Annotated in this window: 56 protein-coding genes (2 of these 56 only partly in view); 28 read left to right on the forward strand and 28 right to left on the reverse strand. The window is 72.8% G+C overall.

All coding sequences use genetic code 11. From position 1 onward, the window contains the following. On the reverse strand, window positions 1-166 hold the 5' portion of the coding sequence (locus tag ACYQ77_RS35550) for an Lrp/AsnC family transcriptional regulator (RefSeq protein WP_459719561.1). It extends 284 nt beyond the left edge of the window; only the first 166 of its 450 coding nucleotides appear in the window; its start codon is at window positions 164-166; the stop codon falls past the left edge of the window. 93 nt (window positions 167-259) lie between these two features. On the opposite strand from ACYQ77_RS35550, the gene ACYQ77_RS35555 reads away from it, so the two are divergent. From ACYQ77_RS35555 to ACYQ77_RS35575, 5 genes are all read left to right on the forward strand, one after another. Further along, window positions 260-1102, forward strand: a complete 843-nt coding sequence (locus ACYQ77_RS35555) for an LLM class flavin-dependent oxidoreductase (protein ID WP_459719564.1) — start codon at window positions 260-262, stop codon at window positions 1100-1102. Continuing rightward, window positions 1099-1515, forward strand: coding sequence for a nucleoside deaminase (locus tag ACYQ77_RS35560; protein ID WP_459719566.1), 417 nt, complete (start codon window positions 1099-1101; stop codon window positions 1513-1515). The genes ACYQ77_RS35555 and ACYQ77_RS35560 overlap by 4 nt, the downstream gene beginning before the upstream one ends. Beyond that, complete coding sequence (locus ACYQ77_RS35565) at window positions 1512-2414, forward strand: carbon-nitrogen hydrolase family protein (protein WP_459719569.1); 903 nt, start codon at window positions 1512-1514, stop codon at window positions 2412-2414. Before ACYQ77_RS35560 ends, ACYQ77_RS35565 begins: the two co-directional genes overlap by 4 nt. Window positions 2415-2491: 77 nt before the next feature. After that, on the forward strand, window positions 2492-3058 hold the full coding sequence (locus ACYQ77_RS35570) for an RNA polymerase sigma factor (RefSeq protein WP_459719572.1): 567 nt from the start codon (window positions 2492-2494) through the stop codon (window positions 3056-3058). Then, window positions 3055-3507: a hypothetical protein gene (locus ACYQ77_RS35575; RefSeq protein ID WP_459719575.1), complete on the forward strand. Its 453-nt coding sequence runs from the start codon at window positions 3055-3057 to the stop codon at window positions 3505-3507. Before ACYQ77_RS35570 ends, ACYQ77_RS35575 begins: the two co-directional genes overlap by 4 nt. Here the strand turns inward: ACYQ77_RS35575 and ACYQ77_RS35580 are convergent. Further along, on the reverse strand, window positions 3497-4450 hold the full coding sequence (locus ACYQ77_RS35580; RefSeq protein WP_459719577.1) for a S8 family peptidase: 954 nt from the start codon (window positions 4448-4450) through the stop codon (window positions 3497-3499). The genes ACYQ77_RS35575 and ACYQ77_RS35580 overlap by 11 nt on opposite strands. A gap of 86 nt (window positions 4451-4536) precedes the next feature. On the opposite strand from ACYQ77_RS35580, the gene ACYQ77_RS35585 reads away from it, so the two are divergent. Next, window positions 4537-7170, forward strand: coding sequence for a CHAT domain-containing protein (locus ACYQ77_RS35585; RefSeq protein ID WP_459719579.1), 2634 nt, complete (start codon window positions 4537-4539; stop codon window positions 7168-7170). On the opposite strand, the gene ACYQ77_RS35590 is transcribed toward ACYQ77_RS35585, so the two are convergent. The 3 genes from ACYQ77_RS35590 to ACYQ77_RS35600 form a co-directional block, all read right to left on the reverse strand. Beyond that, the gene (locus tag ACYQ77_RS35590) at window positions 7167-7793 is read right to left on the reverse strand and encodes a peptidoglycan-binding protein (protein ID WP_459719582.1); all 627 of its coding nucleotides are present in this window, start codon (window positions 7791-7793) and stop codon (window positions 7167-7169) included. The genes ACYQ77_RS35585 and ACYQ77_RS35590 overlap by 4 nt on opposite strands. A 103-nt stretch (window positions 7794-7896) precedes the next feature. After that, entirely contained in the window at window positions 7897-8166 is a 270-nt protein-coding gene (locus ACYQ77_RS35595) for a holin (RefSeq protein ID WP_459719585.1), read from the reverse strand. A gap of 76 nt (window positions 8167-8242) precedes the next feature. Continuing rightward, a complete protein-coding gene (locus tag ACYQ77_RS35600) occupies window positions 8243-8680 on the reverse strand; it encodes a MarR family winged helix-turn-helix transcriptional regulator (RefSeq protein ID WP_459719587.1) in 438 nt (145 codons plus the stop codon). Window positions 8681-8743: 63 nt separating this feature from the next. On the opposite strand from ACYQ77_RS35600, the gene ACYQ77_RS35605 reads away from it, so the two are divergent. From ACYQ77_RS35605 to ACYQ77_RS35625, 5 genes are all read left to right on the forward strand, one after another. Further along, on the forward strand, window positions 8744-9064 hold the full coding sequence (locus tag ACYQ77_RS35605) for an antibiotic biosynthesis monooxygenase family protein (RefSeq protein ID WP_459719588.1): 321 nt from the start codon (window positions 8744-8746) through the stop codon (window positions 9062-9064). A gap of 259 nt (window positions 9065-9323) precedes the next feature. After that, window positions 9324-10268, forward strand: coding sequence for a ParA family protein (locus tag ACYQ77_RS35610; RefSeq protein WP_459720056.1), 945 nt, complete (start codon window positions 9324-9326; stop codon window positions 10266-10268). Continuing rightward, the gene (locus tag ACYQ77_RS35615) at window positions 10265-10927 is read left to right on the forward strand and encodes a hypothetical protein (protein WP_459719591.1); all 663 of its coding nucleotides are present in this window, start codon (window positions 10265-10267) and stop codon (window positions 10925-10927) included. Before ACYQ77_RS35610 ends, ACYQ77_RS35615 begins: the two co-directional genes overlap by 4 nt. Further along, entirely contained in the window at window positions 10924-12327 is a 1404-nt protein-coding gene (locus ACYQ77_RS35620; RefSeq protein ID WP_459719594.1) for a restriction system modified-DNA reader domain-containing protein, read from the forward strand. Before ACYQ77_RS35615 ends, ACYQ77_RS35620 begins: the two co-directional genes overlap by 4 nt. 273 nt (window positions 12328-12600) lie before the next feature. Continuing rightward, window positions 12601-14667 (forward strand): choice-of-anchor P family protein, encoded by a 2067-nt coding sequence (locus tag ACYQ77_RS35625; RefSeq protein ID WP_459719596.1) that lies wholly within the window; start codon window positions 12601-12603, stop codon window positions 14665-14667. 80 nt (window positions 14668-14747) lie between these two features. Here ACYQ77_RS35625 and ACYQ77_RS35630 read toward each other — a convergent pair whose 3' ends face one another. The 3 genes from ACYQ77_RS35630 to ACYQ77_RS35640 all read right to left on the reverse strand — a co-directional run bounded on the left by ACYQ77_RS35630 (window position 14748) and on the right by ACYQ77_RS35640 (window position 18366). Then, the gene (locus tag ACYQ77_RS35630; RefSeq protein ID WP_459719598.1) at window positions 14748-16322 is read right to left on the reverse strand and encodes a succinic semialdehyde dehydrogenase; all 1575 of its coding nucleotides are present in this window, start codon (window positions 16320-16322) and stop codon (window positions 14748-14750) included. Then, complete coding sequence (locus tag ACYQ77_RS35635) at window positions 16319-17953, reverse strand: GMC family oxidoreductase (protein WP_459719600.1); 1635 nt, start codon at window positions 17951-17953, stop codon at window positions 16319-16321. The genes ACYQ77_RS35630 and ACYQ77_RS35635 overlap by 4 nt, the downstream gene beginning before the upstream one ends. Window positions 17954-18048: 95 nt before the next feature. Next, a complete protein-coding gene (locus ACYQ77_RS35640; protein ID WP_459719602.1) occupies window positions 18049-18366 on the reverse strand; it encodes a PASTA domain-containing protein in 318 nt (105 codons plus the stop codon). Window positions 18367-18686: 320 nt separating this feature from the next. Here ACYQ77_RS35640 and ACYQ77_RS35645 point away from each other — a divergent pair, with 320 nt between their 5' ends. The 6 genes from ACYQ77_RS35645 to ACYQ77_RS35670 are packed head-to-tail and all read left to right on the forward strand — an operon-like array spanning window position 18687 to window position 23363. Beyond that, window positions 18687-18833: a hypothetical protein gene (locus tag ACYQ77_RS35645; RefSeq protein WP_459719604.1), complete on the forward strand. Its 147-nt coding sequence runs from the start codon at window positions 18687-18689 to the stop codon at window positions 18831-18833. A 45-nt stretch (window positions 18834-18878) separates the two neighbouring features. Then, entirely contained in the window at window positions 18879-20237 is a 1359-nt protein-coding gene (locus ACYQ77_RS35650; RefSeq protein WP_459719606.1) for a DHA2 family efflux MFS transporter permease subunit, read from the forward strand. Between the two features lie 3 nt (window positions 20238-20240). After that, window positions 20241-20996 carry an isocitrate lyase/PEP mutase family protein gene (locus tag ACYQ77_RS35655; RefSeq protein ID WP_459719608.1) on the forward strand — a complete coding sequence of 252 codons (756 nt, stop codon included), beginning with the start codon at window positions 20241-20243 and terminating at the stop codon, window positions 20994-20996. Then, on the forward strand, window positions 20993-21583 hold the full coding sequence (locus ACYQ77_RS35660; protein WP_459719610.1) for a TIGR03086 family metal-binding protein: 591 nt from the start codon (window positions 20993-20995) through the stop codon (window positions 21581-21583). Before ACYQ77_RS35655 ends, ACYQ77_RS35660 begins: the two co-directional genes overlap by 4 nt. 35 nt (window positions 21584-21618) lie before the next feature. Beyond that, complete coding sequence (locus ACYQ77_RS35665) at window positions 21619-22617, forward strand: RNA polymerase subunit sigma-70 (protein WP_459719613.1); 999 nt, start codon at window positions 21619-21621, stop codon at window positions 22615-22617. Beyond that, entirely contained in the window at window positions 22614-23363 is a 750-nt protein-coding gene (locus tag ACYQ77_RS35670; protein WP_459719615.1) for a DUF899 domain-containing protein, read from the forward strand. Before ACYQ77_RS35665 ends, ACYQ77_RS35670 begins: the two co-directional genes overlap by 4 nt. Before the next feature lie 922 nt (window positions 23364-24285). Here ACYQ77_RS35670 and ACYQ77_RS35675 read toward each other — a convergent pair. Continuing rightward, window positions 24286-24717 carry a hypothetical protein gene (locus ACYQ77_RS35675; RefSeq protein WP_459719618.1) on the reverse strand — a complete coding sequence of 144 codons (432 nt, stop codon included), beginning with the start codon at window positions 24715-24717 and terminating at the stop codon, window positions 24286-24288. Window positions 24718-24864: 147 nt separating this feature from the next. After that, window positions 24865-28572, reverse strand: coding sequence for a S8 family serine peptidase (locus tag ACYQ77_RS35680; RefSeq protein WP_459719620.1), 3708 nt, complete (start codon window positions 28570-28572; stop codon window positions 24865-24867). Between the two features lie 265 nt (window positions 28573-28837). On the opposite strand from ACYQ77_RS35680, the gene ACYQ77_RS35685 reads away from it, so the two are divergent. Together ACYQ77_RS35685 and ACYQ77_RS35690 are read left to right on the forward strand one after the other, a co-directional pair. After that, window positions 28838-29206 carry a peptidoglycan-binding domain-containing protein gene (locus tag ACYQ77_RS35685; RefSeq protein WP_459719622.1) on the forward strand — a complete coding sequence of 123 codons (369 nt, stop codon included), beginning with the start codon at window positions 28838-28840 and terminating at the stop codon, window positions 29204-29206. Next, window positions 29203-29691 (forward strand): hypothetical protein, encoded by a 489-nt coding sequence (locus ACYQ77_RS35690; protein WP_459719624.1) that lies wholly within the window; start codon window positions 29203-29205, stop codon window positions 29689-29691. Before ACYQ77_RS35685 ends, ACYQ77_RS35690 begins: the two co-directional genes overlap by 4 nt. Window positions 29692-29763: 72 nt before the next feature. Here the strand turns inward: ACYQ77_RS35690 and ACYQ77_RS35695 are convergent, their stop codons facing one another. The 3 genes from ACYQ77_RS35695 to ACYQ77_RS35705 form a co-directional block, all read right to left on the reverse strand. Further along, window positions 29764-30423, reverse strand: coding sequence for a lytic polysaccharide monooxygenase auxiliary activity family 9 protein (locus tag ACYQ77_RS35695; protein WP_459720058.1), 660 nt, complete (start codon window positions 30421-30423; stop codon window positions 29764-29766). 220 nt (window positions 30424-30643) lie between these two features. Next, on the reverse strand, window positions 30644-31366 hold the full coding sequence (locus ACYQ77_RS35700; protein WP_459719626.1) for an SGNH/GDSL hydrolase family protein: 723 nt from the start codon (window positions 31364-31366) through the stop codon (window positions 30644-30646). A 103-nt stretch (window positions 31367-31469) separates the two neighbouring features. Next, window positions 31470-32027: a TetR/AcrR family transcriptional regulator gene (locus tag ACYQ77_RS35705; protein WP_459719629.1), complete on the reverse strand. Its 558-nt coding sequence runs from the start codon at window positions 32025-32027 to the stop codon at window positions 31470-31472. Window positions 32028-32056: 29 nt separating this feature from the next. Between ACYQ77_RS35705 and ACYQ77_RS35710 the strand changes: the two genes are divergently transcribed. Then, the gene (locus ACYQ77_RS35710; protein ID WP_459719632.1) at window positions 32057-32545 is read left to right on the forward strand and encodes a hypothetical protein; all 489 of its coding nucleotides are present in this window, start codon (window positions 32057-32059) and stop codon (window positions 32543-32545) included. After that, the gene (locus ACYQ77_RS35715) at window positions 32530-32994 is read left to right on the forward strand and encodes a glycosyltransferase (protein WP_459719634.1); all 465 of its coding nucleotides are present in this window, start codon (window positions 32530-32532) and stop codon (window positions 32992-32994) included. The genes ACYQ77_RS35710 and ACYQ77_RS35715 overlap by 16 nt, the downstream gene beginning before the upstream one ends. 9 nt (window positions 32995-33003) lie before the next feature. Here ACYQ77_RS35715 and ACYQ77_RS35720 read toward each other — a convergent pair whose 3' ends face one another. From ACYQ77_RS35720 to ACYQ77_RS35745, 6 genes are all read right to left on the reverse strand, one after another. After that, window positions 33004-33366: a DNA polymerase ligase N-terminal domain-containing protein gene (locus tag ACYQ77_RS35720; protein ID WP_459719637.1), complete on the reverse strand. Its 363-nt coding sequence runs from the start codon at window positions 33364-33366 to the stop codon at window positions 33004-33006. 74 nt (window positions 33367-33440) lie between these two features. Then, a complete protein-coding gene (locus tag ACYQ77_RS35725; protein ID WP_459719640.1) occupies window positions 33441-34811 on the reverse strand; it encodes a cellulose binding domain-containing protein in 1371 nt (456 codons plus the stop codon). Between the two features lie 47 nt (window positions 34812-34858). Further along, the gene (locus ACYQ77_RS35730) at window positions 34859-36358 is read right to left on the reverse strand and encodes a beta-N-acetylhexosaminidase (protein ID WP_459719643.1); all 1500 of its coding nucleotides are present in this window, start codon (window positions 36356-36358) and stop codon (window positions 34859-34861) included. A gap of 14 nt (window positions 36359-36372) precedes the next feature. Then, entirely contained in the window at window positions 36373-37194 is an 822-nt protein-coding gene (locus tag ACYQ77_RS35735; protein ID WP_459719645.1) for a carbohydrate ABC transporter permease, read from the reverse strand. After that, window positions 37191-38126 (reverse strand): carbohydrate ABC transporter permease, encoded by a 936-nt coding sequence (locus ACYQ77_RS35740; RefSeq protein ID WP_459719648.1) that lies wholly within the window; start codon window positions 38124-38126, stop codon window positions 37191-37193. Before ACYQ77_RS35740 ends, ACYQ77_RS35735 begins: the two co-directional genes overlap by 4 nt. A gap of 26 nt (window positions 38127-38152) precedes the next feature. After that, complete coding sequence (locus ACYQ77_RS35745) at window positions 38153-39406, reverse strand: extracellular solute-binding protein (protein WP_459719650.1); 1254 nt, start codon at window positions 39404-39406, stop codon at window positions 38153-38155. A gap of 178 nt (window positions 39407-39584) precedes the next feature. Between ACYQ77_RS35745 and ACYQ77_RS35750 the strand changes: the two genes are divergently transcribed. Both ACYQ77_RS35750 and ACYQ77_RS35755 read left to right on the forward strand, forming a co-directional pair. Continuing rightward, window positions 39585-40400: a GntR family transcriptional regulator gene (locus tag ACYQ77_RS35750; protein WP_459719652.1), complete on the forward strand. Its 816-nt coding sequence runs from the start codon at window positions 39585-39587 to the stop codon at window positions 40398-40400. A gap of 136 nt (window positions 40401-40536) precedes the next feature. Next, window positions 40537-41103, forward strand: coding sequence for a hypothetical protein (locus ACYQ77_RS35755; RefSeq protein WP_459719654.1), 567 nt, complete (start codon window positions 40537-40539; stop codon window positions 41101-41103). Here the strand turns inward: ACYQ77_RS35755 and ACYQ77_RS35760 are convergent. Genes ACYQ77_RS35760 through ACYQ77_RS35800 form a run of 9 tightly spaced genes read right to left on the reverse strand, consistent with a single transcriptional unit; the run spans window position 41052 to window position 49614 of the window. Further along, window positions 41052-41888 (reverse strand): class I SAM-dependent methyltransferase, encoded by an 837-nt coding sequence (locus ACYQ77_RS35760; RefSeq protein WP_459719657.1) that lies wholly within the window; start codon window positions 41886-41888, stop codon window positions 41052-41054. The genes ACYQ77_RS35755 and ACYQ77_RS35760 overlap by 52 nt on opposite strands. After that, window positions 41882-42628, reverse strand: a complete 747-nt coding sequence (locus ACYQ77_RS35765; protein WP_459719660.1) for an alpha/beta fold hydrolase — start codon at window positions 42626-42628, stop codon at window positions 41882-41884. Before ACYQ77_RS35765 ends, ACYQ77_RS35760 begins: the two co-directional genes overlap by 7 nt. Further along, the gene (locus ACYQ77_RS35770; RefSeq protein ID WP_459719662.1) at window positions 42625-43233 is read right to left on the reverse strand and encodes a LysR substrate-binding domain-containing protein; all 609 of its coding nucleotides are present in this window, start codon (window positions 43231-43233) and stop codon (window positions 42625-42627) included. The genes ACYQ77_RS35765 and ACYQ77_RS35770 overlap by 4 nt, the downstream gene beginning before the upstream one ends. Next, entirely contained in the window at window positions 43226-43942 is a 717-nt protein-coding gene (locus ACYQ77_RS35775; RefSeq protein ID WP_459719665.1) for a DUF6182 family protein, read from the reverse strand. Before ACYQ77_RS35775 ends, ACYQ77_RS35770 begins: the two co-directional genes overlap by 8 nt. Then, window positions 43939-45090, reverse strand: a complete 1152-nt coding sequence (locus tag ACYQ77_RS35780) for a hypothetical protein (protein WP_459719668.1) — start codon at window positions 45088-45090, stop codon at window positions 43939-43941. Before ACYQ77_RS35780 ends, ACYQ77_RS35775 begins: the two co-directional genes overlap by 4 nt. A 1-nt stretch (window position 45091) precedes the next feature. After that, window positions 45092-46474 carry an NAD(P)/FAD-dependent oxidoreductase gene (locus tag ACYQ77_RS35785; RefSeq protein WP_459719671.1) on the reverse strand — a complete coding sequence of 461 codons (1383 nt, stop codon included), beginning with the start codon at window positions 46472-46474 and terminating at the stop codon, window positions 45092-45094. Continuing rightward, a complete protein-coding gene (locus ACYQ77_RS35790; protein WP_459719673.1) occupies window positions 46471-47340 on the reverse strand; it encodes a class I SAM-dependent methyltransferase in 870 nt (289 codons plus the stop codon). Before ACYQ77_RS35790 ends, ACYQ77_RS35785 begins: the two co-directional genes overlap by 4 nt. Then, window positions 47337-49010: a GH3 auxin-responsive promoter family protein gene (locus ACYQ77_RS35795; protein WP_459719675.1), complete on the reverse strand. Its 1674-nt coding sequence runs from the start codon at window positions 49008-49010 to the stop codon at window positions 47337-47339. The genes ACYQ77_RS35790 and ACYQ77_RS35795 overlap by 4 nt, the downstream gene beginning before the upstream one ends. Then, window positions 48997-49614, reverse strand: a complete 618-nt coding sequence (locus tag ACYQ77_RS35800) for a hypothetical protein (protein WP_459719677.1) — start codon at window positions 49612-49614, stop codon at window positions 48997-48999. The genes ACYQ77_RS35795 and ACYQ77_RS35800 overlap by 14 nt, the downstream gene beginning before the upstream one ends. Before the next feature lie 440 nt (window positions 49615-50054). Between ACYQ77_RS35800 and ACYQ77_RS35805 the strand changes: the two genes are divergently transcribed. The 5 genes in view from ACYQ77_RS35805 to ACYQ77_RS35825 are tightly spaced (at most 20 nt apart) and all read left to right on the forward strand, a layout consistent with a single transcriptional unit that may run on beyond the window. After that, window positions 50055-50912, forward strand: coding sequence for an L-tyrosine/L-tryptophan isonitrile synthase family protein (locus ACYQ77_RS35805; protein WP_459719680.1), 858 nt, complete (start codon window positions 50055-50057; stop codon window positions 50910-50912). Continuing rightward, entirely contained in the window at window positions 50912-51715 is an 804-nt protein-coding gene (locus ACYQ77_RS35810; RefSeq protein ID WP_459719682.1) for a TauD/TfdA dioxygenase family protein, read from the forward strand. The genes ACYQ77_RS35805 and ACYQ77_RS35810 overlap by 1 nt, the downstream gene beginning before the upstream one ends. A 20-nt stretch (window positions 51716-51735) precedes the next feature. Then, entirely contained in the window at window positions 51736-53505 is a 1770-nt protein-coding gene (locus ACYQ77_RS35815; protein ID WP_459719684.1) for an NAD(P)/FAD-dependent oxidoreductase, read from the forward strand. Window position 53506: 1 nt separating this feature from the next. Next, entirely contained in the window at window positions 53507-54988 is a 1482-nt protein-coding gene (locus tag ACYQ77_RS35820) for an FAD-binding oxidoreductase (RefSeq protein ID WP_459719687.1), read from the forward strand. Window positions 54989-54991: 3 nt separating this feature from the next. After that, window positions 54992-55828: the 5' portion of a cation:proton antiporter gene (locus tag ACYQ77_RS35825; protein ID WP_459719690.1), read on the forward strand. 390 nt of this gene lie beyond the right edge of the window; 837 of the gene's 1227 nt are visible here — the first part of the coding sequence; the start codon lies at window positions 54992-54994; the stop codon falls past the right edge of the window.

Raw genomic sequence — 55828 nt, forward strand, 5'->3', positions numbered from 1 at the left:
CGCGGTAGCCGGTGATGATCCCCGCCTGTTCCATGCGCTTGACGCGTTCGGTGGTCGCCGATGCGCTCAGGTTGACCCGCCTGCCCAGCTCCGTGAGCGCCACGCGGCCGTCGGTCTGCAGCTCGGCGAGGATGGCCCAGTCGGTCGCGTCGAGGGTCTCGGTCATTCCGCCAATCTACCGGGAGATCCACGGCGAACCCGCCAGAACGCCGTGGACAGTCCCTTCATCCGGGGTGCGCGCCGGACATAGTCTTGGGGCGTGTTGATCGGAGTGAACGTCCCCAACTTCGGGCCGGGGACCCGGCCGGCGGTGCTGCGCGACTGGGCGCGGACCGTGGAGGGGCTCGGGTTCGACCTGCTCATGGTGTCCGACCACGTGGCGATCACCCCGGACGTGGCCGCGCAGTACCCGGCGCCCTTCTACGACCCGTTCACCACGCTGTCCTGGCTCGCGGGGGTCACCGAGCGGGTCGTGCTCGGCACGACCGTGCTCATCGCGCCGTACCGGCACCCGCTGCTCGTCGCCAGGATGGCCGCGAACCTCAACGACCTGAGCGGCGGCCGGTTCGTGCTCGGCGTCGGCATCGGCTGGGCCCGCGAGGAGTTCGCGGCGCTCGGCGTCCCGTTCCACCGGCGTGGCGCGCTGACCGACGAGCTGATCACGACCGTCCGGGCGGCGTGGCGGGACGACGGCTACCGCGCGGGGACCATCCCGGTGTGGGTCGGCGGGCACAGCGACGGCGCGCTGCGCAGGGTGGTCCGGCTCGGCGACGCCTGGCACCCGCTGCGCCAGACCCCGGACGACTGGCGGGACACCCTCGCCCGGCTGCGGAAGATCGCCGACGACGAGGGACGGCCGGTCCCGGCTCTGGCGCCCCGGATCCTGGTGCGGCTCACCGACGCGCCGCTGACCGACCGCAGGCTCGGCGAGGGCACGCTCGACCAGGTGGCGGGCGACATCGAACGACTGCGTGCCGACGGCGCGTCGGCCGTCGTGCTCGACCCGTTCGGGGGCGACCCCGACGAGACCCGGCACCCGGAGCGGGCGTGGCGCATGCTGGCGACCGTGCGGGAAATGGTGCGAGACAAGGAGATCCGGTGAACCCAGAACACCTGCGGCGGGCGATCGAGCTGGCCGCCGAGGCACGCGCGGCGGGCAACCCGCCGTTCGGCTCGCTGCTGGCCGGCCCGGACGGCACGGTGCTGGTGGAGGAACGCAACACCACCCTCACCGACGACGACATCACCGCGCACCCCGAGCTGAAGCTGGCGCGCTGGGCGGCTCAGCACCTGGACGCGGCGACGGCGGCGAAGACCAGCATGTACACCAGCTGCCAGCCGTGCGGCATGTGCCAGGGCGCGCTGGCCCGGTCCGGGCTCGGGCAGGTGTACTTCGCCCTGTCGGGTGAACAGCTCAACGGACTGCGCACCGGTGGTGACTTCCCCGCGGTGCCGACCGACGGCCCGCACCTGTACGAGGAGGCGAAGGTCCCGGTCGAGGGCTACTACCCGTGACACGCGTGGCGGTGGTGCAGGCCGCGCCGATGCTGTTCGACACCGAGGAGACGCTGCGGCGCTTCGCGTCGCTGCTCGCCGAGGCGGCGTCGGCGGGTGCGGAGCTGGTGGTGTTCCCGGAGGCGTTCCTCGGCGGGTACCCGAAGGGCGCGACCTTCGGCGCGACGGTCGGCGCGCGCACCGACGAGGGGCGGGCGCTGTTCGCGCGGTACCGCAGGGCGGCGATCGACATCCCGGGCCCGGACCTGGACCGGGTGCTGGCCGCGGTCGCCACGCACGGGGCGCACGTCGTGGTCGGCGCGATCGAGCGGGCCGGGCACACCCTGTACTGCACGGCGCTGCTGATCGGCCCGGACGGCACGCTGCTCGGGCACCACCGCAAGCTCGTCCCCACCGGCACGGAGCGGCTGATCTGGGGGCAGGGTGACGCGTCCGACGTCGCGGTGGTCGACACCGCCCTCGGCCGGGTCGGCATGGCGATCTGCTGGGAGAACTACATGCCGCTCTACCGCGCCGAGCTGTACCGGCAGGGCGTGGAGCTGTACGTGGCGCCGACCGTCGACTCCCGCGACACGTGGGCGGCGACCATGCGCCACGTCGCCGTCGAGGGCCGCTGTTTCGTGCTGTCGGCGACCCAGTACGCGGTCGCCGCGGACTACCCGCCGGACTTCCCGGTGCCCGCCGGGGGCCCGGTCATCCGCGGTGGCAGCTGCGTCGTCGACCCGTTCGGCACCCCGCTCACCGGCCCGGTGTTCGACCGCGGCGACGTGCTGGTCGCCGACCTCGACACGGCGCTGCTGGACGGCGCGTACCTCGACCTCGACGTGTCCGGCCACTACGCCCGCCCCGACCTGTTCCAGCTGACGACGACCAGGAGCCCCCGCCGCCTGATCGAATGAACCCGCCGCGGACGGCCGCGTGTATCACGGCGACCACGTGCCGCCTCTCCTACGATGAGCCTGATGGGAGGCCCACCGTGGACGTCCGCACGATGCTCGCCTCCGCCGCGGCGGGCGACCAGCAGGCGTGGCACGCGCTCGTCGACGCGTACACCGGCCTGTTGTGGTCGGTCGCCCGCGGGTTCCGGCTCGGCCCGGCCGACGCCGCCGACGCCGTGCAGCTCACGTGGCTGCGGCTGGTGGAGCACCTGGACCGCATCGAGGACCCGGAGCGGCTGCCCGGCTGGCTCGCGACTACGGTGCGCCGCGAGTGCCTGCAGCTGATCCGGCGCACCGCGGCGAGCAGGCAGACGCCGGACACCGACCTGGTCGGGGAGCTGGCCGACCCGGCGCCGCCGGTGGACGACCGGTTGCTGCGCGCGGAACGCGACGCCGAGCTGTGGCGGACGTTCGCCCAGCTCGGCGAACGCTGTCAACGGCTGCTCCGGGTGCTGTCCGCGGTGCCCGCCCCCGCCTACACCGAGGTCGCCGCCGCGCTCGACATGCCGATCGGCAGCATCGGCCCCACCCGCAGGCGCTGCCTCACCCGGCTGCGTGAGCTGATGGACGCCGCCGTCCGCACCGGGGAAGGAGAACGGCCATGACCGACGAACGGGACGCGGCACAGGACGCGGCCGACGAGCGGTTGCTGGCGCGGCTGCGGGAGACCGCCGCCGAGTACGACCCCGTGCCGGAGCACGTGCTCGCCGCGGCGCGGGCCGCGCTCGGCACCCGCAGGATGGACGAGGAGCTGGCGGCGCTCGTGGCCGACTCCGCGCTCGCCGACACCGGCGTGCGCGCCGCGGCCCCGGAGGTGCGGCTGCTGACGTTCGAGTCGGCGGGCGTGTCGCTCGAGCTGCAGGTGGAGTACCGCGACGACCGCGTGTCGGTGCGCGGCCTGGTGACCGGCGCGACGGGCGAGGCGGTCGTCGAGGTCGCGGGTGAGCGCCACGCGGTCCCGATCGACGACGGCTGGTTCGCCGTGACCGGGCTCCCGCGCGGCGCCACCCGCGTCACCGTGCCGGGCACCACCACGAGCTGGGTCAGTCTGTAGGCGGCGCGAGGGTGATCTCGCCCCACGTGCTCGCCCTGCCGCGGACGTAGGGCTTCCACTCGACCCCGGTGCCTCCGCCGGGCACCGGGATGCGCTGTGCGCCGAGCACGTACTTCTCGGCCGCCGCGCGCAGGGACAGCCCCTGTTCCATGACCGCCCGCGCGATGACGCCGGTGACCGTGGCCGCCGCGAACGAGGTGCCGCTCCACAGCGCCCAGCCGTGGAAGTGCTGGGCGAGGTGCGCGACCGCGGGGTCCTGCGTCTCGTTGTGGTGCACATGGGGCCCCAGCACCTGAACGCCGCTCGCGGTGCAGTCCACCCACGGCCCGCGGTTGCTGAACGGCGCGAGGGCCGGCGGCACGCCGCCCGCCGCGGCGTGGGTCTCGTCCACCGCCCCGACCGCGATGGTCATGCAGTCCCGGTCGCCGGTGCGCACCCCGGCCGGGTACACGACGTCCGAGCCGCCCTGGTTGCCCGCGGCCATGACGACCACCGTCTCCCCGGGCAGGTCCCGCAGCGCGGCCGCGATGTCCGCCGGCCGGCCCTGCTCGATCTCGGTGCCCGCGAAGGACAGGTTGATCAACCGGCAGCGCGACAGCGACCTGATCGCGGCGCTCACATCGCCGTCCGCCCAGCTCGCCGGCTTCACCATGCGCACCGTGGCGGCGGGCGCCTCGCGGAGGACCAGGCCCGCGATGAACGTGCCGTGCCCGTGGGTCTCCCCGAGCATCCCGTTCGGGGGAATGTCCTCGACGTCGCCCTCCGTGCGCTCGATATGGTTGGCGAGCCAGGCGTGGGGTCCGCCTCCGTGGCACGCGAAACCGGTGTCGACCACACCGACCACGAAGTCGCGGGCCGGAGTGGTGTTGGGCGGGTACGACTGGTGAACGGCGACGGCGATGTCGGAGGCGCCGCCCACGCGGCCACCGGCGGGTCGGAACATGTCATCGGCTCCCTTCTGCTGTGGACATCCATGGGTGATGTCGCCCGCCACCCGCGTGATACATCACGGCGCGACCGGACCGCATCGTGACCGAGACCTCCGCCGCGCTCGGGCAGGCCGTCGCCGCGCTGGACATCGCGGTGACCGAGCCCGCCAAGGCCGTGCGGCTCGCCACGGCCGCGGCGCACCGCGCGAACGGCGACCCGGAGGCGGCCGCCGTGGCCGGGCGCGCGCTGGGCATGGCGTGCACCGCGCTGGGCAGGCTCGTCCCCGCGGAACGGCACCTGCGCACGGCGATCTCCGTCGCCGACGGCGCGCGGCTCGCGGTCCGCGCGGCCGAGGCACGCGGATCGCTCGCCTACGTGCTCACCCTCGCGGGCCGCACCGACGACGCGCTCGCCGAGATCGCGCTCGCCGCGCCGGTGCTGCGCGGTGTCCCGGCCGCGCGGCTCGCGATGCTGCGTGCGCTGATCCTCACCGAGCTGGCCCGCTTCGCCGAGGCGGCCGCCGGCTTCGCCGACGCGCTCGCGATCCTGCACCGCGCGGGCGGCGACCCCGTGCTCGAGGCCGACATCCGCACCAACCGCAGCCTGCTGCTGGTGCACCGGCGGGACTGGCGCGCCGCCGACGAGGACCTGTGCCGCGCCGAGGCGAACTACCTCGCCACCGGCCACACGGGACGGACGGCGATGGTCCACCACAACCGGGGCCTCGCGGCCGCGGTCCGCGGTGACCTGCCCGCCGCGCTGGTCGCGTTCGACGAGGCGGCCGCCCGCTACCGCGCGGCCGGGCGCGACCTCGGGCTGCTCCCGGTCGAGCAGGCCGAGGCGCTGCTGTCGGTCCGGCTCGTCGCCGAGGCGCGGGCGGCCGCGGAGCACGCGATCGCGGAGTACACCCGGCAGCGCAACGCGGTCGACCTCGTGCAGGCGCGGCTGCTGCTCGCGCAGGCCGCGCTGCTGGCCGGTGACCCCGCCACCGCGCGGACCGAGGCGGAGCGGGCCCGCCGGTCGGCCGCCCGCCAGCACCGCGCGGGCTGGGTGGCGCTGGCGGCGTACGTGGCGTTGCGTGCCCGGTGGGCGGCCGGGGACCGCGATCCGGCGCTGCTGCGGTCGGGGCGGCGCACCGTCGCGGCGCTCACCGGCGCGGGCTGGCTGGTCGCGGCCATGGACGCGCGGCTGATCGTCGCGCGCACGGCGCTCACGCTCGGCCGCACCGCGGTGGCGACCCGGCAGCTGGCGGCCACGGCGCCGGCGCGGTCGACGGGACCGGCCGAGCTGCGGGCCCGGGCATGGCACGCGCTCGCGCTGCTGCGCCTCGCCCGCGGCGACACCCGAGGTGCCCGCGCCGCGCTGGCCGCCGGGATGCGGGTGGTGGACGCGTTCCGGGCGAGCCTCGGGGCCACCGAACTGCGGGCGCACGCGTCCGGGCACGCCGGTGAGCTGGCCGAGCTCGGCCTGCGGCTCGCACTCGAGTCCGGCCGGGCCGCCCAGGTGCTGCTGTGGGCGGAGCGCTGGCGGGCCGGCGCGCTGCTGCTGCGTCCGGCGCGCCCACCGGACGACGCCGCGCTGGCGGGTGACCTCGCGGAGCTGCGGCAGGTGGCCGTGGAACTGGCGGAGGCGGCGGCCGGGACCGGCGACACCGCGGCCCTGCTGCACCGGCAGTCCACAGTGGAGCGGCGGGTGCGGGCGCGGGCACGGCACGCCTCCGGCACGCACGCGCCGGTCCCGCCGGTGCCGGTGACCGCGCTGCGTGCCGCGCTCGGCGCGCGTGCCCTGGTCGAGTTCGTCGAGCACGACGGCGTGTTCTCGGCCGTGACCGTCGCGGGTGGACGGACGCGCCTGCACGCGCTCGGGCCGGTCGCGGAGGTCGCCGAACAGGTGGACGCACTGCGGTTCGGGCTGCGCAGCGTCGGGTACCGGCTCGGCTCGGCACGTGCCCTGGCCGCGTCGGCCGACCTGATCGAACGGCGGGCGGAGCGGCTGGACCGGCTGCTGCTGCGGCCGCTCGCGGCCGACGTCGGCGACCGCGAGCTGGTGGTCGTGCCGACGGGTGCGCTGCACGCGCTGCCGTGGCCGGCACTGCCGGGATGTGCGGGCCGGCCGGTGTCGGTCGCGCCGTCCGCGGCGCTGTGGCACCGTGCGCTGCGTAGTCCCGCCGGGGCGGACGGGCACCGCGTGTTCGCCGCGGGTCCCGGTCTGCCGCACGCCACCGCCGAGGTGGCCGCGCTGTCCCGCCACCGCGACGGCCTGCGCTTCACCGGTGGCCGCGCGCGGGTCGAGGCCGTCACCGCCGCACTGGACGGCGCCGGCCTCGCGCACATCGCGGCGCACGGCACGTTCCGGGCCGACAACCCGCTGTTCTCCGCACTGCACCTCGCGGACGGCCCCCTGACCGTCTACGACCTGGAGCGCCTCGCCACCCCGCCGCGGCACCTCGTGCTGTCCGCGTGCGACTCGGGGCTGCCCGCCGTGCACCCGGGCGACGAGCTGCTCGGCCTCGCCGCCGCGCTGCTCGGGCTCGGCACGCGGAGCCTGGTGGCGACCGTGGTCCCGGTCCCGGACCGGACGAGCAGGCCGCTCATGCTGCGCCTGCACCGGCACCTGGACGCCGGGCTCGGCCCGGCCGCCGCGCTGCACCGCGCCCAGCGTGACGTCGCCCGCGGGGGCGACGTCACGGCCAGGGTCACCGCGCTCGGTTTCGTGTGCTTCGGCGCGGGTTAGGCGAGCAGCCTGCCCCACGTCTTGGGGCCGACGATGCCGTCGACGACCAGCCCCGCGCGGCGCTGGAAGGACCGCACCGCCTGGTCGGTGAGCGGGCCGAAGATCCCGTCGACCGCGAGGTGGGCGCCCTGCTTGCGGTTGAGGATGCCCTGCGCCTCGCGGACGGCCGGGCCCTGCGAACCGCGGCGGATCGTCGGGCGGCCGGGCGCGTGGCCGTTCGAGGACACGACCTCGAAGTGCATCTCGTCGACGCGGCCCTGGAAGTCGCCACCCCAGCGCAGGCCCAGTTCCCTCGCCTTCGCCGAGATCGCGGCCCGCTTGCCCGCGGGCACGGTCCCGCGCTTGCCGAGCGGGTGCGACGGCGCGTTGAGGTCGATCGCCGTGCCGCTGGCGTGGTTGCTGAGCTCGGTCCCGCCGATGATGTCGCGGAAGGCGTAGCCCCAGCACTCCCCCTTGCGCAGCGGTTCCACGTTGTGGTGGAACCAGCGCGCCATCTCCAGCAGCCGGGGCGCGACGTCCGCCCGGATCGGCAGCGTGACCTGCGTGCCCGGCACGGTGAACGACCGCACCCCGATCTCCGCGGGCTTGGCCGACGCCGGGAACCCGTTCTGGCTCTTGGCCATTTCCCTCATCTCCTTGAAGCTCCCGCCAGCACGGGTCCGGCGGCTCTCCGCCGCGCACTGGCGTGTTGGCTTCCTTGATGCGGCTCGGCGGCCGGCTGATACGTCAACCGGTGGCGCCGGGCTCGACGGCCGGGGCGAGTTCCGGTGCGGGCGCCGGGTCGATCATCGACGCGGTGCCGTTCGGGGCCTTGACCTCGCTGGCCAGCGAGGTGAGCACGGACAGCAGCCCGGCCATGCCCGCCGCGGAGAACGCGGTGAGCCACGCGGTGTCGAGCAGCCCCGTACCGGCGGCGACGACGAGCGCGCCGAAGGTCTGCGCGAACGTCCTGATCGCCCGTTCCACCGCGTCCTTCCAGAACGCCGCTTTCCACATGACGGTCACCTCCTGGGTGTCGACTGGTGTCGTCGAGTCAGAGGTGACGGGACGGGGCCGTGATACAGGCGGGTGGTCAGCCGCCGGTGATGGTCTTGATGGCGGCCTTGAACCCGGCGTAGGCGGCACGGCCGAGCCGCTCCTCGTGCCGCGCCTCGATGTCCGCGACGATCTCGTCGGAGATCCGCATCAGCTCGCGGCCGCGGTCGGTGGGCACGATCAGCTTCGCGCGCCGGTCGGCCGGGTCGGGCGCGCGGTGGACGTACCCGAGCTTCTCCAGCTCGTCCAGGACGGCCGCGATCGTCTGCTTGTTGCGTCCCGCGCGGCGGGCCAGGTCGACGAGCCGGACGCCGTCCTCGTCCAGGTGGGCGACCACGGCGCCGTGGCGCGGCCGCAGGTCGTCGAACCCGAGGCGCGCGGCCCGGTCGAACAGCTCCGCCTGGAGCCCGAAGAGCAGGCGCGCCGCGAGCACGCCGAGGTCAGGGTCGGCCGCCTTGCGTGCACCGCGTCCCACGTGCGCTCCCTCACATAGTCCAATAAATGGACAGTCCAACTTTTGGACAGTATCGTACCCGGCATGACCGACACGTCCACGACGACCGTCGAACTCACCCGCTTCCGCGTCACCCCCGACCGCGAGGACGACCTCCTGCGGGCACGGCCCGCCATGCTCGCCGACTTCCGCGCCGACCGCACCGGCTTCGTCGACGCCCGCCTGGTGCGACTGCCCGGTGGTGAGTGGCTCGACATCGTGACCTGGCGCAGCCCGGAGGACTACGCCGCGTCCCGCGCCAAGGGCGCCAACCTGCCCGGCATCGGCGCGTTCTTCGCCGCGATCGCGGAGGTGATCAGCGCGGAGGAGGGCACCGAGGACACCGCTGTTTCCACCCGGCGTTAGCCGCCCGGCAGGACCGGCGGCGCTGGCACTCGACGGCCGCCCGGCACAGGGGGCGGCGTGCCCACGGCCCTCCTCAGCCTGTCCACTGTGGATCCCGCGGCCGGGCACGCGGACCCGGCGCCGCTTGTCACTCTGACCGCTGGGTGATCACCATTTTCCGCGAATGGACAAATACCTGACAATTTCGCGGATCCACCCCTCTCGATGGGTATTGTCGGGAATCCCGACGGCATGGGCACGAGACCACCGGGAGAAGCGTATGCGCGTGGTGGCGGTCATGAACTACAAAGGCGGAGTGGGAAAGACGACGCTCACCGCGAATCTCGGTGCGGTCGCCGCCAGACGTGGCCTGCGCGTGTTACTCCTCGACCTCGACCCGCAGACGAACTTGACCTTCTCGTTCTTCTCGATCGACGACTGGCACGACCGCCTCAAGGACAAGCGCACGATCAAGCGGTGGTACGACGGCGACATGCCGGGTCGGGACGTCTCGCTCGCGGACCTCGTCGTCACGCCGGAGCGTGTCAACGAGGCACTCGAGGACACCCCGGGACGGCTCGACCTGATCTCCTCACACCTCGGTCTCATCGACATCGATCTCGAACTCGCCGCCCGGCTGGGCGGGACCACCACGCTCGAGGGATCGAAGCGCAGGTTCCTCGATCTGCACGGTTGCCTGCGCAGCGCGCTGGAGGACAGCCGTTTCCGCGAGTACGACCTGGTGCTCATCGACTGCGCGCCGAACTTCGGCCTCGTCACCAAGACCGCGATCGTGGCGAGCGAGCAGATCCTCGTGCCCGCCAAGGCGGACTACCTGTCCACGCTCGGTTTGGACTACCTGGTGGGCAACTGCGCGAGCCTGGTGGAGCAGTTCAACGACTACGTCAACCACAAGCGCGGCACCGGGGATCACCGCCCCATCGACCCCGGCTTTCTCGGGGTGGTCTTCACCATGGTGCAGATCTACGCGCAACAGGTGACCTTCGCGCAGCACACCTACATCGAGGAAGTACGCCTCAACTCGCAGGTGCCCGTGCTGAAGAACAAAATACGCAACAGTCCCCGCCACTTCGGTGACGCGGGCGAGAGTGGCGTACCGGCGATGTTGCGCGCCACCGCGAGGGACGACGTCGTCATCGAGTTCGACCAGCTCGCGGACGAATTCCTGAGCGCCGTCGGACTCGCGTCGGGTGGTCCGCAATGAACGACCTGCGCGAATTCTCCGCTCTGCAAGCGCGCGTGTACGAGTTCCTGGCCGAACAGGACGAGGCCACGCTCCAGCGGATCGTCGACGGAACGGTACGACTGGCCGTTCGTTCCGACGGCGACGTCCAGGCACCGGCGCGCCACACCGTGGTACCCGCCAAGGACCCGTTCCAGGCGGCCCAGGATCTCGCGCGACTGGCATCGGAGCACGAACGGCAGGTCTACCTGAACGCCACCGGGTTGACCGGAAAGCAACTTCAGAAGGTGGCCAGATCGCTTGGGCTGAAGCGTTACAGCCACCTGTCGAAGCCGAAACTCGTCGCCCTGCTGGCGGGCCATGGCCCGGACCGGACCGAAGCGGCCGCGGTCGAGCCGAAGCGACCGGAACGGCCGTCGCCCGTGGCGGAGCCGGCCGGGGTCGTGCCGGAGAATCACGACGCGGCGGCCGTCGCCGCGCGGCTGCGCGACATCGAGACCGAGGAGGAAGGCGCCGCCTACCTGCGCTCACAGCGCCTGGACCGCACCGGGCTGCTGGCGGTCGCAGCCGAGTTGCAGCTCACGCGCGTGGATCGGCTGAAGCCGTCCGAACTCGAGAAGCGGGTGCTCAAGCAGGCGATCGGGGCCCGGCGCAAGTTCGCCGGGTTGCGGAACTGGTGAGCGCGGTGGCCCACGACGAGGCGGCCGGTCGCGCGATGCACCTGATCGGCGGGCGCCGCGTCACGGTTTCGGATCTGCTCGACGCCGGTCTGGTACAGGCCGGCACGAAGCTCCGGTTCAGGCGCAAGCGGATCCGCAAGACCTACGAGGCGACGATCACCGACAACGGCCGGATCCGCCTCGAACCGGGTGGCGAGGAGTTCCGCACACCGTCGCGGGCCGCCGCGATGGCGGCCGGCATGCGGGCGGTCGACGGTTGGCGTGCGTGGGTGGTGATCGACCAGGACCGGTTGCTGGACGCGGTGCGCCAGGAGCTGCTCGACCGGGAGATCTCGAGTGTGACGGCCGCGGCCGACAGGATGGCCAGGGACGCGTCGCAGCAGCGCGTCCACGAGCGCCTGAGGCAGGCACGCAGGAGCGCTGACGAACACACGCCGGAACGCATCTCCGTCCGCGAGCTCCTGGCGCTCTGGGGCGCCACGGATCGTGGCGACCAGGTCAGCCAGATCGAGGCGGACCTGGCGAACCACGGGCTGGTCACGTCGCCCAGCTTTCGCGCGGTGACCCTGGACACCGTGGTTGCGCTGACCACGCCACCCGACGAGGCGGAGGAGACCGCGACGGCGGAGCCCGCCGCGAGCGACGACCTCCCGGTCGTGGCGGACGACGAGGGAGGCGGCGACCTGGAGGTCCGCCTGAAGGTCGGCAACCTGTCCCCGCTCAGCGGTGTGACGTCGATCGTGCCCAACGGCACCATCGAAGAAGCGATCACCAAGATGCTTCTCAACGACTTCTCACAGCTCGCCGTCCTCAGCGGCCCCCGCAGCCCGCGCGGTGCGGTGACGTGGCGCTCGATCGCGCAGGCGGTCCACCAGAAGCCGGACGCGACCGTCGCGGACGCTCTCGAGCCCCACGTGGAGGTCGTCCCGTACGACCGCGATCTCTTCGGTGTGCTCCCCGCGCTGCAACAACGCGGGTTCGTGTTCGTCCAGAACGAGAGCAGGGAGATCGCTGCCATCGTCACGACCTCGGACGTCGTGCAGCGCTACGGTGACATGGCCACGCCCTTCTTCCTGCTGGGCGAGCTCGACCAGACGCTCCGCTGGATCCTGAACCGCGCGTTCGACATCGAGACCGTCCAGCAGCTCTGCAACAAGGCGACGATCACGAGCTTCGACGAACTCTCCATCGGCGATTACCAACGGGTCCTGGCGAACAAGGACGCATGGGAATCGCTCGGCTGGCCACTGGACCGCACGGCGTTCATCGCACGGCTCGAAGAGATCCGGCTCATCCGCAACAAGGTCATGCACTTCCACCCCGACCCGGTACCCGAGGACGCGGTCGGCAAGCTGCGGATGTTCAACGGCCTCCTGCACAAGTACCGCGATCCGGCATAGCGGGATTTCCGGCGTCGTCACCTTCTGTGTTCGGCGTGGACCGGGAATTCGCGACCGGCCCAGTGGAATACCGGTTTCCGGGGTTTTTCTCACCCGTGCGGGTCGTGACGTTCGTCATGGGACTGGGCCGGTCAGGTGGGTGGTCCGTTCACCGAATCGTTGGAGCAACGGGGAGTTCGCCGCGCCGATGTACAGGTGCGGGGACCTGACCAACGACGAGGATGTGACGGCATGACTCGAAGAACCATGGCATTGTCGGGAATATCGGCGTGCATGGCGATGGCTTTGTTCACCGGTACGGCGGTCGCCGTCGACGGGCAGTTGCCCGGTGGCACGGCGATCTCGGTGACGATCGACAGCCCGGCCGACGGCACCGTGTTCCCGCGCGGACCGGTGACGGTCGAGGGCACGGCGTCGGTGGGTGAGGCCGCGGTCGTGAAGGACACCGCGATCACCTACGTGGTCGACGTGTCCGGGAGCACGGCCGCGTCGTGTGACGGGACGGCGCGCACGGTCCTGCAGTGCGAGGTGCAGGCGTCGCAGGCGCTCAACGCGCTCGCCGCCGACCCCGACACGCCGGTCGGCACCGTCGGGGCCGTCATCTTCGGCTCGTCGGCGGCCGTGGCGGACGTGCGGCCCGCGGGCGGCGACCAGGTGCTGACCGGGCCCGCGACCGACGACAACGCCAACAGCGCCCGGGACGTCGAGGAGGTGCTCGGCTCGATGAGCCAGGGGCACGTCGGCCTGTTCTCGGCGCGCACCGTGGCCACCGGCACGTTCTTCCCGGACGCCGTGGTGAAGGCGACCACGGTGACCGGCGCGCAGACCGAGGCGCACAAGATCGTGGCGTTCCTGTCCGACGGCGCCTCGTCCGGCAACGTGAACCCGGCGCTGGACGCGGTCCCGGAGAACGTGGACATCCACACCTTCGCGGTCGGGTCCGGGTCGGCCTGCCAGGTCGGCCCCTACAGCGACAGCCTGCAGCTGATCGCCGACCGCACCGGCGGCGAGTGCACGCACGTGCCCGATCCGGCGAACCTGCCCGACGTGCTGCCGGACCTGCTCGCCTCCGAACTCTCCTCGCTGACGGCCACAGTGGACGGTGGCCCGGCGGCGCCGGTGACCGCGGTCAGCCCCGGGCTGCCGCAGGACGGTCCGGCCACAGTGGACTACTCGTACACCACCGGCACGCTGACCGCCGGCACGCACGAGATCTGCGTGACGGCCCACGGCAAGGACAACGGCGGCGCGGGCTCGGTGACCGACTGCGTGACCGTGGTCGTCAACGACCCGCCGACCGTCGACCCGAGCGGGCCGTACGCGGGCCAGGAGGGCACCCCGGTGGCGATCGCGGGCCTCGTGACCGACCCGGACGGGCCGGCCCTCACCACCCAGTGGACCGCCACGCCCGCCTCGGGGGTCGACGCGGGCGCGACCTGCGCCTTCGGTGCCGCCTCGGCCGTCGACACGACCGTGACCTGCACCGACGACGGCACGTGGACCCTGCGGCTCACCGCGGACGACGGGCTGAACCCGCCGGTGGCGGCCACGACCGAGCTGACGCTGACCAACGTCGCCCCCGGGGTCACCATCGACAGCCCGGCCGACGGCACCCTCGTGCTGCGCGGCGCGCCGGTGACCGTCACCGCGCCGTTCACCGACGTCGCCACCAACGACACGCACACGTGCACGGTGGACTTCGACGACGGCTCGGCGCCGGTGGCGGGCACGGTCCAGCAGGGCGCGGGCTCGGGCACCTGCGCGGCGACGCACACCTACACCGGGGTGGGCGCGCACGTGGTGGTCGTGACCGTCACCGACGACGACGGCGGATCGGCGACCGCCGTGGTCAAGCTGGTGTCGCACGTGCGTGCCGAGGCGTGGGCCATCAGCGCGAGCGGGGTGGTCACCGTGACCAAGACCCCGCACGCCACCTGCCCGCCCAGCACCGACCTGACCACGGCGAGCCTGTCGGTGCCGGGGCTCGCGACGGTGCAGGCGCTGCACGCGAAGTGCGCGCTCGACCCGTCGACCGGCCACACCGACGCCGCCGCGGAGATCAGCGGGGCGAACCTGCTGGGTGGCGCGATCCGCCTGACCGACGTCGAGACCCGTTGTGTGGCAACGGAGAACGGGCTGAGCGGGTCGTCGCGCGTCGGCACGCTCAACGGCCAGCCGATCGGCACGGGACCGACGACGATCTCCATCCCGCTCGTCGCGACCGTCTACCTGAACCAGACGGTGAACGGTCCGAACGGACAGCTCGCGCAGTACTCGGTGCGGGTGGTGACACTGCTGGGCCAGGAGATCATCCTGTCCGGCTGCCGCATGGGTTTCTGACCCGGGGGTCCGGGGGATCGCTCCCCGGACGTCGGTGACCGGCTGATGTGGACGGTCCGGCACGTGCCGGGCCGTCCACGCTACCGGATGCGCAACCGCCGCATCATCTTCAGGCCGGACAGCACGCGTTCGACGTGCTTCCCGTAGTCCTGGCCGGGTCTTGGCCCCATCACCTGCTTCTTCAGCACCGCCATGTGCTGGACGTCGGTGTACTTCAGCAGTCCCTGGTCGCCGTGGCGGACGCCGACGCCGGAGTTCTTCACGCCGCCGGACGGGGTGCCCTTGGCCGCGAACGCGGTGGCGAGGATGTCGTTGACGTTGACGTTGCCCGCCTCGATCCGCGCGGCCACCGCCCGTGCCGCGGCGATGTCGCCGCCCCAGACGGACGCGTTGAGGCCGTAGTCGGTGTCGTTGGCCAGCGCGACCGCCTCGTCGACGGTCCGGTAGGAGTGCAGTGCGACGACGGGGCCGAACGTCTCGGTGACGCCGCAGAGCATGTCCTTCGTGACGCCCTCGAGGACGGTCGGCTCGAAGAACGCCGGGCCGAGGTCGGGGCGGGGCCTGCCCCCGCACAGCACGGTGGCGCCCTTGGCGACCGCGTCGTCCACGTGCGACTTGACGCGGTGCATGTGGTCGACGGAGACGAGCGAGCCCATCTCCGGGCCGAAGTCGTAGGCGGCACGCACGTCGAGTGCCTCCGCCGCGGCCACGAAGGCGTCGCGGAACTCGTCGTACCTGGACTCCGGCAGGTAGATCCGCTCGACGTGCATGCAGATCTGCCCGGTGTTGCCGAACGCGCCGAACACCGCGCCCTGCACGGCCTCGGCCATGTCGGCGTCGTCCAGCACGACCATCGGGTTCTTGCCGCCCAGTTCGAGGCAGCAGCCGATGAGGTTGCGGCCCGCGCGCTCACCGATCACCCTGCCGGTCGCGGTGGACCCGGTGAACATCACGTAGTCGGCGTTGTCGACGAGCGTCGGGCCGACGTCCGGCCCCTCGCCGCACACCACCTGGAACAGGCCCTTCGGCAGCCCGGCCTCCTCCAGCATGCGGATGCCGTACAGCGGCGACAGCGCGGTCTTGTTGTCGGGTTTCAGCACGACCGCGTTGCCGGCCATCAGCGCCGGGATGGCGTCGGAGATGCCGGTGGCGAACGGGAAGTTCCACGGGGCGATGACGCCGACGACACCCTTGGGCTGCCGGATCTCCGTCGAGTAGGTCAGGAACGGCACCGGCCCGCCCCGCCGGACCGGCGCGAGCAGCTTGGCCGCCCGCTTGAGGTAGTGGCTCATCACCATCGGCGGGTCGCAGGTCTCCTCGATGGCCATCCGCCGGTTCTTGCCGCTCTCGACCTGGATGAGGTCGGTGGTGGTGTGCGCGTTGTCGACGAAGATCGTGTGCGCCCGGTCGAACACCGCGAGCCGCTGCCGGACCGGTGTGGCGGCCCATTCCCGTTGCGCTTCGCGCGCGGTGGCGAACGCCTGCTCGATGTCGGCGGGCGTCGACTGCGGCAGCTCGACGAGGACCTCGCCGGTGTAGACCTCGGTGAGCTGCCAGGTGGCGCCGGCCGAGCCCGGCACCCGCTCGACGAGCTGCCGCAGGAACGCGTCGGTGACCGAGGCCGGGCGGGTGAGCCCGGGGTGGGTGCGGGTCATGCCTTCCCTCCCGAGAGGACGAGCCGCGCACCCATCTCGCCGATCATGATGCACGGCGCGTTCGTGTTGCCGCCGGTGATCGACGGCATGATCGAGGCGTCGCAGACCCGCAGCCCGTCGACGCCCCGGACCGTGAGGTCCGGCCCGACGACGGCGAGCTCGTCGACGCCCATCCGGCACGTGCCGACGCCGTGGTAGACCGAGGTGGCGCGGTTGAGGATCGCGTCGCGCAGCTCCTGGCCGCGCAGCCGCTCGCCGGGGTGGGTCTCGGCCTTGACCGAGCCCTTGAACGCGGGCGCGGCGAAGATCTCGCGGACCATCTCCGACCCCTCGGCGAGCACCTCGAGGTCGGCGGGGTCGGCCAGGTACTGGAAGTCGATGAGCGGCGGCGCGGCGGGGTCGGCCGAGGCGAGCCGCAGCGTGCCGCGGCTCTTCGGGTAGATCAGGGTCGCCAGCACGGTGAGCGACGGCCGCTTGTCGACCTTGTGCCGGATGGGTTCGTCCTGGTTGGGCGACACGTAGGCCCACGGCAGGAGGTGCAGCTGCAGGTCGGGCACGTCGCGGGCCTGCGAGGTCCTGAGGAACGCGAGCACCTCGAACACGGAGTTCGCCATGAACGTGCTGCCCGGCCGCACCAGCTCCCTGGCCAGTCCCCTGGCGAAGTACGGGGCCGTGCCCTTGTGCCTGCTCGACGACGCCTGGAACGTCAGCGCGTGGAACATGTGGTCGTGCAGGTTGTCGCCGACCGGCAGGTCCGCGACCACGTCGATGCCGTGTTCCCGCAGGTGCGCGGCGTGGCCGACGCCGGACAGCATGAGCAGCTGCGCGGACCCGACGAACCCGGCCGAGAGGATGACCTCCTTGCCCGCGCGGACGGTCCGCCGGGTGCCGTCCGCGTCGGTGACCTCGACGCCGGTCGCACGGCCGTGCTCGATGACCACCCTGGTCACCAGCACCCGCGACTGCAGTTCCAGCGTCGCGGGCGCGAGGTGGTGGAGGTAGCCGCGGGAGGCGCTGTACCGCAGGCCGTCGGCCGCGTTCTGCTGCATCCGGCTGACGCCCTCCTGCGTCGCGGCGTTGTAGTCGTCGAGCACCGGGCAGCCGATCGTGTCGGCGGTGGCCTGGAGGAACTGCAGCGCGCCCTCCTGGGGGATCTTGTTGCGGGTGACCCGGATCGGCCCGCCCGCGCCCCGGAACGCGTTCTCGCCGTCCTCGAAGTCCTCCATCCGCTTGTAGGCGGCGTTGACGCTGTCGGCGTCCCAGCCGGTGTTGCCCTCGGCGGCCCAGGAGTCGAAGTTGGCGCGGTTGCCGCGGACGTAGACCATGCCGTTCACGGAGCTGGAGCCGCCGACGACCTTGCCGCGCGGCACCGGCATCCGCCGGTTGAGCAGGTGCTTCTGGGGCACCGAGTAGTAGCCCCAGTCGACGAGTTTCTTGAGCTGGGGCACCGAGTGCAGCGGGCCGATCATGCCGGGCTTGGTGACGAGCAGGTTGCCGTCGGCCTTGCCCGCCTCGAGCACGATCACGCTCGCCCCCGACTCGGCGAGCCTGCCCGCGATGGCGGCACCCGAACTGCCCGAGCCGACCACCACGTAGTCGGCCTCACTGCCCCGCGGCACCTTCTTGGCCATGCCCGCTCCTCGATCCACCGCACCCGCCGCAACTGTAACCTGTTCTAGTTTCGTTCGACCATACGTCGTGGGTCAACACCGGGCGGCGGTGGCGCTCAGTCGCAGGGCTGGTCCGGCTTGACCACGCCGAACTCGACCGTCGACCGGGCGGTCAGCGCCGCGCCGGGGGCGATGCTCTGGGTGCAGATCCGCCAGTCCCGGTCGCGCGCGTCGCCGAACTGCTCGAAGGGGTGCGTCGAGGTGACCGCCACCGCGCCGTCGGTGAGGTCGTGGATCCGGTCCTGGGCGTCGCGGAGGTTCGCCCCGACCAGGTCCGGCATCGGCCACCGTTCGCCGGCCCGGGGGTCCTCGGTCGTGCACGCACCGGCCAACCCCAGGACGGCACACGTCACCAGCACCACGACGGTCCGCATGCCGCCATTCTCGGGCACCGGGTGGCATGATCTGGTGGTCGCGGAGGCCTTCGCACAGCAGGCGGAAGTGACCCGGATCGAGCGCCACGGGCGCGAGCACGACGACGTCGACGGGCGGCGGCGGTACGAGATCGCCGAGGTGTCGGAGGACCCGGCCGCGACGGACGTGACCGTGGCCGAGGTGCCGTGGCCCGGGTTCTGGTTCGGCGACCTGCTGTTCAGCCGCGCCGGTGTGCGGGTGCGGGCACCGCGGCACCTGACCTGTTTCCCCCGCTTCCACGCCGACGACGAGGGCTTCCACCTCAACTGGGGACGGCCGGGTGGACATCGGCGACGATCCCCACGACGAGCGCCGCGAGCTGTTGCCGCACCGCTGCTTCGTCCGCGGTCCCCTGCCACCCGACGAGCACGACCGGTACCCCTACGACGACCGGCTCACCGTCGCGACGTCGGCGTGGCCGGAGTAGGCCGCCCACCGATTCCTTCCGCGCCCCGGCGATGTCCAAGTCCCCGTGAACGGACAACGCACGTGGGTGCTCGCGATCACCTCGATCGCCTCGCTGATGGTCGTGCTCGACGCGCTGGTCGTCGCGACCGCGCTGACGGCGATCCGGGCGGATCTCGGCGCGTCGGTCGCCGAACTCGAATGGACGGTCAACGGCTACGGGCTGAGCTTCGCCGTCCTGCTCATGACGGCCGCCGCGGCCGGTGACCGCTGGGGAAGGCGGCGGGTGTTCGCGGCCGGTGTCACCGTGTTCGCCGCGGCGTCGCTGGTGTGCGCGGTCGCGCCGAACGTGGCGACGCTGGTCGCCGGGCGCGTGGTGCAGGGCGCGGGCGCCGCGTTCGTCATGCCGCTCGCGCTCGCGCTGCTGTCGGCCGCGTTCCCGCCCGAGGCGCGGGCGCGGGCGCTCGGTGTCTTCGCGAGCGTGAGCGGCGTGGCCGTCCCGCTGGGGCCGCTCCTCGGCGGCGCCGTGGTGGCCGGTGTCTCCTGGCCGTGGATCTTCTGGCTCAACGTCCCGATCGGCGCGGTGCTCGTCTACCTCGCGCACACCAGGATCGAGGAGAGCCGCGGACCGGACCGCGCGATCGACGTGCCCGGGCTGGCACTGGTGACCGTCGGCTCGTTCGGGCTGGTCTGGGCACTGGTGCAGGGCAACACGGAGGGCTGGTCCAGCACGCCGGTCGTGGTGTGCGCGGTGGCCGGGCTGCTGGCGCTCGGCGCGTTCGTCGCCTGGCAGCGGCGGGCGGCGCACCCGATGCTCCCGCTCCACCTGTTCCGCTCCCGCCGGTTCACGGCGGGCAACGTCGTGATCTTCTTCCACTGGGGTTCCGCGCTCGGCGTGGTGTTCTTCATGGCCCAGTTCCTGCAGACCGGGCTGGGGTACGGGCCGCTGGCGGCGGGCCTCGGGCTGGTCCCGTGGGGGCTGACCACGGCCGTCATCCCGCAGTGGACCGGGCGGCTGGTCGGCCGGTTCGGCGAGCGGCCGTTCATCGTCGCGGGCCTCGGCCTGCACACCGTCGCCATGGTGTGGCTCGCGCTGGTCGCCGACCCCGCCGTCGGCTACTGGGCGATCGTCGCGCCGATGGTGCTGTCCGGTTCCGGCATCGCCATGTGCCTGCCCGCCGCCCAGTCCGCCGTGCTCACCGCCGTCGAACCGCGGTTCGTCGGCAAGGCGTCCGGCGCGTTCAGCACGATGCGCCAGCTCGGCGGCGCGTTCGGTGTCGCGGTCCTGGTCGTCGGGTTCTCCTCGGCCGGGAGCTACGCGTCGGACACGGCGTTCACCGGCGGCTTCACGGCCGCCCTCCTCACCGGCGCGGTCCTCGCGGTCGCGGGTGCGCTGGCCGGTTCCGCCATTCCACGAAGGGTGTAGTTCATGTCCGACCTGAAGGCACACGCCGACCTGCTGCGCGAGCTGCACGACGGCCCGCTGCTGGTGCTGCCGAACGCCTGGGACGAGGCGAGCGCGGAGCTCGTGGCCGAGATGGGGTTCCCGGTCGTGGCGACGTCGAGCGCCGCCGTGGCCGACTCGCTCGGCCACCAGGACGGCGAGCAGGCGCCGTGGCGGGAGATGTTCGCCGCCACCGCCCGCATCGCCGCCGCCGTGCCGGTCCCGGTGACCATGGACGCCGAGGCGGGCTACGGGCTCGACCCGGCGGAGTTCGTCGACCGGCTCCTCGAAGCGGGCGCCGTCGGCTGCAACCTCGAGGACGTCGACCACCGGGCCGGGGGGCTGGTGGTCGCCGAGGCGCAGGCGGAGCGGATCGCCGCGGTGCGGGCGGCGGCCGACGCCGCCGGGGTCCCGGTCGTCGTCAACGCCAGGACCGACGTGTTCCTGCCCGCGTACGGCATCCCCGAGAGCGAGCGGCTGGCCGAGGCGGTGCGGCGCGGCAGGCTCTACCGGGAGGCGGGCGCCGACTGCGTCTACCCGGTCGGCGGGTCGGCCCGCGACCACCTCGCCACGCTGGTCGCGGAGGTGCCGGGCCCGGTCAACGGCAACACCACCGACACCCTCGACCTCGTGGCGCTGGCGGCGCTCGGCGTGGCCAGGGTGTCGTTCGGGCCCCGCTTCCACCGCGCCGGGTTCCCGGCCATGCGCGGCGCCCTCGAACGGCTGCGTGCCGGCGGATGACCGGGGATCTGCTCGGGCCCGCGCTCGACTACGCGACCGGGTCGGCGGCGCGGATCACGCTCACCGACCTCGGCCGTCCGTCGACGTGTGCCGGGTGGACGGTCGCGGACGTCCTCGTGCACCTGACGCAGTCGCTGCGGTTCCTTGCCGTCTCGCTGACCTCGGGTGCCGTGCCCGCCCCGGTCGCCACGACCGCGGGCCCGGTCACGGCCGGGCGGTTGCGCCGCGACCTCGACGAGGCGGCGGCGTGCCTGGCCGCGGCGGCACGGGACCTCCGCGACAGGCCGCCGGTCGACGTCGACGGCGTCCCGCTGCGGTGCCGCCAGCTCGTCGTGGTCGGCGCGATCGAGGCGGCCGCGCACGGGTGGGACGCCGCCCGCGGCGCCGGGTGCGCCCTGCCGCTCCCCCGCGACCTCGCGGCACGGCTGCTCGCCGAACTGCCGACCGTGCTCGACGCGGGCACCCGGCGCGGGGTGTTCGCCGACCCCGTCGCGCTGCCCGGTGACCGTCCGGCGGCCGACCGCCTGCTCGCGGCGCTCGGCCGCGACCCGCGGCGATTCCTTTTCCGCGCGGACGATGTCCAATGAAGGAGCCCGACCGACGGGCAGGCAGGAGTACGACCGTGTCCACTGAGGCGATCCCACCGGAGAGCGGTGTGGCGCTGCACGACGAGTTCGGCAGGCTCCGCGACGGCCTGGTCGCGCACTGCTACCGGATGACCGGCTCCTACCAGGACGCCGAGGACGCCGTCCAGGAGACCTACCTGCGGGCGGTGCGCGGCATGGCGGGGTTCGAGGGGCGCTCCTCCCTGAAGACGTGGCTGTACCGCATCGCCACCAACACCTGCATCAGCGCGCTGCAGCACCGGAGCAGGCGCGTGCTGCCCGCCGGGCTCGGCGCACCGTCGACCGACCCGGACACCGCCGTCCACGCCGACGAGTCCATCGCGTGGCTCGAGCCGCTGCCCGACGCCGTGCTCGGCCGGCGGGACAGCGACCCGGGCGAGCTGATCGTGCTGCGCGAGTCGGTGCGGCTGGCGTTGATCGCGGCCCTCCAGTACCTGCCCGCACGGCAGCGCGCGGCGTTCCTGCTGCGGGAGGTGCTGTCGTGGTCGGCGGCCGAGATCGCGGAGACCCTCGACATCAGCGTCGCCGCGGTGAAGAGCCTCCTGCAGCGCGCCCGCAGCCGGTTCGACGAGCTCGACCTCGCCGACCAGCGGCCGTCGGCGCCGGACCTGGAGCTCGAACGGGCGCTGCTCGACCGCTACGTCAAGGCGTTCGAGGCCGGGGACGCCGCCGCCATCCGCTCCGTCATCCACGACGACTTCAGCCTCGAGGCCGTGCCGCACCCCGTCTGGTTCAAGGGCGTGCACGTGTGCCTGCCGTTCCTGGAGCGGAACGCGTTCGCCGGGGACTACCGGGCACTGCCCACCCGGGCGAACGGCCAGCCCGCCATGGCCACCTACCGCCGCGACGCGTCCGGCGACCTGGTGGCGGGCGGCCTGTGGGTGCTGACGGTCGTCGACGGCCGCTTCACGCGCGCGGTCAACTTCCACGACCCGCGCCATGTGATCGCCGCCGGGCTCCCCGCCCGGCTCATCCCGGGAGGAAACGCACGATGACAACGCCACGCGTCGTCCCAGCCGACGAATGGGAGGACGCCCGCAGGAAACTGCTGGTGAAGGAGAAGGAGGTGACGCGGGCGCACGACGCGCTCGCCGCCGAACGCAGGCGCATGCCGTGGACGGCGGTGGCGAAGGACTACCGGTTCGACGGCCCGGACGGGCAGGTGGGCATGCTCGACCTGTTCGAGGGCCGCCGCCAGCTGGTCGTGTACCGGTTCTTCTTCGAGCCCGGTGTGCACGGCTGGCCGGAGCGCGGCTGCGTCGGCTGCTCGATGATGGCCGACCAGGTCGCCCACCTGTCGCACCTGAACGCGCGCGACACCACGTACGTGCGGGTCTCGCGCGCGCCCCAGCCGGACATCGCCCGCCTCAAGGCGGAGATGGGGTGGAGCGCCCCCTGGTACACGATCACCGACACCTTCGACACCGACTTCGGCGTCGACGAGTGGCACGGCACGAACGCGTTCGTGCGCGACGGCGACCGCGTGTTCCGCACGTACTTCCTCAACCACCGCGGCGACGAGGCGCTGGGCAGCACGTGGAGCTACCTCGACCTGACCGCGTTCGGCAGGCAGGAGGACTGGGAGGACTCGCCGGACGGGTACCCGCAGGGCAGGCCGTACGAGTGGTGGCGCAGGCACGACGAGTACGAGACGGGCACCGACCCGTGGGAAGGGCGCCTCGACGAGAAGGTGGCCGCCGCGAGAGCCGACGCCAGGGCCTCGGCGGGCGGGCCGGTCTGATCGAGCCGCCCGGTGCCCCCGGCCGTTCGTGGCCGGGGGTGCCGGGCGTTGACCGGCCGGACCTTCATGCCCGGGCGGGTATGAAGGCGATCTCCTGCCTCGGTGTCCCTCGGCGTCCCGCGGTCTCCCTGCTTTCCCGCTTCCGCGGCACCGTGCCCCGGGTCTCCGCGGTCTACGGCGACCCGCGGTTTCTGCGGTGTCCGCAGTTTCCCCGGTTCCGTGGTTCCGCGGCTCCCACCTCCGCGGCTCGCGGTCTGCGTGCTCCCGCCCCGCAGCCTCCGCGGCCTACCGCCCGCCGGGTTTCCGCAGTTTCCGCGGTCTGCGTGGTTTCCGCGCCCCCAGGGTTCCCCGGCGTACCGCGCGCCCCGCGGTCTCTCCGGTTCCACGGTCTCCGCGGTTCCACGGTCTCCGCGGTTCCACGGTCTCCGCGGTTCCACGGTCTCCGCGGTTCCACGGTCTCCGCGGTTCCACGGTCTCCGCGGTCTCTGCGGTCTGCGGTCCTGCGCCCCCGGTTCCCCGGTCTACCCGCACGCCCTCGGTCTCTCCGGTTTTTGCGGTCTCCGCAGTCTCTGAGGAGACCGCGCCCCGGGTTCCCGGGTCTACCGCGTCCCGGGATTCCCGCGGTTTCCCGCGCTCCGAGGTCTTCGGGGTTTCCGAGGTTTCCGCAGTCTCCGCGTCCCCTCGTTCTCCGCAGTCTCTCTGCGGTTACCGCGCCCCGGATTCCGGGTCTACCCGCGTCCCGTGATCTCCGCGGTTCCCGCCCTCCGAAGTCTCCGCGGTATCCGCGGCCCCCTCGTTCTCCGGTTCTTCCCGTTCCTCGCTCCCCGCTTTCCCTCCCCCCATCCCGCGTTCCCACGGCTAATATCGGACATCAATATAGAAAATAGCTGTTAGAACCAGCCGGCTGCCGAGCCAGCGAGCGTCAGCACCACGGCGCGGACGACACGGAGCCGCCGTAGCCGGAAATGGTGAGCACCGACGTGGTGTAGAAGTTCTGCGGCGTCACCTTCACGACCGTCCCGCTGGGGATCGCCGCCAGTGCCTTGAGGTCCACGGAGGACTGGCTGCGCTGCGTCGCCTGGACCAGTGGCGAGTCCGGCACCGCCTTGAAGGTGTACGGCGAGGGGTTCACGCTCGTGCTGACGACCCAAGTGCTCCCCGCCGGGATCCCGCTGTCGGACACGATGACGAACTTCTCGACACCGCCGAGGGTGCCCTCGCACGTCGTCCCCAGCACCGCGCTCTGGACCCCCGTCGACTCGGCCGCCGCCGGGGCGACGCCCGCGGTCGCGGCCAGCGCCGCGGCGACGACCACGCCACCGGTCAGACGGCGTACGTTCAGCGTTCTTCTCATGTGCGCTCAGGCTTTCTCGTCGGAACCGGCGTCGACCGTGACACGGGGTCCGCGACGGTGTCGCCTGTCCCGAACGATCCCGAACGACCCCTGTGCCGAACGGCCGAACGGGCCCGGCGGCGCGCACACCGCCGGGCCCGCGACCCCTCAGCCGATCCCGTACGCGCGCACGATCGTCTGCGTGAGCCGGTTCCCGTCCGCGTCGGCGGCGCGGGACCGCAGCGAGGCGTAGCCGCCCTTCGGGTGGCGCACGGTCACTGTCCAGTGGTCGCCGGTGCGCCGGACCTCGGCCGGCCGCCACGTCTTCCCGTCGTCGTAGGAGACGTCCACCGACAGCGCGGTGATCCGCGCGGGCCCGTCCTGGCGTTCGACGTGGGCCGGGAACGAGAACCGGCGGTCGCCGGGTGCCCGGTTGCGCACGTCGACGGCCGGGGCGAACCGGGTCGTCAGCATCGGCAGCGCCTTGTCCGCTCCGGCCGCCGACGACCGGAACGCCCACTCCGCGGTGACCACCGTGGACGTCGACCAGGTGGGGCCGGACTGCCTGGCGTCCGCCACCACGCGGTACGACGACTCCTCGTCCGGCACGGGGTACTCGGCGAAGTCGGTCACCGGCGACGTGCCCAGCTCGACGCCGTCGCGCAGGACCGTGACCGAGCCGGTGGCGTCGGTGAACGCGTCGACCATCCGCGCGCGCCCGGCCGCGTCGCCGTACATCGGCAGCTTGACGCTGATCAGGCCGTCGTGCCGCCACGACCACGGGTGCGGCTGCTCGCCGAGGTTGTTCATCGTGGTGCCCCGCAGCGCCGGGCCGATGACCGCCTTGTTCCACGCGATCCGGGCCGGCGGGCGGTGCGCGGCGAGGGTCACCGTGTCGGTCACGACCATCGGGCCGGTGCTCGCCGTCAGCTCCCACGTCCCCGGGGTGAAGTACTCGACCCGTTCCTGCTGGGCCGCGGCCTGCGCGAACCAGCCGGTGCCGACGTGCCGGCCGAACAGCGTGCCGAACGCGGCGAAGCCGGCCAGGTTCGGGGCGCCGTCGTGGTACGCCGTGCGCACCGACGCCAGGTCCCCGGTCTCCGGCCGGTACACGAGCGGCGCGGTGACCTGCCGTGCCACGCCGTGGATCAGCTCGTAACGCAGGTCGGTGCCCGCCCTGGCGGCGTAGCTGACCGTGGTCTCGCCGCGCTTGACCAGCTCGACGAGCCGGTCCACGGTGCCGTTGCCGTCCCTGCCGTAGAAGGTCGGCACCGGCTCGCCCTCGACCGGTTCGCCCGGCGGCAGCGGTGTGGCGCCCTCCTCGACGAACCGGAACATGGCGAGCTTGCCGCCCGCCTCGGCGATGGCGACGCCGCGCCGCAGCCACTCCTCCCGGCCGAGGTCCGGGTCGAACTCCACCACCACGAGCTTGCCGGTGGCGTCGATCTTCGCGAGGTCCGCCGGTGTGCCCGCACCGCCGTAGACCGCGGTGAGGGTGGTCTCCTCGGTGGGCGGGGTGCCGAACAGGGCCCGCAGGTTGACGTCGAACGGCTGCCCGTCGTCGGCCACCATCTCCAGGCCGGGTTCGGTGGCGCGGCGGGCGTGGCCCAGGGCGTAGCCGTCCGACGCGGTGCCCGGCAGGGTCGCCGCGTACACCGGCTCGAACCGCGCGTCGCCGTCGTAGAACAGCGCGGACAGGCAGTCGCAGACCGCGAGCCGGGACATCGCGAACAGCGCGTGCGTCCCACCCCTCGCGTCCGGGTTGTCCGGCTCGGCGACGACCGGCCGGCCGATGCGGGCGTCGAACGCCTGCGTGACGTCCCGGTCCAGGTTCAGCTCCGGGTGGCTGACCACCGTGTACGAGGACTCCTTGCCCGGCTCGTCGGTGAAGATCGTGGCGTGGACGGCGTACCGGCCGCGGGGCAGGGTGATCGTCGTGCCGGAGAGGGCGTAGTAGGCGACGCCGGAGTCGAGGTCGAGCACGTACGCCAGCGACCGCCCGTCCGCCACGGGTTCGGCACCGTTGCGGTCCACCAGGTTCGGCGTGAACGCGTGCCGCTGCTCCTGCTGGTACACCGCGATCGCGGTGCGGGTGCGGACCGTGCCGTCGGCGTTCGTGGCGACCAGCACGCCGGAGTACGTCCCGGTCCGGCCCTCCTGACCGGTGACGACCACCTCGACCGGCGCGCTGCCACCGGCGGGCACGGTCACCACGTCGTCGGCCAGGGTGACGAGACCCGCCGGGGCGGGCTGCCCTTTCCCGTCGACCAGGCCGGCACGCAACGACAGGGTGACCGCCGTGTCGCCGGTGTTGGTCCACGTGACGGTCCGGCGTGCCCGCGACCCGGTGTTCGGCCACGGCAGGTACGCCGACACCGCGGCGGTCGCCACGACCGGGGTCGCGGTCGCCCTCGCCAGGTCGAGCCTGCCCGCGCCGACCCCGAACACACCGGCGCCCGGGAGCTCGTGCGCGCTGCTGACCAGCGCCGACTTCAGCGTCGACCCGGTCCAGTCCGGGTGCTGCTGGGCCAGGATCGCCGCCGCGGCGGCCACGTGCGGCGCCGCCATCGAGGTGCCGTCCAGCTTCTGGTAGCCGTCGCCGACGGGTTCGCCCAGCGGCGGCACGCCCTCGGGCCGGGCCGCCACGATCCCGCCACCCGGCGCGCTGATCTCCGGCTTCGCGGCGCCGTCGCCGAGCCGGGGGCCGCGGCTGGAGAAGTCGCTCAGCTCGTCCTGCTTCGACACGCTGCCGACGGTGAGCGCGTCGTCCGCGGCGCCCGGGGCGCTCACCGTCCGGTCGTTCCCGTAGTTCCCGGCGGAGATCACGAACAGCGTCCCGTACCGGCGGCTCAGCTCGTTCACCGCCGCCGACATCGGGTCCTGGCCGTCGGTGGGTTCGCTGCCGAGGCTCATGTTGACGACCTTCGCGCCGGATTCGGCGGCCGCCCAGCGCATCCCGGCGAGCACGCTGTCGTCGGTGCCCCAGCCGCTGTCGTCGAGCACCTTGCCGACCGCGAGCGAGACGTCCGGCGCCACCCCGCGGTACCGCCCGCCCGACGCGGCACCCGTGCCGGTGATGATCGACGCGACGTGCGTGCCGTGCCCGTGCCCGTCTTCGACCCCGCCGGCGCCCGTGAAGTCCTTGCTGACGGCGGTTTTCCCGGCCAGGTCGGGGTGGTCGGTGTCGATGCCGGTGTCCAGCACCGCGACCCGCACCCCGGCGCCGGTCAGCCCGCGCTGCCACGCGGCGGGCGCGCCGACCTGCGGCACGCTCTGGTCGAGGGTGGCGCGGACCCGCTTGTTCAGCCAGACCTTCCGCACGCCGGCGGCGCCGCGGGCCGTCGGCGTGGCGGTCAGCGTGTCGTAGAAGGCCTTGGCGCCGGACTTCTTCTGGTCCACCGCGGTCATGCCCAGCTCCGGCAGCGCGCGGCGCACCGACGCACCCGCGGGCACCGCGGCCCGTGCCCGTGCGCCGGCGTACTCGACGAGCAGTGGCACCGCCGCGGTGTGCGCGTCGTCGTAGCGTTGCCGGACCAGCCCGGTGACGTTGAACAGCTCGCGGTCCAGCACGCCGTCCGCCACCAGCCGGGCCGCGTCGCCGGGCACCACGTACCGGTCGCCGTCGTGCCAGTAGTCCTGGAACGGCACGGGGTGCGCGCGTGCGGCGGGCTCGACCCGCAGGGGCGCCGAGGCTCCGCTCCCCCACAGCTCCACCCGGTCCCCGCTGACCAGCGTGACCGAGACCGGCTCACCCAGGCCGGCCGGGGCGCTCTGCTGTGCCACCGCCACCGGCCCCACGCTGGACACCACACTCGCGGCGAGTGCCGCCACGAGCGCGACGACCGTACCGCCACGCCACCATTTCCGTCGGCGCACCACATCTCCTCCCTGTCAGGAACCCCTCCCACCCTGGAGAACCACGCGGCACCCGCGCCGCGTTTACCGGGCACGCCGAATTGCGCCATCCGGACCAGCGCACGCCGACGGGCTCTCGCCCGGCCACAGGCTCGGAAACGCCGCCGTCGTCAGCGACCCGTGCACCAACGGCGCCGCGGGCCCGCCGACTGAGGCGCGCCGGACCGCCCGATCGGGCGCCCGGACGACGGTCCCCCGCCGCGCGCGGACCTGGCACAACTGAGGTATGGCGGAGCAACCGACGCTCAGCGCGGGCGACACCGGCGAATGGGTGACCTACCTGCAGCAGCTGCTGGAGTACCACGGGGTGGGCAGCGGCTTCGACGGCGGCACGTACTGCGCGGTGACCGAGTCCGCGGTCAGCGCGCTCCAGCAGCAGTACGGGTTGTCCGCCACCGGCCGGTGCGACGAGGGGACCTGGGCGGCGCTCACCGGCGAAGCGACGCCGGCCGCGGACGGGCAGGGCGGCGAGCAGTCGGCGGCGGTGCCGGGCGACATCGCGGTCTCCATGCAGGTGCGGGTCGCCGCGCCGGACGAGCAGATCACGCTCGAGGAGCTGGACGAGCTGCCGGGCAACGCCAGGAGGGTCTCGTGACCGACACCGATCTCGGCCCGATCGCCGTCGAGGCCGCCGCCGAGGGCGACACCGGCGAGGGCTTCGAGGGCACGATGACCTTCGAGTTCGCCTTCGGGGACTTCCACCTGCTGCCGCGGCCGTTGTTCGGGTTGATCAACCCGAGCGACCCGGCCTTCTCGATCTCCTACTCGACCGGCTACACGTGGCAGGCGAAGTTCGGGTGGACGTTGCTCCAGCGGAGCTGGCCCGCGTTCGGGTCGCACCTGGAGTTCAGCCTCGAGCAGGGCATCGGCGCGCAGTTCGGGCACGACTCGACCGAGCACGCCTGGATCGTGGACTTCCTGCAGGGCGGGGTGAAATACCCGGTCCGCCACTCGAACATCTACCTGTTCGGCGAGGTCGGGTTCAGCGGGCAGTACAACGGCGCCCGCGGCTGGACCGCGGGGTTCACCGGCGCGATGGGCGTCGGGATCGAGCTGGAGACGTTGTTCGGCACGTTCTGAACGGTCGTGGAAAGGGGCGGCCCCACGCCGGACCGCCCCTTCCGCGAAATTCCGGCCGGACGGCCGGAATGCTCAACCGAAGTTCACGTCACTGCACCACATGTACGTCTGGTCGAGGTGCGATGCCTGCCAGATCGTGAACACGATGTGGTGTCCTCTGTAGCCAGAGGTCTGGACGTTGAACGAGATGTTCTGGGCAGGTGCGTACCTGCCGGTCTGCATGATGAAATCGAGGTTGCCCCAGCCGAGGCGCTGCGTGGTCGGGTCGAAACCGTTCTTGCTGACATAGACCCGGAAGAAGTCCGCGCCGTGACTGGCCTGGTCGTACAGCTGCATCGTGAAGTTGGCGCCGATGTTGGTGGTCTTCCACTGACCGGGGTTGTTGAGGGAGTTGTTGCGCGCGAGGCCGTTGCTGCACAGCTGCCCGTCGGGCGTCGAGCCCTGGAAGTTGCCGCCGAGACCGTCCCGCAGGGCGCTCATCCAGTTCCACATGGTGTCCGGATTGGCCTGGAAAGCCTGCCAGCACATGGGATCCTGCGTTTGCATCGCGGGGTTCATGTGCTGGCTGCCCCATGCCTGCCAGCAGTGGTAGGCGCGGGTAGCGGGGTTGACGATGGTGCCGTGGGCCGATGCCGTCGGGGTCAGGACGAACACGCTGGCGAGCGCGGCGATGACCAGTGCCAGCAGGGCACGCGGCGGCGCCTTCGGCCTGGTGGTCGTGCGCATACGCATGGACGAGGCCTCCATCTCCGTTGATGGGAATGGTGATCGGATTGGGAGCGCTCCCAGCAATCACCAACCGTATCGGCTGGTGACCGAAAGTTCAACGGAAAGTGGAGAATTCGGGTGGATTACCCGCCGGCCGAAACTTTCAGGCGCGCGGATTTCCGAAAACGGCGGTCATCGCGCACCTCCTCGTGCCACGACGGCGTACGACGACGAGCGTCCGGCGTCAGGCCGCTTCGATCGCCTGCACGATCAGCTCGTTGCGGGCGTCCTGGCCCAGCGGGACGGTGGTGTGGACGCCGTCGCGGAGGTAGCCCGTCAGGCGGGACGGCTTCGCGGCCAGGAACTCCGCCCACCGGATGATCCGCAGGTTCGGGTGGCGCTTCTGCGCGTCGGCGAGCTGGAGGTTGATCCACGCGCTGTTGCGCTGGTCGGCCAGCTGGACGGCCGCGGTCTGGCTCGTCCTGGCGACCTGCGTGTTCACCCAGAACACCGTCCGCCCCGGCCCGGCGATGGTCATCGCCCGGTCGACCTGCGCGGCGAACACCGGCGGGGTGAAGATGTCGTTGGACCCGGTCGCCATCAGGATCCGGCTCGGGAGGCCGTACGTCTGGGCCCACTCGGCGAGCGCGTCGACCGCCGGCTCGGTCGGCCTGCCCGACCAGTTGTGCACGGCGATCTGGTCACCGGTGCGGCTCAGCAGCCGTTGCGCCAGCGAGTAGCCGTCCTGGACCGCGATGCTGTCGCCGAACATGAACAGCCCGTCGCTCGTCAGCACCGGCCGGATCTGGGTGATCGTGGAGATCGCCTTGGACAGGTTCTCCCACGGCCCCAGCGCCCCGGAACCGTAGCCGTCAGCGGCCGCTTCGCCGGCCGTCAGGAACGACGTCCCGACGGCGACCGCACTCGCCGCGCCCGCCGTGAGCAGCCGCCTCCGCGTGGTCTTCATGTGCTCGTCGTCCTTCCCCGTGGCCGATCCCGGACGCGGGCGACGTTACCGACGGCGCGCACCGCCACGGCGCGATCACGGCACAGCGCACGCACAACCCGGGTCAGCGGGCGAGCACCGTGTCGCGGAGCGCACGGGCGACGAAGGCCTGGTACCGCTGTGGGCTCCTGCCGTCCACGCGCACGAAACGCACGTAGGTCTCGACGCTCGTGAGCACGCAGACGGCCTCCACGAGGTCGTCGAAGGGCACGTCGGCGCGCGGCCAGCCCCGGTCGCCGACGACGCGGAGCGCCTGCTCGACCTGTCCCCTGATCGTGGCGAGGCGCCGCGCCAGGTGGCCGGCCACCTCGGGGTCGCCGTGCGCCGCGGCGGTCCACGTGCCGGCGACCGGCTCGTTGATCGCCGGCATCGTCGCGCCGGCCAGCGCCGCGAACTCGTCCGGGTCCCCGGTCGCGAGGAACGCCCGCCCCCGTTCGGTGTCGAACAGGTCGACGTCGCCCTCGACGCCGAACGACGCCACCTCGACCGCGGCCCACCGCAGCGCCGTCTTCGGGCCGTGCTTCCGCACCGTCTCGACCGAGACCTCGGCCCGCGTCGCGATCTGCGCGAACGTGGCGGCGTGGAACCCGTGCTCGCCGAACACCGCGGCGGCCGACGCCACGACCCGCGCCCGCCATCCTGATCGCCACGATGCCCATCCACGGGCACGTCACGCCGCTGCTCGCCGTCGCCCGGCACTTCGCCGGGCGCGGGGACCGGGTCCGCTTCCTCACCGGGGCCAGGTTCGCCGACGTCGTCGTCGCCACCGGCGCCAAGCGCGTGCCGCTGCCCGCCGAGATCGACTTCGACGACCGGCAGGACTGGCACGAGACCTTCCCCGAGCGCGCCGCGCTCACCGGGGTGCAGGCGATCGCCCACGACATCGACCGGATCTTCGTCCGCCCCGGCCCTGCCCAGCGGGACGCGGTCATGGCCGCGCACACCGAGGAACCCGCCGACGTGCTCCTCGCCGACCCGGCGTTCCTGGGTGGCGCGTTCCTGCTCGGGCACCCGAGGGGGGTGCGGCCGCCGATCGTCATGTGTCTGCCCGCTGATGATCGCGAGCCGCGACACCGCACCGTTCGGCATGGGGCTCACCCCCGCTCGGCAGGCTCCGCAACGGCGTGCACGCGCTGCTGACCGCCAAGGTCGTGCTCCGGGACGTCCAGCGGCTCGCCGACGCGATGTTCCAGCGGCTGCCGCGGTCGCCACCGACCGGGCGGCCGGTCGAGACGCTGCCGCCGCTGCCGGCCAACGCACGTGCGGCCGAGTTCCTGCCGTACGAACAGCTCCTGCCGAAGACGGCCGTCCACGTCACGAACGGTGGCTACGGCGGCGTGCAGTACGCGCTGCGCCACGGGGTGCCGATCGTGGCCGCGGGTGCGCACGAAGACAAGGCGGAGGTCATCGCCCGGGTCGCGTGGTCGGGGGCCGGGCGGCGGCTGCGGACCGAGCACCCGCCGCCCTCCGCCGAGCCGTCCGCGCCGTCCTCGCCGACGACCGCTACCGCGCGGCCGCGCGCGGACTGGCCGCCCGCATGGCTACGTACCGCGGCGTCGAGCGGCTCGCCGAGATCGTCGACGACCTGATCGCGTAGGTCAGCCGTCGGCGGCGGGCTGGTCGTTGGTGCGGCGCAGGAGCCAGTCGGCACCGGTGTCGACGAGGACGTACCGCACGTCGTCGTGGCGGCCGTGCAGGGTGAAGATGAACCGGCGGGGTGTGCGGTCGTGCTCCTCCCACCAGCCGATGTCGGCGATGGACTTGTGCTCGTCGGTGTACTCGAGGTGGTCGAGGTCGTGGTCGGGGACGGCGATCGCCAGCCGGTTCTCCCCCGGTTCGGCCGGCAGGCCGCGCGGGACCGCCCACGAGCGCAGGACGCCGTTCTCCTCCAGCCGCAGGTCGAAGTGCGGCCGCGGCTTGCGGTGGTCGTGCAACACGAACGCGGGTCTCGCCAGGCTCACGACGCCTCTCGATCGGTCCGGGTACCACCAGCCTAGAGGTGGTGGGGAGCGCGCGCTCCCCACCACCTCTACGGTCACCGCACGGTGTCGACGTGCGTCACGCCCGACGTCCGGTAGCCGCCCACCCGTGCCGTGACCTGGGCCGGGCTCACCACCTCGTGCTCGGCGAAGTAGACCCAGTCGACCCGCTCCTGGTAGGCGCGGTCACCCGGCTGGCCGACCAGCCCGCCCGCGATGAACCACAGGTTGAAGTTGATCGACATCGGCGTCTCCGGGTAGTACCGGTCGCCGTGGTCGGCGAACAGCTGACCGTCCACGTAGTACTTCACGCGGCCGGACGCCACCTGGATCACCAGGTCGTGCCAGCCCGCGAAGCTGGTGCGCTGTTCGGTGTGGACGTTGTCGGCGACCCACGGCTCGTTCTGGTAGGTCTCCCACGTCGTGGTGTACAGGATGTTCGCCTGCTCACCCCAGCCGCCGTTCGGCAGGTACTCGAAGTCGAGCTCGCCGTAGTCGGGGTCCATCGGGGCGTTCAGCGGGGTGATGGTGAAGAACGTCTGCACCACGTGGTCGCCGTCGACGCCGCGGACCGGCGCGTCGGTGAAGTACACCCGCGCGGCGTAGGTGCCCTCGAAGAACTTGCGCTGGTGGTACAGCTCCGTCTGCCGCGCGCTCGAGCCGTTGTTCGACGACTCCAGCTGCAGCACCTGGTTCCCGCCCACCGTGGGGAACGTGACCAGCGACGGGTCCCACGTCGCGCCCGGCACCCCGGGGCCGCCGCCGCCCGAGCGCACGGTCCACCCGCGCTGGGCGATCCTCGGCTCGCTCGACGACGTGTACGCGAAGTCGTCGAACAGCACCTCGCCGGTCGGGTCCGGCGGGTCGGGCGGATCGGTGGGGCCGTCACCACCGGGGCCGGTGCCCCAGATCGTCGTCCCCCCACGTTGGACGGTCATGGCGGACGCCAGGGCGTAGGTGGTGCGGTTGGCGAACGAGTAGTCGTCGGTCTGGGTGATCGGGCCCCAGTTGCTCCGGTAGAACCGCAACTGGAGGTCGCCGGTCGTGCCACCGGGCGCGAGGGAGCCGGCACCCGAGGTGAACCCGACCTCCAGGTACCGGTCCGCGGCCGGCGTCGGCGTGGACAGCGGCCGGAACGTGCCGGTCACGTTGGCGCAGCCGCGCACCGCCCACGAGCACGCGAAGCGGTAGCCGACGTCGGGGGTCTCGCCGCGGAAGTAGTACCGCAGCGTCAGCTCGGACAGCGGGATGGTGGTCGTGCCGGTGTTGGTGATGGTGAACCACGGCTCCACCTGGTCGGTGGTGGCGCCCGTGGCGCTGGTGCGGTAGTTGGCGGTGACGGCGTCCGCGGCGGCGGACGCCGGTGCGTGCAGGACCGTGGTCACCGCGGCCACGGCGGCGACGACGGCGAGGGTTCTCCGGAACACTTTCTCCTCCAGTACGTGCAGGGTGCGTACGGGGTGCGGTCCTCCTCTCAGCTCGTCGCGGTCAGGGACCGGTGGGCAACCGACATGGCCGCCAGCCGGTGTTCGTGCACGGTCATCGCGGCGCGGAACGCGGCCCAGCCGGGCCTGGCGGACCACAGCGCGTCGGCCAGCGCGCACAGCCGGGGGAAGGCGAGGTACTCCACGTCCTCGGCGCGCGGGGCCTGCTCGGTCCACAGTTGACACTGGCTGCCGAGCACGGCCGGGTCGTCGGGGATCGGCTGGTGGTAGACGTCGGACATGGTCACGACCCCGCCGGGCTGGCCGGGCCGCTCGCCGTCGTCCGTCGACTGTGGATAGTCCAGGTAGGTCGCGCGGTACGGCGTGAGCACGACGGGGTGCCCCCGCGGCACGGAAGCGCCCTCCTGCCACGGCATCACGACCGTGCGCGGGTCGAGCGGCGGGACGTCGCCTGCGCTGTCGTCCCAGCAGACCGGCACCCGCCCGTGGTCGAGCAGGAACGCGCCGATCCGGCGGAGGAACCAGGCACGCAGGGCGTGCGGGCCTGCCAGTCCCTCGCGGGCGACGCGGTCCAGCGCGACCGGGCTCGCCGCCCACTCGGTCCACGGCACCTCGTCCCCGCCGATGTGCACGTGCTCGCCGGGGAAGACGTCCATGACCTCGCCGAGCACGGTGTGGAGGAACGCGAAGACCCGGTCGTGCACGCCGAAGACCGCGTCGGAGACGCCCCACTCCGTCCACACGGGAAGCCGCCGCTCCGGCTGGTTGCCCAGCCACGGGTAGGCGGCGAGCGCGGCCCGCGCGTGCCCGGGCATGTCGATCTCCGGCACGATCCGCACCCCGCGCGCGGCCGCGTACGCCACGAGCCCGCGCAGCTCGGCGGTCGTGTAGGCGCCGCCGTGCCGCACGCCGTCGAACCGGTCGCTGCCCGCCGGGCCGAGCTGCGTCGACGACCGCACCCCACCGACCTCGGTCAGCGCCGGGTACGCGGCGACCGGCATGCGCCAGCCCTGGTCGTCGGTCAGGTGCAGGTGCAGCACCGTGAGCTTGTGCAGTGCCAGCAGGTCCACGAAGCGGCGCAGGAACCGCACCGGCTGGAAGTGCCGCGCGACGTCGAGCATCGCCCCGCGCCACGGCAGTCGCGGCACGTCGGTCACGTCGGCGCACGGCATCGCCCACCGGACGCCCGGCGCCGGAGTCTCCCCCAGCGCTTCGACGGGCAGCAGCTGCCGGATGGTCTGCACACCGTGCAGCAGCCCGGCCGGGCGGCGGGCGCGCAGCACCACGGCCTGCTCGCCGACCGTCAGCGCGTACCCCTCGTCGCCGAGCCCGACGAGCCGCTCGTCGAGCGCGAACAGCACGGTTCCGGTGGCGGACAGGGGAAGCGGCAGCCCGGTGGCCGGGCGCAGGTAGCGCCGCAGCAGCCGGGCCGCGGGTTCGGCGCCGGGTGTCGCGCGCAACGCCGTCGCGGGCCCGAACACGAACTGCCCCGCCCGCTGGCGCAGGCGCGTGGGTCTCGGCACGAGCACGGTGGTCTCCCCTCTCAGCCCTTGACCGCGCCGCCGGTGATGCCGGCGGTCACCTTGCCCTGCAGCACCAGGAAGATCGCCAGCACGGGCAGCATGAACAGGGTCGACGCGGCCATCGTCGCGCCCCAGTCGGTGCCGAACGTGGTGCCGAACGAGGACAGCCAGACCGGCAGGGTGCGGTCGTCCTGGTCCTTGATGATCAGCAGGTTGGCGAAGGCGAACTCGTTCCACGCGGTGATGAACCCGAACAGCGAGGTGCTCAGCAGGCCGGGCCACAGCAGCGGGAACACGACCCGCCGGAACGCCGCGGGCCGGTCGCACCCGTCCACCTGCGCCGCCTCCTCCAGCTCGACCGGCACCGCGGCGAGGAAGTTCCGCAGCGTGACGATCGTGAACGGCAGGGTGATCATGAAGTAGACGAGCGTCAGCATGGCCAGCGTGTCGAGCATCCCGGTGTCCCGCGCGATGACGTACATCGGGATGAGCAGCGCCTCCCACGGCGTCATCTGCGCGATGAACACCATGAGGATGAAGCCGCGCCTGCCTTTCCAGCGCAGCCTGGCCACCGCGTACGCGGCGAGCAGCGCGACCACGAGCGACAGCAGGACCGCGCCGCCCGCGACGAGGATGCTGTTGCGCCAGAACGACCAGAAACCCCGGGCGGCCACGGCGGTGCCGAAGTGCTCGACCGTGAGCGTGGACGGCCAGAACGTCGGCGTCTCCGCCTGGATCTCCCGCGTCGGCTTGAACGCGGTCAGCACCATCCAGTACACGGGGAACACCGACACCACGAACACGAGCAGTGCCAGCAGGTTCCTCCCGAGGCGGCGGGTCATGCGCGCGCCTCCTCGCGGTACATGTGCCGGAAGTAGAACAGCAGCGCGAGCACCAGCAGCAGCACCATGAGCATGGAGATCACGGCGCCGAGGTCGTAGCGGTGCAGCGACTGCGCGACCTGGTAGGCGTACACCGGGAGCGTGGTCGTCGCGCGCCCCGGCCCGCCCTCGCTGATCACCCAGATCTGCACGAACGCCTTGCCGACCCAGATCACCTCGAGGCAGGTGACGAGCCCGAACATGGGCCGCAGCACCGGGAAGGTGATCGAGCGGAACGACCGGAACGCGCCCGCGCCGTCGATGCGCGCCGCCTCGTACAGCTCGTGGGGCACCGTGGTCATCGCCGCGTACAGGGTCAGCGCGGCGAACGGCACCGACTGCCACACGATCAGCACCACGAGGATCGCGAAGGTCTGCGGCCCGTCGGCGAACCAGGTGTGGCCGCGGAACTGCTCGAACCCGAGCGACACCAGCGCCCAGTTCACCACCCCCAGCTGTGAGGAGAACATCCACTGGAACACCGTGGTCGCGGCGATCATCGGGGTGGCCCAGGTGAGCACGACCCCGCCGAGCACCAGGAGCCGCGGCCACCGCCCCAGCCGCACGACGAGCAGCGCGACCGCCGTGGACAGCACCATGATCAGCACGACGTTGATCGCGGTGAACACCAGCGTGCGGGTGGTGACCGACCAGAACTCCGGGTCGGACAGCACGGCGGTGTAGTTGGCGAGCCCCGCGAAGCCCGCGCCGCCGCGGATCAGCTCGGCCATCCCGAAGTGCTGGAACGAGATGACCACGTTGCGCAGCAACGGGTACAGCAGCAGGTAGGCGGTCGCCAGCAGGGTCGGCGCGACGAGCAGGTAGGGCCAGCAGGCCCGGCGGCGGCGGTCCCCCGGTGCGGCGGCCCTGCGGCTGTGGTGCGGCCGCCGCACCGGAGGAGCTTCCGTGACCACCACGGCTACGTCGCGGTGTTGAGCGCCGCGGTGATCACCGCGTCCGCGTCGGCGGCGGCGGTCTTCGGGTCGGCCCCCGTGAGGACCTTGGTCAGGAACTCCTTGATCGGGTTGCGGGCCTCGACGGCCGTCCAGTTCGGGGAGTTCGGCGTGGCGTGGCCGTTGGCGGCGCCCGCGGCCATCGCGGCGGCGCCCGGGTCGTCGCCGACCGCGTCGGCGAGCGAGGTGCGGTTGGGCACGTAGTTCATCGTCGTGGCCAGCTCGACCTGCCACCTCTCCCCCGCCAGGGCCTCGACCACGGCGTAGGCGCCGTCCTGGTTGGCCGACGCGACCGGCACGATCAGGTCGGAGCCGCCGGTGAACACCGCGCCCGGTTCGCCTGCCGTCTTGCCGGGGATGGGGAAGAAGCCGAGCTTGCCGGCCAGTTCCGGGTTCGCGGTCGTGACCAGCTTCGCGGCGCCGGGGACGGCGATGAACTGGGCGACGTCGCCGCGGGCGAACACGTCGGTCTGCTGCGGTTTGGCCTCGTCGGAGTCCTTCGGCCCCTTGCCGAGCGCCTGGAGCCGCCGGTAGAAGTCCGCGCCCGCCAGGGCTTCCGGGGTGCCGAGCGTGCCCTGCCAGCGGTCGCCGTCGCGCACGGCGAGGTCGCCGCCCTCGTCCCAGATGAACCCGGCGAGCACGTACCAGTTCTGGCCGGGCAGGTAGATGCCCTGCGTGCCGCCCTGGTTGAGCGCGGCGGTCGCCGTGAGCCACTCCTCGCGGGTGGCAGGCGGGTCGATCCCCTTGGCTTCGAACAGGTCCGTGCGGTAGATGACCACGCGGTTGGCGGCGTAGAACGGGATGCCGAACTGCTTGCCGTCGACCGCGCCCGGTTCGGCGAGGCCGGGCAGCCAGTCCTCGCCCCGCAACGCGCCGACCTTGTCCGACAGGTCGGTGACGCCGCCGCTCGCCGCGTACTGCGCGACCTGCGTGTTGCCGACCTCGATCACGTCCGGCGGGTCGGTGCTCGCGAGCGCGCCGGTGATCTTCTCGGTGATGCCGTCCCACTCCTGGATCTGGACGGTGAGGGTGTACTCGGGGTGGTCGCGCTCGAACTCGGCCTCGAAGTCCGCGACGTACTCGTCGGTCGCGGTGTCCTTCATCAGCCAGACGGTCAGGTTCGCAGGCCCGCTGCCCGGCGTGTCGTCGGAGCCGCACGCGGCCAGGGCGGGGACGGAGAGCGCCAGCGCGAGCAGGCCGGCGGCCAAGCGATGCGGCACGGGGTCACCTCACGGTGCTTCGGGATCTGACCAATTGGTAAGGTCCGGGTGGTCTGCACCAAAATGGCATAGACCAATCTCTGCGTCAATAGCCTGGTCGACGCCAAGATATGCCTCGTGAGCGGCGGACAAGTGGTCAACTATGTGCGCTGTCCTCTGGTCAGGTCATACTGGCAACATGGCCGGAGCCATCCTCAAGCGCGAGCGCGTGCGTGACTACCTCCTCGAGCTGATCGAGACGCACCCGCCGGGCGCGCCGCTGCCCGCCGAGCGGGTGCTGTGCCAGCGGCTGGAGGTGTCGCGGCCGACGCTGCGCTCGGCGGTGGACGAACTCGTCAACAACGGGATGCTGGTGCGCCAGCACGGGCGCGGGACGTTCGTCGCGCCCGCCAAGATCACGCAGGAGATGGTGTCGGGCGAGCGGTCCATGACGCTCCCCCAGGCGGCGGGCACGTGGACGAGCAAGGTGCTGGAGTTCGCGACCATCGCCGCGGGGGCGCGGGTGGGCAGGCGGCTGCGGATCTCGCCCGCCGCCGAGATCTTCTACGTGGCACGGCAACGGTTCGTCGACGGCGCCCCGATGGCGATCGAGTACCTGCACGTGCCGGTGACCGTCGCGCCGCGACTGTCGCTCGTGGACCTGGAGTCCGGCGACCTCTACGCCCGCCTGCACGAGCACGGGGTGCGCGTGCACGACGCCATCCAGTCCGTGGAACCCACGGTCACCAACGACGCCGAGTCGGAGCTGCTCGGCGTGCCGGTCCTGTCGCCCGCGCTGCTGTTCGAGCGCCTCACCAACGACGACACGGGCCGCCCGATCGAGTACGTGCACTCCCTCTACCGCGGCGACCGCTACCGCATCGTCTCCCGCCTGGCCCTGGGCCCGACGGCGACCACCGCGAGCGCCGGGGACACCCACCACCCCGGCATCCCCCCGGGCGACCTCACCGCCCAGGGCCCGGTCCGCTCCGCGACCACGGGTGACATCCAGTAGCGACACTCCGGGTTCTCGCCCCGGCGGGGCGAGCACGTCGCAGGCAGGCAACGTCGATCGGGTGAGCCGATCGGGTGCGCCGATCGGGTGCGCCGATCGGGTGCGGGGGTTTCGCGCGGGTGTGGAGTGGGCAGCCGTGTCCGTGCGCGTGATCATCCAGCCGTCGTACGGCACGAAGGAAGCGCGGCGGCACTGGGCGGACACGCTGGACCGGCCGGTGCCGTTCACGCGCCCGGAGTACGCGGAGGTCCTCGACGCGGCGGAGCGTGCCGGGCTGCTCGCCGAGCACCCGGACGGGCTGGCCCGCTTCTGGGGCGCGACCCCGCAGCACGACAGGCGGATGGACACCCTCGCCGCCGGGGACGTCGTGCTGCTGACCGGGCAGAAGCACGTGCGCGCGGTCGGCACGGTCGGCTGCCGCCTCCGCAACGACGAGCTGGCCCGCAGGTTGTGGCGCCCGGACCCGGCCCGCTGCCTGTGGCGCAACGTCTACACCTTCCGCGCCTACCGCCGGGTGGCGATCCCGTACGAACGGGTGTGGGCGCTGCCGGGCTTCACGGTCGGCGACAACTTCATGGGCCTGCGCTTCCTCGACCAGGAGAAGAGCGCGACCGTCGTCGCCGGGCTGGACGTCGCCGGGTTGCTCGCCGGTCAGCCGGACGGCACCACGCCGACCGCGAGGACGTTGCCCTCGCTGAGGTAGCCGTCGGGGTGGTTGAGCGGGTGGTCGGCGGCGCCCGGGTCGAGGTAGGGCCGCCACTCCCCCGGTACCCCCAGCGCCAGCGCCTGCCGTGCGACGCTGGCGCAGGACGGGCCGTAGAACGCCCACTCCTCGGGGCTCAGCGGCGCGTGGTGCTCCGAGAGCACGGTCCACTGCCGGACCTCGGCGAGGCCCGCCGCGCGCAGCAGGCGGTGCAGGTCCCTCGTGCGCAGGAGCTGGCGGGCGTAGCCCGGGGTGGCACCCGCCCGGCGGAAGAAGTCGGTGAACAGGAACGGGTCGCCGGGGCGTGCGGTGACCAGGGTCGCGTCGAGGTCCTTGACCGCGACCACGCCGCCGGGGCGGACCACCCGGCGCAGCTCGGCGAGCGCGGCGGCCAGCTCGTCGTCGTCGAGGTACTGCGTGGCGTTCGCGCACCAGACCGCGTCGAAGGACGCGGCCGGGTACGGCAGGTCCAGCAGGTCGCCCTGGTCTGTCCGCAGTGGACAGACGGTCGGCGCGCGCGCCGCCAGCGCCGCGTTCTCCTCCGCCAGGTCGACGGCGGTGAGGGCGCCGCCCGGACCCACGAGCGCGGCCAGGTGCGGCAGGAACGCGCCGCTGCCGCAGCCCGCGTCCAGCACCCGCCAGCCGGGCCGGATGCCCACCCGGCCGAGCAGGTCCAGGTAGGTCGGGCGGCACGCGGCGAAGTGGGCGTCCACTATGGACGCCGCGGTGAAGCCGAGGCCGGTCGAGGACCGGAAGCCCCACGACGCGTGGTCGGCGGTCACCACCCGGTCCTCCTCAGCAGGTCCGCCAGCGCGCTGGTGACCTCGCCGGGTGTCTCCATCGCGGCCAGGTGCCCCGCATCGGGGACCACGACCAACTCGCCGCGCGGCAGTGCTTCGGCCATCAGGCGTGCCTCCTTCTCCGGCACCAGCGCGTCCTCGGCGCCCGCGACCACCACCGCGGGCACGTCCGCGGCGCGCAGGACGTCGAACGAATCGGGCCGGGCCGCGATGGCGTGCTGGCACCACGCGACCGTCGCCGGGGCCGCGGCCCCGACCAGCGCGGTGACCCGCTCGACCACCTCCGGGCGCCGCGCGCGGGTCGTGCCGCCGACGAAGCCGGGCACCACCGCGGCGAGCGCCCGCGCCCGGGTCGCGGGGTCCAGCACCGCGTCGGCGAACCTCCCGCGGTGCGCGGCGGTCGCCGGATCGTCCGCGGCCGCGCGGGTGCCGAGCAGCGCGAGCGCGGCGGTGCGGCCGGGGTGCCGCCGCAGGAACGCCATCGCGACGTACCCGCCCATCGACGTGCCGGCCAGCACCGCGCGTTCCGCACCGCGCTCGTCGAGACCGCGGGCCACGTCGTCGGCGACCACGGCCAGCGACGGCTCGGCCGCGCCGAGCGGGACGCCGCCGTGACCGCGCTGGTGCGGCGCCCACACGTCGTGGCCCGCCGCGCGCAGGGCACGTTCCTGCGCCACCCACATGCGGGCGTCGACCCCGAGCGCGTGCAACAACACCACGGTCATGCCGCCCGCCCCCGTTCGGCCGCGGCGGCGAACGCGCGCACCCGCCGGTCGTCCCGTCCGGCGACCCAGGCGACGGCGACGGGCGCGGGCGGCAGGTCGTCGACGGGCACGACCCGCACGGACGGCGGCGCGATGTCGGCGAGCGAGAGCAGCGAGATGTGGACCGCGTCCGTGGTGCTCACGACCGCCAGCATGCCGCCGGTCGTGGTGATCGGGTGGCGGCGGTGGATCGGCCGCCCGCGCGGCGTGGTCCGCGGCACGACCTCGTCCCACACGTAGTCCGGCATGCCGCGCGGGCACTGGAACGCGTCGTACCCGGCCAGTTCCTCGACCGACACGCTCGACCGGCCGGCGAGCGGGTGGTGCGCGCCGACGATGGCGGCCCTGGCGTCGGTGGCGAGCACCCCGCTGACCGCCAGGTCGGGCTCGCGGACGGTGAACTTGACGACCATCACGTCCAGGCCACCCGACCGCAGCAGCCGGAACGGGTCGTCGACGGCGTACTCGACCAGCTCGACCTCGCCGGCACGCAGGCCCGCGGCGTGGACGATCGCCGAGGGCACCTCGGTGGAGCCGTGGTAGCCGAACCGCAGCGGGTCAGTCATGGCGCACCGCTCCCGTCAGCCCCGCGAAGGCGCGGAGCCGGTCCGCGCCGTCCGCGTCGGGTCCGATCCGCAGCGCGTCGAACCGCTCGCCGACGCCCACCAGCCGGGGGACCTGCCGCACGAGCAGCTCGTCGCCGGGACGCAGCAGGCCGTCCAGCACGGCCTCGACCAGCAGGTGGTTGAGGTGGACGAGGCTGTCGGCGACGGTCATGCCCGCCGTGGTCAGGTACAGCGCCCGCCGCACCGGGTCGGCGCCGTGGCCGGGCAGGCGCACCGGCAGCTCGTCCCGCGCGGGCAGCTCGGCGGCGCCCTCGAAGAGCCGGAGCAGCCTGCGCAGCGTGCCGGTGGCGGCCTGCGCCGCGGGCGCCGTCCACGCGGCCGACCCGTCGTCGGCGACGTGCGCGAAGTCGAAGCGGCCGACGAGGTTCGCCGGGTTGCCGGCGAGGAAGACCGTCCTGGTGAAGGCGCGGCGCCACGCGGTCACCCGCGCACCGGTCAGGCCCATGGCGAACGCGCAGGTGCCGCGGATCCACGCCGCGGGCTCGTACCGCGCGAGCACGGACACCGCGACCGGGCCGGCGTCGTCCTCCGCCTCGCGCTGCACCGACAGCAGCCGCGCGTAGGTGGACAGGTCGCGGGAGCAGTCCGGGCGGGACACGCGGATCCGGTCCGCGACCCGGTCGCGGAGCACGTCCTGGGTGAGGCTCATGTGAACACCGTTCGCAGCAGTGGCGGGCCGGGGTTGGCCCGGTGCCTGGTCAGCAGCCCGGAGGCGAGCCGGTACGGGTCGACGAACGGCTCGTCGCCGAAGCCGCCGGCCAGGTACTCGGCGGGCGGCACGGGCCCGGGGCCTGCGGCGAGCATCCGTGCGGCGCGGCGCACCCACCGCTCGACCAGCTCGGGCCGGTACGACGTCCGGTCGCCGGGGCCGAGCATGGCGATGAAGTAGAGCCGCAGTCCCAGCCGCAGCGCGTCGTCGTCGTGCCCGGCGAGACCGGCGAGCAGCGCGCCGGCGTGGTGACCGCGCCAGTCGCCGTCGCGGCCCGACCCGATCCGGCCGCCGATCGGCACCCGGCCCAGCGGTATCCGGTGGACGGTGGTGCCGAGCCGCGACAGGACACCGTGCAGCAGCACGTAGTCCGGCTCGAGGCCGCGGTCGTAGAGCAGCACGACGTCGTCGTGGGCGGGGGCGAGCGCGAGCAGCTCCCGCAGAGCGCACGCCAGGTAGTTCGGCCTGCCGTCGGTGGCGACGATCAGCCGCAGCGGCTGGCCGTCGCGCGTGGCGTCCAGGTAGACCGGTCCGCGCACGTCCCGCAGGTCCAGGCACATCCCCAGCGCCGAGAGCTGGTCGATCGCCTCGTCGAGGGTGAGGCCCGGCGGCTGGTGCTCGCGCAGGCCGGGGTCGTGCAGGCCGAGCGCGGCGTAGTGGGCCGACCAGAGCTCCAGCACCCGCGCGCTCGCGGGATGTGTCCAGCCGTCCCGCTCCACCGCGTCGAGGTAGGGCCGGCACGCGGCGAAGGGCGGGCGGTCGTCGGCGGCGCGGAACCGGACGTAGTGCTCGCCGATCTCCTCCTCCGTGCAGGCCGTGTAGTCGGTGTCCCCCACGACCCGGTCGAGGTACTCCCAGAAGCCCAGCGTCTGCTCGCACGGGTGGTAGGTGGTGTGGCTGTACCGGTAGGTGACGTCGGCCAGCACCGACGACGCCCGCACCAGGACATCGGTCCAGAACAGGCCCTTGAGGTGGCTGGGGCTGAGCGGTTTGGTCGGGGTGATCGTCACGGGCGCCACGAGCACCCGCCTCCTGCCCGCGCGGGCGGCGGGTCCCGGCAGGAGGCCCGGTTCGGTCGCGGTGCGCACGTCAGACCTCCATCGCGGCGCGGAGTTCGGCCCGCGCCGGCCCGAACCCGGGGGCGGGTGGGTGGTCGGCGAGCACCCGCCGGACGCGGCCCGCGAAGGCGTCGTCCTCGAACACCTCCTCGGGGGTGCGCAGGCCCATGAGCACGCGGACGAGTCCGCGCCAGACGGTCGCGTCGTGCCGGGCGGCGCAGGCGACCGCGCGCACGCCGAGCCTGCCGCCTGCGGGCGCGGGCCGGCCGGACCACCGGGCGACCCGCTCGGTGGTCTCCGCGCACGCCTGCCGGTGCCACGGCGTGAACAGGTCCGTGGCGGCGCGGACGGCCTCCTTGCTCTGCGTGTCACCGACCTCGGGGTGCGCGCGCAGCACGTCGGCGAGCCGGAAGGCGTGGGCGACGGCCAGCGACAGGCCGCGGCCGAACACCGGGTCGGTGACGCAGGCCGCGTCACCGACGGGGAACAGGCCCGCGACCGGTTGTGGCCAGGCGGTGGCGAGCGCGCCGAAGGCGTTGGGCGGGTTGGTCATCGCGTGCACGCCGGACACCGGGACGGGGTCGTCGGCCAGCCAGTCCGCGATGTTCGGCGAGATCGCGGCGGCCGCGTGGAACACCTCGGGGTGCCGCAACGCCCGCAGCGCCCGGTCCTCGCTGTGCACGCCCAGCGCGACGGAGAAGTGGCCGCCGTCGCCCGGGTTCAGGATGCCCAGGACGTGCTCGCCGACGATGCCCGCGATGTTGCCGCGGTAGGGCGGGGCGGTTCCGCGCCGCCTGCGGTACACGCGGGAGTACGCGCGGGTCCGGGTGGGGACGACGCTGTCGGCGGCGAGGGGGATGCCGTGCGCGGCGAGCCAGGACCGTGCCTGCGCCCGGCGGCCGGTGGCGTCCACGACGACGTCCGCCGGGACGTGCTCGCCGCGGTCGGTGACGACCCCCGTGACCCGCGGTCCGGTCGCGGTCGTCAGGCCGCACACCCGTGTGCCGTACCGGATCGCGACCCCCGGCAGCGACCGCACGACCCGGTGCAGCACCAGTTCGAGGACCGTGCGGCGGCAGGCGAGACCGACCAGTTCGTCGTCGCCGTCGACGCGGCCGCCCAGGTGCGGCGGCATGGTCGACACCACGTCGAGCACCGACGCGCCCGCCGCGACGGCCGCGTCGAGCACCTGGGGTGCGCGGTGGCGCAGGACGGCCATCCCGACCGAGGTCAGCGTGTGGGCCTGCTGCGCGTGCGGGACCGACGGCCGCACCCACGTGCCGGCGACCTCGCCCGCCGGGCCCTCGGGTGGCGGGGCGGCGCGGTCGAGCACCAGCACGGCACGGCCCTGCCCGGCCGCCGCGAGCGCGGTGGCGAGCCCGGCGACGCTGCCGCCCACCACGACCAGTGTCATGGCCGCGCCTCCGCGGTTCGCCTGCCGTGCACGAAGAACACGCGCCGCACCCCGGTCCGGGACCGCGGCGGCACCGGGTCGGGCCAGCGGCCGAAGTCGGCGGCCGGTTCCCCGGGCTGGACCGCGGTCACGGCGAACCCGTGGCCGGCGAACAGGCCCTCGGGGTCGTCGGTACCGAAGAGCCACGGGCAGCCCCAGCCCGCGAACACGTCGAGCAGGCCGCGCATGTTCGGCAGGGTGAGGGCGTCGGCGTTGACGACGTCGGCGATCACGCGGCTGCCCGGCGCGGTCACGGCGGCCACCGCGTCCAGGATCGCGTGCACGTCGGCTTCCTCGACGTAGTACAGCAGTCCTTCGAGGAGCCAGGTCGACGGCGCCGACGGGTCGTAGCCCGCGCCGGTCAGCGCGCGGGTCCAGTCCGGGTCGCGCATGTCCACCGCGACCGCCGTGCGGTCCACAGTGGACTCGATGGCGCCGAGTACCGCGTGCTTCTCGGCCAGCACGGCGGGCCGGTCGACCTCGAAGAGCCGCACGTGGCCGGGCCACGGCAGCCGGAACGCGCGGGAGTCCATCCCGGCCGGTGCGATCACGACCTGCCGCATTCCGGGCTCGCGGGCGGCGCCGGTCAGCAGGTCGTCGAAGAACCGGGTCCTGATCGCGTTGTAGTCGGGGGTGCTGGGCAGGGTGCGTGCCGCGTCGGCGGGGAACGTCACCGCGCGCACCTCACCCAGCAACGCGGGCCCGAGGTCGCCCGCGAACGCCGCAGCGTACGGGTCGGCGTAGAGGCGGTCCGGGCGGGTCGTCTCGGCCGCGCGCAGGGCGGCCGTGAGCAGCGCGGTCCGCTCGACCGCGGTGAACCTGGTCATGGTCTTTCCCCTCCGGGGTGGTCGTCGGTGTCCAGGAGGCGTTGCCACGCCGCGGGATCCGTGCGGAAGACGCGGTCCTTGACCATCGCCGGGCGGACGCCCGCGGCGACGTCGGCGTGCCACCCGCGCACGAACGCGTCGGCGGGCAGCACGTGCAGGGCGGGTGGTCCGAGCCGCCCGGCGTCCCGCGCGGTGCGGTAGCCCGGCGCCGCGCCGAGCGCCTCGTCGAACACGGCGGCGAACCGGGTGGTCTCCGTCGTGTTCCACGGACCGGGTGGCGCGACCGCGACGGCGTAGCCACCACCGTCGGTCCCGGGTGGGCGGCAGGACACGTTGCGCACCTCGAGCCCGGTCGCGGCCGTCGCGGCGGCCACCGCGCGGATCACGTGCGCGTCCCGCAGCCGTTCGCCGGCCACCCCGCAGGTGGTGGCGCGCCCGGCGTACTCGACGCGCGGCACGCCCGCCGCGGTGTCGACGACCCGGACCACGTCGCCGACCGCGTACCGGTAGAGCCCGCCGACGTGGCTGAACACGACGTGGTACTCCCGCCCGGGTTCGAGCTCGTGCGGCGCGAGCGTGACCGCGTCCGGCGTGAGGTCGGTGTCCGCGTCGGCGAACTCGTACACCGACGCGGTCACCACGAGGCTGCCCGCGGACCCGTGGCGGTCCAGCGCGACCCCGACCGGTCCCTCGGACGCGGCGACGGGGGCGGGCAGCACCGACACGCCCGCGCCGAACTCCTCGCGCAGCCGGGGCAGGTACAGCGCCGCCACGCCCGTCGTCCAGCAGAAGATCACCCGCAGGCGCGGCCACACGAGCGCGGGCCGGACCGTGCCGGACCGCGCGGCCAACCGCTCCAGCTCGGCCGCGCGCCCGGGGTTCGGGTCCCGGTACGGCACCCCGCCGAGCGTGCCGTCCCGGATCTCCTTGAGGATGCGGGGCCACCACAGCCGCAGCTGGTGGGGCAGCGCGGCCACCATCGCCGGGTTGATCCCGATCACGCACCGCACGTCGCCCTCCACGGCGCGGCGCAGGCGCAGGTACTGCTTCTCCAGGTGGTCACCGGGATCGACGGGGGTCGTGAGGGTCTCCCAGGACGCGCGGCTGCCGGGCTCCGCCGAGAGCGGCTCGCCGAACGTGGTGCCGAAGTCGACTTGGCTGGCGCCGAGGTGCGGGCGGCCGTTCGGTGTGGTCCGCATGGCCGGCAACGGGTCGTGCTTGAGGTTCAGCACGGCGTCCGGCGCTGCGACGACCTCCGGGAAGTGCTCGGCCAGCGGCGCCCACGCCGCGTAGTAGAAGGGGAAGAACGTGGTACGCATGAACCGCCGGGTGACGGGCACCTTCTTGGGCGTGCCCGTGCTGCCGCTGCTGGTGAAGTACACGACCGGGTCGTCGGCGGTGAGCACGCCGCTCTCGCCGTTCGCCGCCCGGTCGATCCACGGCGAGAGCGCGGCGTAGTCGTGGACGGGCACGGCCCCGCGGAACTCGTCGAGCGTGCGGATCCGGTCGAACCCGTGCTCCCGGCCGAACTTCGTGTCCGCGTTGTGCGACAGCAGGTCGGCGAGCACGGCCCGCTGGTGGCCTGCGCCGTCGGCGAGCGCGGCGGACAGCCGGTCGCGTTCGGCGAAGACGCGTTCCCGGTAGCGGTGGACCCGGTCAGCCTCGCTCATCGGACAGCACCTCCCGCACGGTCCGCGCCGTGTCCGCGACGGTGCCGTCCCCGGGCAGGCGGGTCACCGGCAGGTCCCGCACCTCGTCGAGCATCAGCTTGTGCAGATCGGACTGGAAGGACTCGAACGCGATCCGGTCCGGGTGCGTGCCGTGGTGCTCGAGGCGGTTGACCCGCGCGCCACGCCCGCACCGGCGCCACGCCACCTCCGGGGCCACGTCGAGGTACAGGACGTGCCGGGGTTTCGGGAAGGTCCGCCACCACGCGAACACCGGGTGGTCGTCCCCGCCGATCAGCCCGCACTTCGCGAGGATCTTGTAGTAGTAGGAGTCCACCACCACGGGCGCGCCGCCGGGCGCGGCGAGCACCTGGTCACGCAGGTACACGACGGCGGTCTGCGCCAGGCTGAGGACGAAGTCGCTGGAGAACGCGGACCCGAGCCCGGGCAGGGCGTCGGCGACCAGCGCGTGCTTGAGCCGGGACAGGACGGCGTGTTCCCCGGCGACGAACGGCGAGTCGACGGACACCAGGTGCCAGTCCGGGACCGTGGCGCGCAGCTCTGCCATGACCGACGACTTGCCGGCGTAGTCCGGCCCGAGCAGCACCGAGAAGGCCGGTGTTTCGCTTGTCTGACAAGGAAAACCCATGCCGCTGCCTCGATTCGCCGTCGTGGACGTTCGATGTCAGCGGCCATTCTTCGCACCTCCGTCCACCGCCGACATCTCCTCCGTTGCTCTCGACGCCGACGCCCGCGGTGACCGGCCGGGGCGGCGCGGCACCGGCGGGCCGGCGGTCGCGCAGCGGGCACACGCGAGCACCGCGCGTGCGAGGTGTACACCAACAGAAGAAAAGCCGGGTGCCGTAGACATGGGAGGCGAGCCACTCGAAAGGTCGTGATCTGGACAGGGGGTCCCACATGCGACCTGCTCCAGCCCATTCACCAGACGACATCACCCGGCGGATCCTCCGGCTGGTCTTCGCGTTCCGGCGGTCTTCCGATCCCGCCGCTCCGTGTGCGGACGAGCCGTGCGAGACCTGTTTCGCCGTGCACCGCGAGACCGTCGGGCACTTCGTCGCCGCCGGGCAGCCGGTGCACTTCGTGCTGCCCGCGTTCCCCGCGAAGTCACGCAACCCCAACAAGGTGCTCGGCACGCTGCCGGACCTGGCGGAACACCTCGCCATCGGGTTCCTGGAATCCTTCTGCGACCAGATCTGCCACGTCTACCCACCCGGCGGGCGCATCACGATCTGCTCGGACGGGCACGTGTTCAGCGACGTGCTCGGCATCCCCGACGAGGACGTGCTGGCCTACCGTGCCGAGTTGCGGAGGATGATCCTGGCCACCGGTGGTGGTTCGGTGGACATCTACTCGCTCGACGACGCGTTCCCGGCCGGTTCGTTCGAGGAGAGAAGGGAAATCCTGCTGCGCCGGTACGCGCGGCCCGTCGAGGAGATCCGTGCGCAGGTCAAGACCGACCCCGCGAGACGGGCGCTGTTCAACGGGATCCACCGGTTCATGGTCGAGGACCAGACCGCGCTGCGCCCCGACCTGAGCCGCACGAAGCTCCGCACCCACTGCAAGGAGATGGCCTACCAGGTCATCCAGCGCAGCAACGCGTGGGGCGAGCTGGTCGGCGAGAAGTTCCCGGCGTCGGTGCGGCTCTCGATCCACCCGCAGGACAACCACGCGCAGAAGATCGGCTTCCACATGATCAGGACCGCGGACAGCTGGCTGACCCCGTGGCACGGCGTGGTCGTCGACGACGGCAGGAGGTTCACGCTCGTCAAGCGCAGCGACGCCGAGGACATGTCCGCGTCGCTGATCTGGCGCAACAGCAGGCCGAGTCACTTCGTCCGTCCCGCCGCGATGGACATGACCGAGACACTGGGGAAGGCCGCCTGATGACACGATCCGTCACACGACAGTACGTCCACACCGACCTGACGCCGTTCGGCCGCGTCGTCGAGACCGAACCGGGCGCCGACCTGCGTGCGCTCACCCCCGCACAGCTGCGCGACTGGACCATCGAGTCCAAAGTGGTCGTGCTGCGCGGGTTCGACCTGCTCGACCGGGACGACCTGGTGTCCTACTGCGAGAACTGGGGCGAGATCCTCACGTGGGACTTCGGCGCGGTGCTCGACCTCGTGGTGCGGGACGACCCGGCCAATTACCTGTTCGCCCGTGGCGACGTGCCGTTCCACTGGGACGGCGCGTTCGCGCGGGCCACCCCGAGCTTCTTCCTCTTCCAGTGCCTCGCCGCCCCGCCCGCGGGTTCCGGCGGCGAGACGGTGTTCTGCGACACCGCGGAGGTCGTGCGCCGCGCGACCCCGGAACTGCGGCGGACCTGGGAGTCGGTGCGGGTCACCTACCGCACGGACAAGGTCGCGCACTACGGCGGCAACGTGTCCCAGCCGCTGCTCGCCACCCACCCGGTCACCGGGGAGACCACCATCCGCTACGCGGAACCGCTCGACCCCGGCCGCTACCTGAACCCGCTCTTCCTCACCGTGTCCGGCATCCCGGCGCAGGACGCGGGCCCGTTCATGGCCGACCTCGCGGCACGGCTGCACGACCCCGCGGTCTGCTACCACCACGAGTGGCGGGCCGGCGACATCGTGATCGTCGACAATCACGCGCTCGTGCACGGCCGCAACGCCTTCCGCGGCGACCCGTCCCGGCACCTGCAGCGCATCCAGGTCATCTGAGCGACCCGAGGGGAAACACCATGAACGTCCAGCCCGAGTACGACGTGATCATCATGGGTGGCGGCCCCGCGGGGTCGACGCTCGGCGCGCTGCTGGCGCGGCAGACCGACCTGCGGGTGGCCATCTTCGAGAAGGAGGTGTTCCCGCGCGAGCACATCGGCGAGTCCTTCGCCCACCCGCTCATCCCGGTCCTCGAGGAGAGCGGGGCGCTGGAGAAGGTGCTCGCCAGCGAGTGCTGGGTGAAGAAGTACGGCGGCGTGTTCAACTGGGAGGACGGCGACCCGAAGGTCGCGTTCTTCGACCACGCCAACTGGGTCAACGACGGCGTGCACCGGTGGGCCATGCACGTCAACCGCGCCGAGTTCGACCACATCCTGCTCGACCACGCCGCCGAGTCCGGCGTGGACGTCTTCCAGGGCACGTCGGTGTCGACGTTCACACCGGCCGCCGACGGCTGCGTGGTCACGCTCAAGGACGGCACGACCGTGCGCGGCGGCTACTTCGTCGACGCGTCCGGGCGGCGCAACAGCATCGCGGCCAAGCAGAAGCGCGAGTGGCTGTCCGGCTACCGCAACATCGCCATCTGGCAGCACTTCCTCGGCGGGAAGACCGTGCAGTCGCTGCCCGAGGGCTGGAACGTCTTCCACGAGCCGAACGTGTCGCCGATCGGCTGCTTCGCCTTCCCCGACGGCTGGTGCTGGTACATCCCGGTGCCGAAGATCGTGCACGGCGAGCGGGTCGTCACCCACTCGATCGGCATCGTCACCAACCCGGCCGTGCTGAAGCTGCCCGGCCGGGACTTCACCAAGCAGGACGTGTTCATCGACACGGTGAAGCAGGTGCCGCTGCTCCGCGAGCTGATCCAGGACGTGACGCCGATCGCGGACAAGATGCTCACGGCCACCAACTACTCGATGATCAACGACCGGTTCGCGAACTTCGACGAGCGGTGGCTGCTCATCGGGGACGCGTCCTACTTCGTCGACCCGCTGTTCTCCTCCGGCGTCGCGTTCGCGGCCGCCCAGGCGAGCACCGCCGCGCTGCTGCTGAAGCAGACCTTCGACCCGGCCACCTCCGAGCGCGACGCCCGCGACCTGTGGCACGACTACGACGAGGGCTGGCACGGGATGGCGAAGACCTACGCGCTGTCCATCGACCAGTGGTACCACGCCATCGGCAAGAACAACCCGGGCAGCGTCTACTGGCAGAGCCGGGGCAACACGGTCGACCTCGGCATCCAGGAGCGCACCTTCGACGCGCTGCTGAACACCGGCTTCACCCCCGACCTGCTGCAGGTGATCACGAGCGGCAGCAGGCGGATGGCCGACCTCGACCGGAACGGCCCGTTCGCCGCGGCCGCCGCGCTCGCCGAGCCGGACGACCTGCGGCCGGACACGGAGGTCGTGTTCGCGCCCGGCGTGCGGGTGCGGCCGGGGCCCGGCCTGGACGTGCCGGGGTTCAAGGCGTTCATCCCGCCGCCGCCGTTCGACCTGCCGCGGCCGGTCAAGGAGGCGATCGCGCGGTACTGGGAGGACCCGATCGCGAACGGGCACCTCGCGCCGTCGCCGACCGCCGAACCCGTGGCCTGCAGGCGGTTCTCGACGGCGGCGCAGGAGGTCCGCGGCCTGGACCGCGACGGCGCGGCCGAGCTGGCCGACCTGCTGGCGCGCGGCCCGGTCCGCTACCAGGACCTGGTCGACCGGCTGACACTCCCCCAGCTGCAACTGTTCAAGCGCCTGTACCGGGCCGGCGTCGTGACGGTGGCCGAGCAGGGCAGGAAGGCGGCGTGACATGAACGCACACGAGGACGCGGTCGCCCGGTGGCGTGCGCTGCTCGGTGACGACGCCGTCACCGCCGACCAGGCAGGTCTGGACGCGTTGCTGCGCAACACGTCCGGGTACGACGGGTCGGTCGTGGCCGCGCTGCGCCCGGCGTCGGTCGACGACGTGGTCGCGATCGTGCGGATCGCCCGCGAGACCGGGGTGCCGCTCTACCCGTACAGCACGGGCAAGAACTGGGGTCTCGGGTCGCGGGTGCCGCCCGTCGGCGGTTGCGCGCTGCTCGACCTCGGGCGGCTGAACCGGATCCGCGTGGTCAACGAGAAGCACCACTACGCGATCATCGAACCCGGCGTGACGCAGCGGCAGCTCGGCGAGTACCTCCGCGAGCACGGGCTGCGGCTGCTGCTCAACGTCACCGGCTCGTCGCCGAAGTCCAGCGTGCTCGGCAACGCGATCGAGCGCGGCACCGGGTTCCGCAACCACCGCACCGAGGACGTCCGCGGCGTCGAGGTCGTGCTCGGCACCGGTGACCTCGTGCGCACCGGCTACTGGGGCGGCGACGGCGACAACGCCCGCGAGGCGCACCACTACAAGTACGGCATGGGCCCGTACCTGGACGGGTTGTTCACGCAGTCCAGCTACGGCGTGGTGACGGCCGCGGTGGTGAACCTGGTGCCCGCGCAGGAGGACATGCGGATGCTCATGTTCACCTTCCCCGACGCGCGGCTCGCCGACGCCATCGAGACCGTGTCCGGGCTGTTCCGGGACCGCACGCTGCGCTCGATCGTGCACGTCTTCAACGACAAGCGGATCCTCACCATGAGCAGCAGCACGCAGGCCGCCACCTGGACGGGCGTGACCGCGGTCGACGGCACCGCCAACTACGTGCGGTTCGCGCAGGAGGAGCTGCGCGCGGCCCTGGCGCCCCTGGGCGGCACGGTGACGTTCTTCTCCGCCGAGGACGTGGCGCGCGGCGTCGACCCGATGGTCGACGGCATGTTCCGCGTCCACAGTGGAGAGTCGAACGGGGTCTTCATGCAGGGCCTCTACCACACCCTCGGCGACGGGTCGGACGTCACGGATCCCGACGACCTCGACGCGACCCGGTACGGGATGCTCGCGTGCATGCCGTTCCTGCCGGCGGACGGGCAGGCGGTCACCGACGCCGTCGACCTGACCGAGAAGGTGTGCGCGCAGTACGGCCTGGTGCCCGCGATCGCCCTCAACCCGGTCGACGCGAACGCGCTCGAGTCGGTGATCAACGTGTACTTCGACACCACCGACGAGGCCGCCGTGCGGAACGCGCACGCGTGCAGTGCCGCGCTGCACCGCGCGCTGTACGAAGACGGGTTCCGCTTCTACCGCGTCGACATCGCGAACATGGCGTACCTGACCGGGCAGGACCTCCCGGTCTGGACCGCCGGTGCGCTGGTCAAGAACGCGCTCGACCCGGACCACGTCATCGCCCCCGGCCGCTACAGCAGGGTGTGACGCGTGGCGGCCGCGGCGAACGTCCAGGTGCTGCTGTCGGTCGGTGCCGTCGTGGTGAGCGTCCGTGCCGTCGGCTGGCTGGTCGCGAGGATCGGCCAGCCGAGGGTCATGGGCGAGATCATCGCGGGCATCCTGCTGGGGCCCAGCGTCCTCGGGCTGGTGTGGCCCGGGGCGCTGGAGTTCCTGTTCCCGTCCGGTGTGATCGGCGCGCTGAAGGTGCTGGCGCAGTTCGGGCTCGCCCTGTTCATGTTCCTGGTCGGGATGGAGCTGGACTTCCGGTCGCTGCGCGGCCAGGGCAGACGGGCGGTGGTGATCAGCCAGGCGTCGATCGTGGCGCCGATGCTGCTCGGCGCCGTGCTCGCGCTGGGGCTCTACCCTGCGCTCGGCGCGGGCGTGGACCGGGCCGGGTTCGTCCTGTTCATCGGCGCGGCGATGTCCATCACCGCGTTCCCGGTGCTGGCCAGGCTGCTGCAGGAGACCGGGTTGATCAGCACCCGCACCGGCGTCCTGGCGATGACGTGCGCGGCGATCGACGACGTGACCGCGTGGTGCCTGCTGGCCGTGGTCGTGGCGACCACGTCGTCGGCCGGGTTCACCGACGCCGTGCTGACCATCGTGTTCGCTGCGGTGTACGTGCTGGTGATGTTCCGCGGCGTCGCGCCGCTCCTCGCCCGGTTCGAGCGGGTGCCGCTGTGGGCGGTGCTGGCGCTGCTGCTGGTGAGCGCGTGGACCACCGAGCAGATCGGCATCCACGCCATCTTCGGCGGGTTCGTGGCCGGGGTGGTGATGCCGAGGCGCGAGCCGTGGCGCCGCGAGGTCCACGACCGGCTCGAGACCACG

It is taken from the genome of Actinophytocola sp. KF-1 (assembly GCF_054661535.1).

What these genes read in the sequence shown, in the direction of transcription:
- ACYQ77_RS35575 (WP_459719575.1), top strand. Translation starts at nt 3,055, where the DNA reads ATGACCGACGAACGGGACGCGGCACAGGACGCGGCCGACGAGCGGTTG.
- ACYQ77_RS35580 (WP_459719577.1), bottom strand. Translation starts at nt 4,450, where the DNA reads ATGTTCCGACCCGCCGGTGGCCGCGTGGGCGGCGCCTCCGACATCGCC.
- ACYQ77_RS35590 (WP_459719582.1), bottom strand. Translation starts at nt 7,793, where the DNA reads ATGGCCAAGAGCCAGAACGGGTTCCCGGCGTCGGCCAAGCCCGCGGAG.
- ACYQ77_RS35595 (WP_459719585.1), bottom strand. Translation starts at nt 8,166, where the DNA reads ATGTGGAAAGCGGCGTTCTGGAAGGACGCGGTGGAACGGGCGATCAGG.
- ACYQ77_RS35605 (WP_459719588.1), top strand. Translation starts at nt 8,744, where the DNA reads ATGACCGACACGTCCACGACGACCGTCGAACTCACCCGCTTCCGCGTC.
- ACYQ77_RS35610 (WP_459720056.1), top strand. Translation starts at nt 9,324, where the DNA reads ATGCGCGTGGTGGCGGTCATGAACTACAAAGGCGGAGTGGGAAAGACG.
- ACYQ77_RS35615 (WP_459719591.1), top strand. Translation starts at nt 10,265, where the DNA reads ATGAACGACCTGCGCGAATTCTCCGCTCTGCAAGCGCGCGTGTACGAG.
- ACYQ77_RS35625 (WP_459719596.1), top strand. Translation starts at nt 12,601, where the DNA reads ATGGCGATGGCTTTGTTCACCGGTACGGCGGTCGCCGTCGACGGGCAG.
- ACYQ77_RS35630 (WP_459719598.1), bottom strand. Translation starts at nt 16,322, where the DNA reads ATGACCCGCACCCACCCCGGGCTCACCCGCCCGGCCTCGGTCACCGAC.
- ACYQ77_RS35635 (WP_459719600.1), bottom strand. Translation starts at nt 17,953, where the DNA reads ATGGCCAAGAAGGTGCCGCGGGGCAGTGAGGCCGACTACGTGGTGGTC.
- ACYQ77_RS35640 (WP_459719602.1), bottom strand. Translation starts at nt 18,366, where the DNA reads ATGCGGACCGTCGTGGTGCTGGTGACGTGTGCCGTCCTGGGGTTGGCC.
- ACYQ77_RS35655 (WP_459719608.1), top strand. Translation starts at nt 20,241, where the DNA reads ATGTCCGACCTGAAGGCACACGCCGACCTGCTGCGCGAGCTGCACGAC.
- ACYQ77_RS35660 (WP_459719610.1), top strand. Translation starts at nt 20,993, where the DNA reads ATGACCGGGGATCTGCTCGGGCCCGCGCTCGACTACGCGACCGGGTCG.
- ACYQ77_RS35670 (WP_459719615.1), top strand. Translation starts at nt 22,614, where the DNA reads ATGACAACGCCACGCGTCGTCCCAGCCGACGAATGGGAGGACGCCCGC.
- ACYQ77_RS35675 (WP_459719618.1), bottom strand. Translation starts at nt 24,717, where the DNA reads ATGAGAAGAACGCTGAACGTACGCCGTCTGACCGGTGGCGTGGTCGTC.
- ACYQ77_RS35685 (WP_459719622.1), top strand. Translation starts at nt 28,838, where the DNA reads ATGGCGGAGCAACCGACGCTCAGCGCGGGCGACACCGGCGAATGGGTG.
- ACYQ77_RS35695 (WP_459720058.1), bottom strand. Translation starts at nt 30,423, where the DNA reads ATGCGTATGCGCACGACCACCAGGCCGAAGGCGCCGCCGCGTGCCCTG.
- ACYQ77_RS35700 (WP_459719626.1), bottom strand. Translation starts at nt 31,366, where the DNA reads ATGAAGACCACGCGGAGGCGGCTGCTCACGGCGGGCGCGGCGAGTGCG.
- ACYQ77_RS35710 (WP_459719632.1), top strand. Translation starts at nt 32,057, where the DNA reads ATGCCCATCCACGGGCACGTCACGCCGCTGCTCGCCGTCGCCCGGCAC.
- ACYQ77_RS35735 (WP_459719645.1), bottom strand. Translation starts at nt 37,194, where the DNA reads ATGACCCGCCGCCTCGGGAGGAACCTGCTGGCACTGCTCGTGTTCGTG.
- ACYQ77_RS35750 (WP_459719652.1), top strand. Translation starts at nt 39,585, where the DNA reads ATGGCCGGAGCCATCCTCAAGCGCGAGCGCGTGCGTGACTACCTCCTC.
- ACYQ77_RS35765 (WP_459719660.1), bottom strand. Translation starts at nt 42,628, where the DNA reads ATGACCGTGGTGTTGTTGCACGCGCTCGGGGTCGACGCCCGCATGTGG.
- ACYQ77_RS35770 (WP_459719662.1), bottom strand. Translation starts at nt 43,233, where the DNA reads ATGACTGACCCGCTGCGGTTCGGCTACCACGGCTCCACCGAGGTGCCC.
- ACYQ77_RS35775 (WP_459719665.1), bottom strand. Translation starts at nt 43,942, where the DNA reads ATGAGCCTCACCCAGGACGTGCTCCGCGACCGGGTCGCGGACCGGATC.
- ACYQ77_RS35785 (WP_459719671.1), bottom strand. Translation starts at nt 46,474, where the DNA reads ATGACACTGGTCGTGGTGGGCGGCAGCGTCGCCGGGCTCGCCACCGCG.
- ACYQ77_RS35790 (WP_459719673.1), bottom strand. Translation starts at nt 47,340, where the DNA reads ATGACCAGGTTCACCGCGGTCGAGCGGACCGCGCTGCTCACGGCCGCC.
- ACYQ77_RS35795 (WP_459719675.1), bottom strand. Translation starts at nt 49,010, where the DNA reads ATGAGCGAGGCTGACCGGGTCCACCGCTACCGGGAACGCGTCTTCGCC.
- ACYQ77_RS35810 (WP_459719682.1), top strand. Translation starts at nt 50,912, where the DNA reads ATGACACGATCCGTCACACGACAGTACGTCCACACCGACCTGACGCCG.
- ACYQ77_RS35815 (WP_459719684.1), top strand. Translation starts at nt 51,736, where the DNA reads ATGAACGTCCAGCCCGAGTACGACGTGATCATCATGGGTGGCGGCCCC.
- ACYQ77_RS35820 (WP_459719687.1), top strand. Translation starts at nt 53,507, where the DNA reads ATGAACGCACACGAGGACGCGGTCGCCCGGTGGCGTGCGCTGCTCGGT.